Consider the following 54757-nt stretch of genomic DNA (forward strand, 5'->3'; position numbering starts at 1 on the left):
GAATCGTCGGCAGATCCGCCGGCTGCGTTTTCGGTTTGCGAGGCATAAATTCTCCTTGTGAGCATGTTATGCCTCAAACACGAAATTGCTGACAGGCCCCGCTCGCGCCGTCGATCAGCCCTTCACTCATGCCGGGCATACGGACGAACACGTGCGCGCTCGACACCATGGCATTGGCGAACAGGCCCGGATTAACGACCCGGGGAATCAAAGCATGTTCTTTGACTCCGATGAGCAGTCCCGTTCCCCCCCCTGCGACGAGCAAACCTGCTCCAAGATCAACATAGAGCGTTATACCGGTGAAATCGCTCGGCAGGAGTTCCTCCTTGCGAAAGCGGAACACCGCACCACGCCCCAGAAAATCGGTTGTTGCTCCAGTACCGCTGACCACTGCCTTCGAGCGTGGCAGAACGAGATCGGGTAACCGCGCCTTCTCGGGCATACGCCACCCAAAGCCCAATCCAACGCCAGCGTAGTTGACAGCATGCAATTTTCTGTCGGGACTCTCCAGAACGAACTTTCCACCCGATGCCAGAATGTCGCCCATCGCGAGGCCGCCTGAAGCGGACGTCTCATATTTCCACTCACTTTTCTCAATCATTCTTGGCGCGCCTTCGTGAATCTGGCGCTACACCAAGGAATCCAAGGATCACGATCGCCCCGGTAACCCCCGTCCAGATAATGTGCAGTCCCCATAGGCTGAACAGTTCGTTCATTTCAGCGTCAGAGGGGTTCGCCGGCCTATAACGCACCTCGACCCGATCACCGACCTCCGTGGCCTGTGCAGTACTGCCGGAAAACGACCGCTTTTCGCCGTCGCGCGTCACGAATGCCACTTCCGGATGAAAGCGTCCGGCATTCAATCGAACAACCTCGCCCGTGGTCACGATCGATTTCTTTTGGAATTCGATCGTAGACGGCAAGATCCACAACTGCGGCAAGAAGAGCACGACGCCAATCACGACGGAATCCCAATTGGTTTTCTTCTTCTGAACCGCTTTAGCTTCATGAACATCATGCATAACCCATGACGTATTGAACGCACGCCACCCCGGCGGGCATGCCGCTGGCCGTTTGCGTCATGTATTCACGCTTGAATTCATTGAACGAAAGCGTCACCCGCTCAAAATGACCGAGCGCCGAGCCGAATGGCTCAATCGCGTTCACCATGACTTTCCTGAGCGTGATCTTGAGATAGTCGGGCGGCGGAATGATTTTTCCACTCATGCCTTGCGGAACCGCCTGCGCATCTGCGCGGCGAAACGACAGCACGGCCGTTTCAGCCAGTACGTTGTTCAGCAACATGCTCATCAAACCATTCGTTCCGATGCCAACGCCATGAACGAACGTGATGTGATCGATGCTTGCCTTTCTGCTTTTCGACGTATCACGACTCGGCTGGGACATGGCCCAGGTCCAACTGATGACATCGATCTCACCTTCGTGACCGAGAGCGGTTGCATCGCCTTTAACGCCGTCGATCCTGATGAAGATGTTCGATTCCATTTATCCATTCAACGCTGAGTGAGCAGGCTAAACAATACGGCGAAGGAAATGGAAGATGTGTTGAGTTTTCTTGTCGCTGGAAAGAGGAAGGACTACAGCTGACAGAACGCCTCGAGTCGATCCAACTGATTTTAGAGAGGCAACCAGAAAAAAGCGCGGGAAGCATCGACTGTCGATGCTTCCCGCGCGCCATCAACAAGCCGATACGCTTACGACACAAGCTCGGCGTTCAACGTGATCTTCGCGTTGCCCGCGAAGAGTTTCGACACTGGACAGCCCTCTTTCGCGGCTTGCGTGGCCTTGTCGAACGCGGCCTTGTCGGCGCCCGGAATCTTCGCCTTGAGGTCGAGCTGGCAAGCCGTGATCGTGAAGCCTTCGCCATCCTTGTCGAGGGTGACGGTGGACTTGGTTTCGAGACTCTCGGCCTTCAGGCCCGCCATTTCCAGTTGCAGCGAGAGCGCCATCGTGAAGCAACCGGCGTGCGCCGCGCCGATCAACTCTTCCGGATTCGTGCCCGGGCCTTCCTCGAAGCGCGACTTGAAGCCGTACGGCGCCTCATTGAGCACGCCGGTTTGCGTCGAGATGAAACCCTTGCCGTCCTTGATGCCACCGCTCCATTTTGCCGATGCTGTTTTTTGCACGTGAGTTCTCCAGAGGATGAAGGGAAATGATCGAACGGCCGCGTGACCATCGGCCACGCGCCGCATGCGCGTTGTCGGCCCGCACACGTCGTGCCCGCTGCGGGTGAGTGCGTGCCCGATGACCTCGATTCGCCATCGAGTCACGGTCAGGCCGGCACGTCGTCATGCATCGTAGCGGATCGCTCCGGGACGCGCAGCAAAGGTAAAAAACGGCCTACGCCATTCGGACGATGATGCCCGCTACGCCTTTGCCCGCAAGGATCTGCGCGGTCGCGCCCAGCGCCTGAAGGTGTCGGGCCCGATAACTCGGACGTATTCATATGGTCAAAGACCGGCGATTCACTTAGCATCGGTTCACCCTTCGACCCGAGGCTGTTTCAACGCCGTGCAAGCTGCTTGCGCACGGTTCAGCCTCGCGCGTCGAACATGACCGGCAGGAAGACATGAACGCATTACCGCAACCGAAAACTCATCAGCTCGTCGATCGCATCAACGCACTGCGCGCGGTTTCGCCCCGCTTCATCGATCCTGCCGAAATCACGCCGCTTTCGCGCGAGTGGCGCGCGATCGGACAGGACATCCGTCAGTTGCTCCACGTCGATGCCCGCGCCGCGTGGGAACTGACCGGTTCATGGCGGGCGCTCGCCGGCGATGTCGAAGGCGCGGAAGGCGCGTTCAGGAATGCCGTCGCGCTCGGACTGTCGGACGTCGGCCGCGAGAACTGGATGATCACGCGGCTCAGCCTCGGCATGTTCTCCGCGGCCCAGGCGCTGTATCGCGAACTATGCGGCATGCGAACGCGAAATCTCGCGGTCATCGCCCAGTATGGGTTTCTCGCGGGGGCCGTGAGGCGCACGGCGGAGCTGATCGGGGAAGCGAGGATGCGCGGGGTCGAGTGGGATGAGGGGTGGGCGGAGAGCGTCTTGCTTGCCAGCAGGATCATGACCGAAGTTGGAGTCAGCGACGAAGAGATTGCACATCGGCTCGATTGCGCCGGAGTCGTGCTGCGTCGGCACGGCCTGTGGCCCTCGATCAACGTGCGAGTCTCATTCGTCGAAGCCGTCCATCGCTGCCTGATGTACACGCTCTCGCTGCCGCTCACGTGGGAGCAGACACAGGAAAAACTGGAGGGCGAACTGCTGCTCGAGGAAGGCAAGCTAAGCTACTTCTGCACCGCGGCGCTCGGAATTGCTTTCGACGGGAGGACCGCATGAGTTCGACGGCGCAGGAACTGGTCGAAGACGCCGCGGCGATGCTCCGCACCGCCGCGAGTGAACCGCAATATCGGGCTGTCTGCAGCAGGGCCTATTTCGGCGCATGGCACGCTGCGCACAATTTCCATCGAAAGCTTTCCACGCCCGGAAGCGTAAGGGGCGCCAGTGGACGCCATGAACAGTTGATCCAGCAGTTGTGCAATCCCATGCTCCAAGTGGCTGATTCGAATTACGCGCTCTCCCGCGCTATTGGAAGAGACCTCATCAAGCTCCGTGAAGCGCGCGTCACGGCCGACTACCACCTCGCGGAGGATCTGGACCATTCGCTCGCGATGAAGTCTGCGAACCTCGCCACGCAAATCATAAGGAAAACCACCTGACATGGGCCCACCCACCGACGCCATCGCCGAGGACCACACCGTTCCCGACCACGTCGACGTTGTCGTCATCGGCGGCGGCATCATCGGCGTCAGCACGGCGCGCGCGCTCGCCGAAAAAGGCCTCTCCGTCGCCGTCTGTGAAAAAGGCGTGGTTGCGGGCGAGCAGTCGAGCCGTAACTGGGGCTGGTGCCGCGCCACGCACCGCGACTTGCGCGAACTCGAACTGAGCCTCGAAAGCCTGAAGCTATGGCGGCGCATCGACGCGGAACTCGGCATCGACACCGGCTTTCGCACGAGCGGCATCCTCTACGCCGCAGACGACGCGCAAGCACTGGCCGATCACGAAGCCTGGCTCGAACGCGCGCGGGCGCTCGTCGGCCGCGACGCGCTCGACTCACGCATGGTCTCGCCGGACGAAACCGCTGCGCTGATGCCAGGCGCCGGGCGCCGCTTCGCCGGCGGCATCCACACGCCTTCGGACGGCCGCGCAGAACCGCAGCGCGCAGTGCCTGCCATGGCCGCCGCATTGCGCCAACGCGGCGTGAAAGTGCTCACGCCATGCGCGGTACGCGGCGTCGAAACCCGCGGCGGCGCCGTCAGCGCCGTGGTGACGGAACGCGGCCGCATCGGCTGCGCTAGCGTGGTCGTGGCCGGCGGCGCGTGGACGCGCTATTTCGCCGGCAGTCTGGGCGTCGACGTTCCGCAGTTGCTGGTCCGCTCCTCCGTCCTGCGCACCGCGCCCATCGAAGGCGGGCCGGACGTGAGCGCCTGCAATCGGGACGTGGGTTATCGCAAGCGGCTCGACGGCGGCTACACCATTGCCAACGCATTCCACAGCGATCACGACATCACGCCGGACAGTTTCCGGCTCTTCTTCAAGTTCCTTCCCGCGCTGAAAAGCCAGTTCGGTTCGATCAAGCTCGGCCTGAACGCCCGCTTCCTCGACGGCCTGCGCATGCCGCGCCGCTGGCCACTCGACCAGACTACGATTTTCGAGCTCGTGCGCAGGCTCGACCCCGTGCCGAACCCGTCCTTCAACGCGAAAGCCCTCGCGGAATTTCGCGCTATCTTTCCGTCGCTCTCGCAGATCCAGGAGGCGCAGGCATGGGCCGGCTATATCGACGTGACGCCTGACGCCGTGCCGGTCATCTCCGGCGTGGACGGCAAGCCTGGACTTTTCATCGCGACCGGCTTCTCCGGCCATGGCTTCGGCATCGGGCCGGGCGCGGGAAGACTGATGGCTGATCTCGTCGCGCGCGACCCGCCGATCGTCAATCCCCACGCTTTCCGGCTGTCACGCTTTTTCGACGGAAGCAGGATAGAAATCGACGGGGGATTCTGAAGCCACGCCCTCGGTGCGCGCCGCCCGTGTCGCACGCTCGCAATCGTCACGCGCTACCATACTGGTCAACGGCCGTCGCGCGCGCGACATCGGCCCAGGTTCACAAGACGGCGCATCCCGCGCCGTTCGCTTTTGAGGCTTTCATGGCATCCACGCCTGTTCTGTATATCGACGTGTGGTCGGACTTCGTCTGTCCGTTCTGCTATCTCGAAACGCCCGTGCTCGATCAGTTCCGCAACGCCTATGGCGATGCGGTCGAAATTCGCTGGCACGCGTTCGAGTTGCGCCCCGAGCCAGCGCCCCTGCTCGATCCCAACAGCGACCAGATCGTCGAGGCATGGGAAAAGTCAGTGCAGCCGCTCGCCGAAGAACGCGGCGTCATCATGCGCATGCCGCCTGTCACGCCGCGCAGCCGCAAGGCGTTCGAAACCGCCCTGTTCGCGCGTGAATCGGACCGCTTCGACGTCGTGCATCGCGCTATCTTCAAGGCGTACTTCGAGGAAGGCATCGACATCGGCGATACGGATTCGCTGCTCGATATCGCGACCGCGTGCGGTGTCGATCCCGAACTGCTGGAAGAAGCGCTCGACGACGGCACCTATACCGATCTCGTCATCGAGGACGAAGAGTTCGCGAAGAAGCTGGGCGTGGGCGGCGTGCCGTTCGCGGTGTTGTCGCGCGAGCCGGCGCCGGGACAGGAAGCGCCGCCGCCCATCGCACTGCGAGGCGCCGCGCCCGTGCAGCATTTCGAATCAGCAGTCGAGCGGCTCTTTCCCGACGGCTTCCCGGGCAACTGATTGCCGCCCCCGGCCCCCGCGCACGAGGCGATGGCCGACGCGCGCGGTTCAGCTGTGCTCGGCCATGAATGACTTCAGCGCGATACGCTGCGACGGCTCGAGCGATTCGAATTCCAGCCCGTAGGCCACGTGTCCCGTACCGGGTTCCGCTGCGCCGACATGCCGGACGATTGCAATCGTGTCGATCTTCACGTCCACGCCATCCGTGCTGAACTGAAACGAGAGCGTCAGCCTGTCGCCAATGCGCGCGGCCGGCTTCGCCACCGTCAGCGACATGCCGTATGGGCTGATATCGCTGACGCGCCCCAGTTCCGGCACATCCGTCGAACCATGAGCCGAAAAGTGCGCGGCAAGACGCGTCGGCATCCGGGCGAACTTGCGGGTGCGCAGTCTGCGGATCGCGCCGGGCGCGGAAAGCACGGCATAGTTGAAGGGCTCGCGGCAGATCGCATCTACCGTGCAGGCGAAACGAAATACGCCACGCCCGGTGAGCGCAACCAGATCGACCTGCTCTCCGACATTGAGGTCGAGCGGATTGAAGCCGGTCATCAGCGGCTGCGTCACGAACAGCGAGCGCTCGCCGTTGCGGCGTGGCGTCGAAAAGCCGATCACGCGGCTCGCATACATCGCAGACCCCGTGCCGCCCGTTCCGCGCAATCCGACTCGCGCGCCGATCGTCAGGCCGATGTCGTCGAGCGACAAAGGCTGATCGCCGGACGCGTCCGCATCCTGGCTCACGGCACGCGCAGGCTCCTGAACCGCCCGATGCGGCTCGAACTGCTGGAACATGAAATCACGCGCTGCGATGTCCGGTACCACGGTGCCGGCTTCGAACAGCACGGCGCCGTCAGCGGACACGATCGGCCAGTCCAGCGGTGCGTTCAGCGGAATCTCAACGGGTCCCAGACGAACCAGGGACTGGCGCGCTTCCAGTACGGTTTCTTCGGTCATCTTTAGGACGATTCTTAAGTGTTTTCGTAATCGTCGTGGTTGATACCTTCGCCGTCAAGTGTTAAACGGCAATTTTTACGTTGACGCGCCAATTTCTTGGAAAAAACGCCACGTCGCCGTTGCTACATTTTTGAGATAAAAGTTTTATGCGCATAAACGCCGGCACGGCACCGCGCATCGAACGCCATTGAGCGTCATTGAGCGCCATCAACTCATCAGGCATCAGCGCATCATTGCGCCGGTTTCCGTCGAGCCGGAAACTGCTCGTGGCGCACCGTTCATTACGCTTTCGATGGCCATCAGCACGTGAGGCACATCGGGCGGCGAGCCGTGATCGCCGACCGATACCGAGCGCCCCGGCGCATCGATGCCGAAATGTTCACGCGATGTCGCCGCAAACAGCATCACCGTGCGGCGCTGCATGGCATGCGCGAGATGCACGAGGCCGGTATCCGTTCCGACCACCAGCTCCGACGCTTCGATCCAGTGCGCGCACTCCTCGACCGTCACCTTGGGCAGCACGATCGCGCCCGGCACGATAGCCGCGATAGCCTGCGCCTCGCCACGCTCGCCTTCGGTGCCCCATGGCAAGGCGATCGTATAGCCGCGCGCGACGAGCCACCGCCCCACTTCGCCCCAATGCTCCTTGGGCCACTTCTTCACGTCGGCGGAAGTGGCGTGAAACAGCATCGCGATGCGCTTGTCACGCGGAATATCGAGGCTGTATGTCAGCGCAGGAAGACGCACGTTGTAGTCGGGCGTCTCGTCGAATGTGTAGCCGAGCGCTTCGGCGACGCTCACGCGCATGCCGCGCCAGGCATCGGTATGGGGACGCGGGCCGAAGCGCGCGTTATAGGCGAAGGCCGCGCCACGCTCGCCGAGATCCTGGTTCAGATAGCCGAAGCGACGCTTGCCGCGCGCAATGAACGCGATGATCGCGCTCTTGTAGACGCCATGGATATCCACGATGGCATCGTATTTCTCGGCGCGCAATTCGCTGATGGACGCGCCAATTTCCTTCAGATCGTTCCAGTTGCGGGCTTTCTTGAACTTGCGCAGCGGCGCGCTCAGCACGCGGTCCACGCCGGGATTCCAGCGAATGATGTCGGCGAAGGCGGCGTCGGCGGCCCAGTCGACTTTCGCGGAGGGAAAGGCCCGCCGCAGGTCGGAGACGACAGGCAGCGTCTCGACGATGTCGCCGAGCGACGTGACTTTGACGATCAGAATTCGCTTCATGGAAGAGTCTTGAGTGCTCGGATGCCGGCGGCGCGCGGAAATGGACCGCCGCACAGGCAGCGCGATGAGCCGCGCTCCAGAAAACCAGCGATTCTAATGAAATTGCGGCGGCGGCACTGTCAGGCTTTGTAAGTTCTTCCGCCTGGATGCGCCGGTTTGCGTGCGTCGCGCTTCTCGAGAATAGTCCAAATCGCACAGCGCGACCGCAAACGGGGAAGCGTGACGGCAACCGTGCAGCGTCATCGAAATCGCTGGCCGTGACCGCCATTCAGAGCGCGCGCGCGGAGAAGGTGTCGCACTGGCCGACATCGCCCGTCGACAGCCCGCGCCGCAGCCAGCGCTGCCGTTGCTCGCTCGTGCCGTGGGTGAATGCTTCCGGGACGACGCGCCCTTGCGACTGTTGCTGAAGCCGATCGTCGCCGATCGCGCCCGCCGCATTCAATCCCTGTTCGAAATCGCCGGGCTCGATCAGTTGCGCGTTCAGCCGTTGCGCGACGGCCGCCCATACGCCCGCAAAACAATCCGCTTGCAACTCGACGCGCACGGACAGTGCATTGGCCTGCGCGCGCGACAGGCGTGCGCGCGCCTGATCGACCTTGTCCGAAATGCCGAGCACGTTCTGCACGTGATGCCCGACTTCGTGCGCGATCACGTACGCCTGGGCGAAGTCGCCGCCGGCGCCGAAGCGGTCGCGCAACTCGCGATAGAACGAGAGATCGATATAGACCTTGCGGTCCGCGGGGCAGTAGAACGGTCCCATGGCCGCCTGCCCGGTGCCGCATGCGGTCTGCGTGCCTCCGGAGAACAGTACCAGCCTGGGCGCCGGATAGTCCTGGTTGAATTGCGTGTGGAAGATCTGCTGCCAGGTGCGCTCGGTGTTGCCGAGCACCTTGCGCACGAACACGGCGCCCGGATCGGCGGCGGGCTGCGTGCTGGCGGGCGCCTGCTGCTGCGGCGCATTGCCCTGCAGGACCTGTGCGCCGTTGATGATGGTCATCGGGTTGATGCCGAAGAAGTACGAAGCTGCCAGCGCGACGATGATCGTGCCAATGCCGATCGATCCCCCGCCCACCCGGAAGCCGCCGCCTCCGCCGCCGCGCCGGTCTTCGACATTGCGGCTTTCTGCTTCGTCATCGAGGCGCATGGTGTGTCTCCGAGTTGCCCGCGCGGCGCGCGCGCTCCATAAACCATTATCGTACCCGGCCGGTCCGGGCGCCTTGCAATGACGCGTCGTGAAAGTGCTTTCCGGCCCTTTCGCGCACGCTGCGTCAATCGTGCGGTCGATTGTCGCGAAGGCCCCTGCGCGCTCATGCCGCAGCGCACGATAAACCCTCTCAAAAAGCATCGGGAAATCAACTCGATAGCGCCTCCAAGCCTTTGAAACCGCGGCATTTGCGCACGGCGCAGCATCGCTGACGCAACGCAACACTTTTTGCGTTTGGCGCTAAGCTCCGCCTCGTTACACGACTGAATCGGCAAGGAACCACACGCCTTCAATCAAGGGCGCGGGTGACACTCAAGGCACAGGGCATCATGCATTCGACTCTCGAAGCACTCGATCTGGCGCGGCTCCAGTTCGCATTCACCGTTTCGTTCCATATCATCTTTCCGGCATTGTCGATCGGGCTCGCGAGCTTCATCGCGGTGCTCGAAGGCGCGTGGCTCAAGACCGGCAAGCCCGTCTACAAGGAGCTGTGTCTCTTCTGGTCGAAGGTCTTTGCCGTGGCGTTCGGCATGGGCGTGGTATCGGGCGTCGTCATGGCGTATGAGTTCGGCACCAACTGGGGCGGCTTCTCGACCTTCGCCGGCCCGATCACCGGCCCCTTGCTGACCTACGAGGTGATGACCGCGTTCTTCCTCGAGGCCGGCTTCCTCGGCATCATGCTGTTCGGCTGGAACAAGGTCGGACCGAAGGCGCACTTCGGCGCCACGCTGATGGTCGCCATCGGCACGCTCATTTCCACCTTCTGGATCCTCGCGTCGAACAGCTGGATGCAGACGCCGCAGGGCTTTCGCATCGAGGGCGATCACGTCGTGCCGATGGACTGGTGGGCGATCATCTTCAACCCGTCGTTCCCCTACCGGCTCGCGCACATGGCGATTGCGGCGTTCATCGTCGCGGCGCTGGTCGTCGCTGCGACCGGCGCCTGGCATCTGCTGAAAGGCCGGCGCGATCCCGCCATCCGCAAGATGTTCTCGATGGCGCTGTGGCTGCTGCTCGCGCTGACGCCGGTCCAGGCGCTCGTCGGCGACGCCCACGGTCTCAACACGCGTGAGCATCAGCCGGCGAAGATCGCGGCGATCGAAGGCATCTGGGACACGGAGAAAGGCGGCACGGCGCTGAACCTGTTCGGCATTCCCGACATGGAAGCCGAAACCACGAAGTACGCGGTGCGGATTCCGCATCTCGGCAGCCTGATCCTCACGCACAGCTGGGACGGCGAGATTCGCGGACTGAAGGAGTTCCCGAAGGCGGACCGGCCGAACTCGACGCTCGTGTTCTGGACCTTCCGCGTGATGGCGGGTCTTGGCGTGCTGATGATCCTGATGTCGTTCGCGGCGTGGTGGCTGCATCGCAAACGCAGGCTGTTCGAGGCGCGCTGGTTCCATCGCTTTGCACTGGCGATGGGTCCGAGCGGCTTCATCACGCTGCTGGCCGGCTGGATCACGACCGAGGCAGGCCGCCAGCCGTGGGTGGTGTACGACGTGATGCGCACCGCCGATGCCGTCTCGCCCGTCACCGCGCAACAGGTCGGCGTGTCGCTGCTGGCGTTCGTGATTGTCTACACGATCGTCTTCGGCACCGGCATCTACTACTTGCTGAAGTTGCTGCGGCAAGGGCCCGCGCTGCCGGGCTCGCACACGGAGACGCCCGACGGCACCGCTCGCCGGCCGCTCAGCCTTCCGCATCAGTCCATCGAAGGAGCTTAAGACCATGGACCTCACGCTTGCCTGGGCCGCGATCATCGCGCTGGGACTGTTCCTCTACGTGGTGCTCGACGGCTTCGATCTCGGCATCGGGATTCTGTTTCCGTTCTTTCCTGACCAGCACGACCGCGACGTGATGATGAACACCGTCGCGCCGGTCTGGGATGGCAATGAAACCTGGCTCGTGCTCGGCGGCGCGGGTCTGTTCGCCGCGTTTCCGATGGTCTATTCGACCGTGCTGTCCGCGCTCTACCTTCCGCTCGTGCTGATGCTCGTCTGCCTGATCTTTCGTGGGGTGTCGTTCGAGATTCGCGCGAAGGCGCAGCGCACGCGGCATCTGTGGGATCTGGCGTTCATCGGCGGATCGGCGGGGGCAACTTTCTTTCAGGGCGTGGCGCTCGGCGCGTTTCTCGACGGCATTCCCGTCGCCGATGGCCGTTTCGCCGGCGATCCCTTTGGCTGGTTCACGCCGTTCGCGCTCTTTACCGGCGGCGCGCTCGTCGTGACGTACGCGCTGCTCGGCGCGTGCTGGCTGATCGCCAAGACCGAAGGCGACTTGCAGCGGCGGATGTATCGCGTCGTCTGGCCATTGACGCTGCTGCAACTCGCGACCATCGCCGTCGTCAGCATCTGGACGCCGCTGCAGGACGCCGGCATCGCGTCGCGCTGGTTCGACTCGCCGCTGTTCTACCGGCTGCTGCCCGTGCCGGTGCTGGTTGCCGCGTGCGCGTGGGCCATGAGACGGTCGATCGAATCGCGTCATGAGACGCGGCCGTTCGCTGTCGCGCTGGGCTTTGTGCTGCTCGGCTACGCGGGACTGGTCGCGAGCATCTCGCCCCACGACATCTTCCCGGGTGTCTCGATCTGGGACGCGGCCGCGCCGCATTCGAGCCAGCTGTTCACGATCGTTGGCGCGGCGGTGATCCTGCCGGTCATCATCGCGTACACGACGTTGAGCTATTGGGTGTTCAGAGGAAAGGTGCGCCATGGCGAACATCACTACCATTGAACGCGCGCGCAAGCTGTTCTGGTTCGTCGCGCTGTGGGTGGCAGGCGTGGGCGGCGCGATGCTGCTCGCGCTACCGTTCAAGCTGCTGATCAAGGCGGGGGCGGCGATACATTGAGGGTGGCGTGTGATCTTCGACGAACACGCTCCTCAAAACACCCCCGCCGCCACGACCCCGCCGACGATCCCGAACACCATCACCGCCACCGTCACGAACGCCAGCACGCGCGGCGGAAACGACCGACCGAGCATCGCGAGCGACGGCACGCTCACCGGCGGCAGCGTCATCAGCAACGCGCCCGCAGGCCCGGTCGCCATGCCGAGCGACAGCATCGCCTGGATGATGGGCACTTCACCGGCCGTCGGAATCACGAACAGCGTGCCGGCCACGGCGAACGCTGCGATCCACAGCATGCCGTTGCCGATATCCGGCCCGATATGCGGAAACAGCCACGCGCGCGCCGCGCCCAGCAGCAGCACAAGCACGATGTATTCAGGAATCAGCCGCAAGGTCATGCGCCCGAGAATCTTGAGCCAACGCGAGAACGCGGTGCCGGCGTCGTCGGTCTCGACGAGCTTTGCCAGCGACTCGCGCGATGCCGCCGCCTGTGCCGGCGTCACCATCCTGTTCACCGCATAGCCAAGCCCGAACACCATCAGCACGCCCAGCACCAGACGCAGGCCGGTCCATTGCCAGCCGAGCACGAAGCCCATGAACACCAGCGCCGCCGGATTGAGCACGGTATTGCCGAGCCAGAACGCGATCGCCGCGCCCGGCGCCGCCTCGCGCGCACGCAGGCCCGCGACGACCGGCGCCGCGCAGCAGGTGCACATCATGCCCGGGAGCGACATCAGCCCGCCGTTCACCACACTGCCGAAATCATGCTCGCCCAGCGCCCGCGCGACCCAGCGCGGCGGGATCAGCGCCTGCACCGCCGAGCCGAGCAGCAGGCCGAGCACCATGGCCTGCCAGATGGCCTTGCCGTAGGCGAGCGCGTAATCGAGCGCGGCTTGCCACGAAGGCGCGGGCGCAGTCGCGGCTGTGCCCATCAAGATGGACTTGCCGATGGAATGCTGACTCGCCGCGACAAACGCGCGGTTGTAGTACGGAAACCATTTCACATAGAACAGTCCCAATACGGCGATCAGCAGGAACACCATCCAGCCGAGCGCGACGCGAGGTTGTTGAAGTGTGGTCATGGCGTGTTTTCTTGTTTAGAGGTGAAGTTGGGTCAGTTTGCGGGCGTCGTTTCGGCGAGCTGCGCAAGCAAGGCATGCGCTTGTTCGACGCTGTCTTCGTCGTTCGGGCGGAACAGCACGTGCGCCGCGTGCGGCAACTCGCGGTACAGCGCCTGGCTGCTCCGCGCATAGGCCGGATCGTAATGCCGGTCGATCAGCTCGCCGAACAGCTCGGCGCGCGCATCGGCGTCGATCAACCGATGCCAGTGCGCCACGCGTTCGCGGCTATGCAGCGCGACCAGCTTTGAAAGCTGCGTCTTGAAGAAGTCCGGATCGTCGAACAGATGGGCGTAATCCTGCAACAGAAACGCGATGCGGTCTTTCCGCTGCGCACGCACCTCCACGCAGGGCGAAGCGTGCAGGCTGTCGAGCAGCGCATCGGGCAGCGTGATGGAACCGATGCGGCGCCCTTCCGCCTCGGCGAACACCGGCCGGTTCGGGTCGAAACCGGACAGCACCTCGAGCAGCGCCGAATCGAAACCTTTCTGCGCCGGTTGCGGCTGCCCCGGCAACGCCCCGAGCAACGACCCGCGATGCGCCGCCAGCCCTTCCAGATCGAGCGCCTGCGCGCCCGCCTCGTGCAGCGCCGTCAGGAGCCGCGTCTTGCCGCTGCCCGTATGGCCGATCAGCACCACATAGCGCAAACGCTGCGGCAGTTCGCCTAGCCGCTCCATCACGCCACGCCGGTAAGTCTTGTACCCGCCTTCGAGCTGACGCGCCTGCCAGCCGATCAGGTTGAGCCAGGTCGTCATCGAACCGGAGCGCTTGCCGCCGCGCCAGCAGTAGACGAGCGGCCGCCAGTTGCGAGGTTTGTCGGCGAAGAGCGTGTCGAGATGCTGCGCGATGTTGCGCGCGACCATCGCCGCGCCGACGCGGGTCGCCTCGAACGGCGAAACCTGCTTGTACATCGTTCCGACGATCACCCGCTCCTCGTTGCTGAGCACCGGCGCGTTGATGGCGCCGGGAATGTGATCCTCGGCGAATTCGAGCGGCGTGCGGACGTCGACGATTTCGTCGAAATCGCCGAGACGATTGAGGGGAACAAGCAGATTTTTCACGGGAAACGGGGCGCGCGGCGGCTGACTGAAGCGAAAAATTATCGCATGGGCACGGATTCGCTTCCGGCGGCCTTTTTTCTCCACCGCCCCAGGCGGGCGCGAAGCGGCTACAGTGGCCGTATCGCAGGATCGCCCGCACCGTGCAAGGAGAAGCGATGAGCTATCACGAGACGATCGGCGTGCGCCGCTACCGTTTCGACGACCTGAAGACGCTGCTCGCCCGCGCCAGTCCGCGACGCTCCGGCGATGAACTCGCCGGTCTAGCCGCCGCCACCGAGGAAGAGCGCGTGGCCGCCAAAATGGCGCTGGCGCAGGTCCCGCTCGCCGCCTTCCTCGACGAACCGCTGATCCCCTACGAGGATGACGAAGTCACGCGGCTGATCGTCGACACGCATTCGCGCGACGCCTTCGCGCCGGTCGCGCATCTGACGGTCGGCGCCTTCCGCGAATGGCTGCTCGCCGACAGCACCGACACCGCCGCGCTCGAAGCCGTCACCCTGGGCATCACGCCGGAGATGGCGGCCGCCGTGTCCAAGCTGATGCGCAACCAGGACCTGATCCTCGCCGCCAAAAAGCGCCCGGTCGTCACGCGCTTTCGGACGACCGTCGGCCTGCCGGGCCATCTCTCCGTGCGCCTCCAGCCGAATCATCCAACCGACGATCCCAAAGGCATCGCCGCCGCGATGCTCGACGGCCTTTTCTACGGCTGCGGCGACGCCGTCATCGGCATCAATCCGGCCTCGGATTCGCCCGCCGCCATCGGCACGCTGCTCACGATGATGGACGACTTCCGCCAGCGCTATGACGTGCCGATGCAATCCTGCGTCCTCACGCACGTCACCAACACGCTCGCGGCGATCGAACACGGCGCGCCGGTGGATCTCGTGTTCCAGTCGATCGCGGGCACCGAACGCGCCAATGCGAGCTTCGGGGTGTCGCTCGCGCTGCTGGAGGAGGCGCGCGACGCGGCGTTGTCGCTCGGGCGCGGCACGGTCGGAGACAACGTCATGTACTTCGAGACGGGACAAGGGAGCGCGCTGTCGGCGAACGCGCATCACGGCGTCGACCAGCAGACCTGCGAGACGCGCGCCTATGCGGTGGCGCGCCGCTTCGAGCCGCTGCTGACAAACACGGTGGTCGGCTTCATCGGTCCGGAATACCTGTACGACGGCCGGCAGATCATTCGCGCGGGACTGGAGGATCACTTCTGCGGCAAGCTGCTCGGCGTGCCGATGGGCTGCGACATCTGTTACACGAACCACGCCGAAGCCGATCAGAACGACATGGACACGCTGCTGACCCTGCTCGGCGCCGCGAACGTGAATTTCATCATGGGCGTGCCGGGCGCGGACGACGTGATGCTCAACTATCAGAGCACCTCGTTTCACGACGCGCTTTACGTCCGCCGGCTGCTCGGCCTCAAGCGCGCGCCCGAGTTCGAAGCCTGGCTCGCGAACATGCGCGTCACGGATGCGCACGGCGGCTTGCTTGCGCGTCCGTCAGGCGCGCCCCGTCAACCGCTGCTCGACTGGATCGACGCATGACTACGCCGCCCCGCCAGGACGATCCGTGGGACGCGTTGCGGCGTTTCACGCATGCCCGCATCGCGCTGGGCCGCGCGGGCAGCAGCCTGCCCACCGCGCCGCTGCTTGCCTTCGAACTTGCGCACGCGCAGGCGCGCGATGCGGTGCACCAGCCGCTTGATAGCGACGCGCTCGCCGAGGCCATCCGCGCCGCAGGGTTCGACACACTCGACGTGCCGAGCGCGGCGCCCGATCGCGCCACCTATCTGCGTCGTCCGGATCTCGGGCGCGTGCCCGGCAAAGCAGGCAACACGCGTCTCGCCGATTACGCGACAACCCTGCATGACGCACCGGACCTGGTGTTCGTGGCCGCTGACGGACTGTCCGCCGTCGCCGCGCAGCGCCACGTCGCGCCGCTGCTTGCGAGCCTGCGGCCGCGCCTCGGCGGCTGGCGCATCGGTCCCGTGGTGATCGCCACGCAGGCGCGGGTCGCGCTGGGCGATCCCGTCGGCGAGCGCTTGCGGGCGCGGATCGTGGTTGTGATGATCGGGGAACGGCCGGGCCTCAGTTCGCCGGATAGTCTCGGGCTCTATGTGACGTATGAGCCGCGCGCCGGCCGTCACGACGCCGAGCGCAACTGCATCTCCAACGTGCGCCCGGAGGGCCTGCCTTACGACGCCGCCGCGCACAAGCTCATGTGGCTGCTGAACGAAGCGCGCCGCCTCGGATTGACCGGCGTCGGGCTGAAGGATCACAGCGGCGCGCTGCCCGCGCCTCGGCGTCCGGGTGCGCTCGAAGACTAGCCCCGCAGCTTGCGATACACCGTCGTGCGCGACACGCCGAGTTCGCGCGCCGTCGCCGAGACATTGCCGCCGTGCGCCTTGAGCGCCGCCGCGACAGCGCCTGCTTCTATGTCCGCGAGACGCGCGCCTGAAGGCAGGACCGGCGCGCATGCTTGATCGCCCGGCGGGACGTCACCGAGTTCATCCACGAAATCGTGCGGCAGATGAGCGACGCGGATGTGGGTGTCGTGGTCGTCGAGCATCGCGCAGGCCGTGCGCAGCACGTTGCTCAACTGCCGCAGGTTGCCCGGCCAGGGATGCCGCGCGAACAGCGCGAGCACGGCCGGATCGATCGCGACCGGGCGTCCGATGAAACGCTCGTCACGCAGCATCTTGTCGGCGACCGCGCGCAGGTCGCTTCGCTCGGCGAGCGGCGGCAGCATCACCGAAAGCCCGTTGACGCGGTAATACAAATCTTCGCGGAAAGTGCCCTGCGCGACGCATTCGCGCACATTCCGATTGCTCGCGCAGACGAGCATGAAATCGACCGGCACCGCGCGCGCCGCGCCGAGCGGCTCGACCACGCGCTCCTGAAGCACGCGCAGCAGACGGCTTTGCAGCGCGAGCGGCATGTCGCCGATCTCATCGAGGAACAGCGTGCCGCCGTTCGCCTGCACGATCTTGCCGGTCGCGCCGCGTTTGGCCGCGCCGGTAAAGGCGCCCGGCACATAGCCGAACAGCTCGGATTCGATCAGCGTTTCCGGCAGCGAAGCGCAATTCACCGCGACGAACGGCCCCGCGCGACGCGGCGAATCGGCGTGAATCGCGCGTGCGAGCATTTCCTTGCCCGCGCCCGTCGGCCCGCCGATCAGGACGGGAATGTTCTTGCCGATCACCTTGCGCACGCGCCCGGCGATGTCCTGCAGGCGGGCGTCGCCGGTGCAGAGCGACGCGAGTGCCGACGACACCCGCTCGGCAACGGCTACGGCCACGTTCATCGACGGCTTGCCGCGAAACTCGATGCTCGCAAACACGCCGACGCCGCTATGCAGCACCAGCCGCCGCGGTGCATCGCCGGGACGGCCGATCAGCGTTTCAACGCCCTCGCCGAACAGCGTCTCCACGGTCTGCGCGCGCAGGCTGCGGAGATCGAGTCCAAGTTGAAATTGCGCGCTGCGATTCGCGCACAGCAGACGGCCGTCGAGTTCGAAGACGGCGATGCCTTCCATCAGCGTGCCGATGAATTCCGGCCGGCTATGAAAACGGACGCGCAGCTTGTCTGCGAAGGCGCTGGCAATCAAGCGGTTTTCGATCGTCTGCCCCGACATCTTGACGAGCGCCATCGTGTGCTGGTGATAGCCGCGCCGGTCGCCGGTGACGTCGAGTACGCCGGACAGATTGCCAAGCGGATCAAGGATCGGCACGCTCGAACAGGTCAGGAAATGGTTGGCGCGCAGATAGTGCTGGTCGCCATGGACGGTCACGGCCGTGCGTTCCGCGATTGTCGTGCCGATGGCGTTCGTGCCCTGATGCGCCTCGTTCCAGATCGCGCCCGCACGCAACGCAACCTTTTCGGCACGGGCGAGAAAGTCGTCGTCGCCGAACGAATGCAGGATCAGACCATCCGCATCCGTCAGCGCAATCATGCTGTGGGTGTTCGCGAGCTGCGCGTACAGCGTCTCGATGACCGGCAGCGCGTGCGCGCACAGCGTGCGGCTCTCATCGAGCTTGACGGCGAGTTGCGCGCCCGACAGCACGGTGTAATCGGGGCGCATCGTTTCAAACAGCCCGAAGGTGGCCGAGCGCTCGTGCGAATGACGGATGAGATCGCGCTGCGCGGGCTGCAAGGCCGCGCCGATGGCGTGCTGCATCGCCTTCCTCCTTGTCGGTTCAGCGCGGCTGTCGGCGGGGCGAAGCGCCATCCGCTGCTGCGTGAATGTCTCCTCGCCGCAATGTAACACCGCGGCGGGACACAGGTCGATCCGAGGAAGCACGCGTAGGCGGCATTGCGCCGCCTGACGCTACAGCACGAGCGAGCCTGCCGAAATCGCGATCACCAGGAAGATGACGAAGAGGATCAGGAAGATGAAGAAACAGATTTTCGCGATGCCCGCCGCGCCGGACGAGACGCGCGTGAAGCCGAAAAGGCCCGCAACAACGGAAATGATTGCAAAAAGGATGGCGAGTTTGAGCATGGCGGTTCCGGTTTTTTTGTCGTGATTATCGATGGATATGCAAGCCGCGTGCCACCAACGCCTTTTCGCATCAATTCAATGGTTCGTTGCGAAAAAGACGGTTAGTTGCTGGCATGCCCCGAAAAAAAGCGAGCAAAGATTGCCCGCTTTCCGCACTTTTTTTATCAACGTCCGCGTGTATCCGCAGCCACGCGGGCGGGCGTCGCGGCCGGCACCGGTTTGGGCAGCGGCCGGCGGCTACCAAGCCAGCCCGCCACAGCCTGATGCGCGCGCGGCACGGCGAGTAGCGCGCCGATGGCCAGCGCATCGGCAGCGAGGCCGGCCGGCACGTTGATCAGGCCATCGGTCAGCGTGAACAGGACAGAGTCGACGACCAGCGAAATGACCGTGCCTGCGACGAACGCCACCATGCCGTCGCGCCCGACTGCGCCGATCCACGGCAAGCGGTTCGCGACTGCCTTCACGACGCCATAGCGCGCGAGATTGCCGCAGATCCACGCGATCGCCAGAAAATTGACGATGCGCGGTCCGGCGAGATCACGCTTGAAGGCGCTGTCCAGCACCGGCGGCAGCACGAGCAGTTTGTAGTAAGCCATGCCGGCGATCAGCGCGACCGCACCCGCGCTGACGATCCAGCCCAAACGATGCGCGCTCACCCGCTGATACACGGGCTGACAGCGCGCCAGCACGCCGAGCACGAACATCAGCTGCCAGGCGGCGGGATTGAAGTCCCACAAGTTGTCTTCGGCGGAGGGCAGATACTCGCCAATGGCCGGCGCGAACGCCCACAGCGCGAGGCTCAGGCCCAGCAGGATCCACGGCTTGCTGCGCGCGAGCGGCAGCATCAGCGGCACGGCCAGCGCGAACAGCGCGTACATCGGCAGGACGGCGGCCAGATAGGGCTGGCGCTCGAAGGTGAGAATCTGCGTGATCGACGACACCGGCTCGGCCATCAGGCTGTCGAGGTCGTGCAGCGCGAGATTCGGCGCGTGGCCGAAGAACGGTCGCAGCAGGAAGGACGCGGCCAGCATCAGCACGGCGGTGACGAGGAAGGCGCGATACAGCTCGAATGCGCGCTTCACGAAGCGGCGGCGCGCGACGCTCTCGGAGGGGCGCTCGGCAAGCGAGACATAGGCGGTGGCCGTGGCGAAGCCGCCGAGGAAGACGAAGACTTCGGCGGCGTCATTGAGCGCGAACGCATGCAGGGTGAAGCGCGACACCATGCTGCCGCCGATGTGATCGACGACGATGATGAGCAAAACCAGTCCCCTGAAGAAGTCCAGCTCGACGAGACGTTGTGATTTTCCCTGCATGCGAATGGCGTTTTTTCCCGGAAGGCCGGAAGTGTAGGATGGCCGGATTTTCAGTCGGCTCGAGAGGGTTGGAGTTTACCCTTAAATTCGCACCAATCGCATCTCGAGAGATGCAAGAATCCGTTTCAAATCCGGTATTTGTGGCCAATCGGCCATATTTGTTTGCGAGACACGACCCGGCGGGCGAAAGCTCGCTATCGTGTGGCGCTTCGATTCGAATGAATATTTCAAGTTCCTTTCATTTTGAGAATCGCGCAGGTTAACATCCCGCCATTGCCGCCAATCCGCTGACAAGGCCCCGCACCGCATGGACTATCTTCTCGCCCTCCTCGCCGATCCCGCCGCCTGGGCCGCGCTCGCGACGCTCGTCGTCATGGAAGTCGTGCTCGGCATCGACAACCTCATCTTCATTTCCATCCTGACCAACAAGCTGCCCGAGGCGCACCGGGCTCGCACCCAGCGCCTGGGAATCGGCCTCGCGCTCGTGATGCGGCTTGGCTTGCTCGGCACGGTCGCGCTGATCGTGCGGCTCACGGCGCCGATCTTCGACGCCTTCGGGCACGGCTTCTCATGGCGCGACCTGATCCTGATCGCGGGCGGCGTCTTTCTCGTGTGGAAGGCCACCACCGAGATCCGTCATCACGTGACGCATGATGCAGACGATCACGCCGGCGGGAACGCGGGCGGACGTCTGACGCCGCTCTCGGCCATCGGCCAGATCCTGCTGCTCGACCTCGTGTTTTCCATCGACAGCATCGTGACCGCGGTCGGCATGACCGAGCACATTCCCATCATGTTCGTCGCGGTGATCGCCGCCGTGGCCGTGATGCTGTTCGCGGCCGGGCCGCTGTCGCGCTTCATCGAACGTAATCCGACCATCGTCATGCTGGCGCTCGGCTTCCTGCTCGTGATCGGCATGACGCTGATCGCCGAAGGCTTCGGCTCGCACGTACCGAAGGGCTACATCTATGCGGCGATGGCGTTCTCGGCACTGGTGGAAGCGCTCAACATGCTTGCCCGGCGCGCGAAAACGCGTAAGGCAAGCTCGAGCGCAGTAAGGGATTGAGCGTCTTCCGGTCGAGGCATCTCGGAGGAATCAGGGCACTGCATCCGAATGGCGCACGCTCGGGTGTTCTGCCCACGAGCATCCTGCGCGTGAACGAAAAAGCCGTATTTGCCGACGTCGATACCCAGTCGCGTCGCGTTTGCCTCAATGACCTCGCGAACAACGAGACGGTCCGATCCGCGTAAGCCAATCGGGCCGCTTCGGTCAGGCTGCCCCTCACATCAAGGCGGCTGACCAGTTCATCTAGAATCTGGGATTCGACACATTCGGCAGTGCGGGCCGCAAAGGCATAGACCGTGAACCCAGGAAAAATGAGCCTTCAGACCGCCCTTGACAAACGCCAGAACAACTTCGACCTGCTGCGCCTCTGCGCCGCCCTCGCCGTCATGTTCGGTCACTCCTTCTGGATACAACCGCATCACGGACGAGTCGAGCCCATCCTTCAGCACACCGGACTCGAATACTCCGGCAGCCTTGCGGTCTATACGTTCTTTCTTTTGAGCGGAATGCTGGTGTCCTCCAGCTTCGAGCGACAAAAGAATGTCCTCCGTTTCGCCGCGCTACGGCTGACACGGATCTACCCCGCTCTGATCGTGTGCGTTGCGCTCACCGCATTTCTGGTTTATCCGGCACTCTCTGACGCCGGCATCGCTGCAAGCCTGTTTGGGCATGATGCGATCGAATATTTCGCGAAGAACACGTGGCTGTTCTCGGGCGTACAGTGGACGCTGCCGGGAATCTTCGAAACGGCGCCGATCAAATCCGTCGTCAACGGATCATTGTGGACGCTCCCGTTGGAGCTCGAGTGTTACGTTCTGGTGCTGATTTCGGGCACCTTGGGATGCTTGAATTCCCGAGCGCGCATGATCATCTTCGCCGTCATCGCAAGCGTGGCATTTGCCTACCTCGTTACGCACGGATCAGGCTTTGGGCCGCTGGCCGCGCTCACGAACAAGCCAACTGGCTATTCTTTTTACCCCGCGCCGTTTTTCTTGCTCGGAATGGTGTTATACGTCTTCCGCTCACAAGTGAAGACGAATTGGGGCGTGCTCTTTGTGCTCTTCGTGGCTTACGCAGTCTTTCGCAAGAGTTCGATCGCAGCGCCCTTCTTCTACGTCACATTTGTCTATTTGCTGTTGGCCCTCGCGATGGCGCCCGCGCTTTATAGCTTTGTGCCGAAGCACGACTACTCCTATGGCGTGTATCTTTGGGCATTCCCTGTTCAACAAATTGTCGCGACCCGCTATCCCGAGATGGACAATCTGGCGGCACTGGCGATCGCCGTGCCAGCGACCGTAATAATCGCCGCACTCTCCTGGCATTTAGTCGAACGGCCCTGCATTCGCTTCGCGCACTCGAGATTTGGGCGCCTGCGAGCCAGCACGACACTCCACGACGAGTCCACCCGATCAAACTGAACGACACGCCGAGGCGTTGACCGACATCGACTGAAACTGGACGGCCATTCAGCGTAAGCGGCCGACAAACCTCTCTTGACGAATGGACTAGCGGATAGGGGCCGCTTGCTGCCGGCGATGAGGCAGCAAGCTTGCGATATCGCGAACTCTATGGAGATGGCAGTCGCGTCAGGACGTCTTTCAGAGAGGCGTGTGGTGCGTTCCCGTTGAGTTGCGTACGAGTGTCTCGTTCGCCAGCAGAGGGTGAGCGCCTCGGTTGCATCGACTCAAGGCCCGTCACCCGGAATTCGACGTTCACCTTGACGTGACCGACGTCAACGTCGATCTCACCAATGGGCAGATCGACGCTGCCATCCGCTATGGCAGCCGCCATTATCCGCGCGCCGTCGCCGAGCGTATTCTCGAACAAACCGTCACACCGGTGTGCAGTCCGGCGTATCGCGCCGAGATGGGCGGACTGCCTGATGTGGCCAGCGTTGCAGCTTGCACGTTGCTGCACGAAGATCGGATGCTGGCAAACTGGGAACGGTGGTTTGCGCTAGCGGATGACGGCACGGTCCGAAGCGGTCGTGGGCCAGTCTACAGCCATGGCAGCATGGCCATCGAGGCCGCCATCCGCGGGGAAGGCGTAGCGCTTGGGCGCAGCGCGTTGGTCGCAGATGACATCGCGGCCGGACGTCTCGTCGCGCCGCTCCCCGACATTCGACTCATCGCCGAGCGTGGCTACGACCTCGTCTGCCGAACCGGGAATCGCGACCATCCCAAGGTGTGCGCCCTGCGTGATTGGCTAGCTGATGAAGTACGGGAATTCGTAGCCAACTCTTGATGCGCAATAACGTCGACACCTGACGGCCCATTCCATGGTGGCGTGCTCGATCGAGCGCTTACCGTGATTCCATGACGGCCCGATACGCATATCGACGCAGGTTATCGTCGTCGTATGCCGAACTGAGCCGCAACGATCCGCCCAGCATCCTCGTCCGAGGATTCGAGCACAGGGGTTCATGCACGCAGCATCGGCACGCTCGTGTGGAACTTCATGAAGCGAGCCGCCGTTCGAGGGTGCGCTGCCGTGCCTAGGTCTGCTGCTCTTCCGATAAGCGTTGTGGCAGCAGACTTTCAAATACGTCGATCCAGTTTTGAGGAGAAAGGACCTGCCGCACTCCCGCTCGCGACACGCAAACCATCCGGGTCGCGTGAAAGGGCGTGACGAGCTCAAGTCTCAGTTCGACGTCGAAAGACGCCACACGCAATCCGTGACGCTCGCAGACACTCCGGAAGGACTCGAATTCCTCATCCTTCAAGCTCGATCGATCGAACATGTGTCCATTGCCTGATTATGTGCTTGCAGAAAATCCTAGCATGCCGCCAGGCATCGCCGGATTTTTGCGCGACACGCGCGAGCATTTGAACTCGGCGCTGATGGAGGCGCTCGACATGCTCGCCCGGCGCGCAAACACGCGCGCGGCCCGGCAATCGCCGCCCTGACCGTCAGAACAGGCTGCGCTGCGGATGCTCAGGCTCCGCAGGCCATGCTGCCGGCAGCGGCTGCGTCCGCAGCCAGCGTTCGATCGCATCAATCACATGCTGTCGTTCGAGGGCATTCAGCGCCCGTCCCGCCGGGATCTCATGCCACTTGGCGAGACAGGAGCGGCAGCACGTCGCCGTCGCATGCTGCGCGATGAACACCGGATGTCCGCGCATCGGCGTCTGCTTGCCGTCGTTGGGCGGCGCCGGCGGCGCGAGACGCCTGCCGATCATGACGTGCGCCTGCGCAAGCACCGTCTCCATGCCCTTCTCGCCCAGATACTTCCCCTCCCGCACGCCGAGCGCAAAGCGCCGCCGGAACGCCGACCGGGCGAGTGCGGAGAAGACGGCGTCGAGATCGCGCATGGCGGAGTCAACTGCCGTAGAGCGTGGAATCGGTGAAACCGTCGGCGGACAGCACGCGGCCGACGAGCACCATCGCCGTGCGTTCGACGCCCGCCGCGCGCACCTTTTCCGCGATGTCCGCGAGCGTGCCTTCGATGCGCGTCTCGTCGGGCCAGCTCGCGCGAAACACCACGGCCACCGGACAATCCGCGCCGTAATGCGGCACCAGGTCAGCGACGATGCGCTCGATGTGACGCACGCCGAGATGAATCGCGAGCGTCGCGCGGTGTCGCGCCAGGTCCGCGAGCGCTTCACCCGGCGGCATGGCGGTGCGGGTGGCGTAGCGCGTGAGGATGACCGTCTGCGAGATGCCGGGCAGCGTGAGTTCGCGCCGGAGCGCCGCCGCCGATGCGGCCGTCGCCGTCACGCCGGGCACGATGTCATAGGGGATGCCGAGTGCGTCGAGCCGGCGCATCTGCTCGCCGATCGCGCCGTACAGCGAGGGATCGCCTGAATGCAAGCGTGCGACGTCCTGGCCGGCGACGTGCGCATCGTGCAGCAGCGCGACGATCGTATCGAGGTCGAGTTCGGCGGTATCGACGCACTTCTCCGCGCGATGACCGGCGAGCACTTCCTTCGGCACCAGCGAACCGGCATAGAGCAGCACGGGGCACGTGCGGACCAGCCGCTGCCCCTTTACGGTGATGAGTTCGGGATCGCCGGGTCCCGCGCCGATGAAGTAGACAGTCATGCTTTGGATGATGGTTGAGACGCGAGGGCGTTGAGTGCTTCGGCGACGGTGTCGAAACTGCGGTCGGCGGCGGCCAGATCGGGACGCGCGAGCATGATGACCGGCAGGCCGCGTTCGCGCGCGACCGTCAGCTTCGCTTCGGTCGCGCGTCCGCCACTGTGCTTGCTGATGACGACATCGATGCGGGCCGCGTCGAACAACGCGGTTTCGCCTTCGATGGTGAACGGGCCGCGCGCGTCGATGATCCGCGCGCGTGCGTTGCCCGCATGCGCTTCGAGACAACGGACGGTCCAGTATTGCGAAGCGGGAATCTCGTCCAGATGCGCGAGCGGTTCGCGCCCGAGCGTGAACAGCGGCCGGCCGAATCCGGCGATGCCGGCAACGATGCCGCGCCAGTCGGGAACGAAGCGCCAGTCGTCGCCGGACTGTGCGGGCCACGCGGGACGGCGCACGGCCCACAGCGGCACGCCCGCGGCGTCGCACGCGGCACGCGCGTGACGGCTCATTTGCGCGGCATACGGATGCGTGGCATCGACGACCAGCGCGATGTGCGCGTCACGCAGATACGCGCCAAGCCCGTCGATACCGCCAAACCCGCCGACGCGCACCGTGCACGCCAGATCGTCCGGCACGCGCCCGAGGCCCGCGAGGCTATAGACGTGACCGGCGGGCAGTGCGCGCGCGAGCGCGAGCGCGTCGCCGGTGCCGCCCAGCAGGAGAATCCGCTTCATGTCGCGCCGGCCGTGCAGGAGGACGAGCGCAGGCCGCTCATGGCTTGCTCGCTTGCAGCAGCGTGATGGGCAGCGCCTGGCGCCAGGTATCGAAACTGCCGAGCGGCTCCGCCTGGGCGACGGCGATGCGCGTCAGTTCGCCGCCGTGACGCGCGCGCCATTCGACCAGCGCCATCTCGCTCTGCAACGTGACGGCGTTGGCGACGAGCCGTCCGCCCTGACGCAGGCGCGACCAGCACGCATCGAGCAAGCCGGGCGCGGTCAGCCCGCCGCCGATGAAAACGGCATCCGGCGCGGGCAAGCCCTGGAGCGCGGCAGGCGCCTCGCCCTTCACGAGTTGAAGCGCGGGCACGCCCAGCGCGTCGCGGTTGTACTCGATGAGCCGCTGCCGGCTCTCGTTCGCTTCGATCGCGATGGCACGGCAGGCCCGGTGCGCGCGCATCCATTCGATGCCGATCGAGCCACAGCCCGCGCCCACGTCCCACAGCAGTTCGCCGGGCTGCGGCGCGAGATGCGCCAGCGTCACGGCACGCACGGCGCGCTTGGTGAGCTGGCCGTCGTGCCGATAGGCGTCGTCGGGCAGGCCGGGGGTCAGCGGCGGTCCGGCGTGGCCTGCGTGCGTGCGGCAGTCGATCGCGATCAGATTGAGCGCTGCGACGCGCGGGTCGCGCCAGTCGTCGGCCCGTTCGTCGATACGGCGTTCGCTTGCGCCGCCCAGATGCTCGAACACGCTCATGCGGCTCGCGCCGAAACCGTGCGCGGTGAGCAGCGTGGCGACTTCGGCGGGTGTGGCGCCGCCGGCGCTCAGGACGAGCAGACGCGCGCCGCGATGCACGTCGGCGAGCAGCGATGCCGCCGGCCGGTTGACGAGCGACACGCACGCCACGTCCTGAAGCGCCCAGTGCAGGCGCGCCGCGGCCAGCGACAGCGACGACGGCGCGGGCAGCACGCGCATCTCCTCGCCGGCGACTTCACGCGCGAGCGTTGCGCCGACGCCGAAGCACATGGGATCGCCGCTTGCGAGCACGCAGATGCGGGTTTTGCCGTCGCCGCGTTCGGCGAGCACGGCGTCGATGGAAAAGGGCCGGGGCCACGGCACGCGGCGCGCGGCGATGCGGGGCGGCAGCAGCGCGAGATGGCGCTCGCCGCCATGGATGGCCTGCGCTTCGACGAGCGCGCGGCGCGCGGCGCGGGACAGGCCGTGCCAGCCGTCCTCGCCGATGCCAACGACGGTCAGCCAGGTCGACATGCGGCATCTCCTCGATTTGGTTCCGGACCTGCGAGGTGACCCGTGCGCTGCGGCGCGCAAGGGGCCGATGGGGCCGGATGGTCGGTAAAAGCGGGCATAATACAGGTCCGCCGGGGCTGGAGGATGTTGGCTCCAGGCATGGGAGCGCGCAGCGGAGTTGTAGTTGCCCTTGCCATTGTACGCAGCGAGTCCGGGCACTCGCGCCCCTGATTCACCGCAAAACAGCGCGGCGCGAATGACGACCTCCAAACCAGGCGACTTGCCAACCGAACGTTTTCGCGCGACGCCAACCCGACCATGCAATCCGGTTCGCACATCACCTGCGAAGCCTCACGGGCCATGCCTTTGATTTCACTCGACCATCCCGCGCCTGCGACCGCACCCCGCACCTCCGCGTGTCCGGGACTGATGCGTGTCGTGTCCGCGCGCGATGGCGGTCTCGCGCGCCTGCGCCTGACAGGGGGCGCCCTGAGCGCCGACGCCGCGCGAGCCGTGGCGCGGGCCGCGCGCGAGTGCGGTTCCGGCGTGATCGAAGTGACCAATCGTGCGAACCTGCAACTGCGCGGCATTCGCGCCGATGCCCATGCGCGCCTCGTCGACCTCGCTTCCACTGCGGGCCTGGCTCCCGCGAGCGAAAGCGCCGACGACATTCGCAACCTGATGCTGAGCCCGCTTGCGAGCGATGCCATGCGCACGCTCGCCGCCGATCTCGTCGCCGCGATGCAGGCCGATACCGCGCTGCACGCACTGTCGCCGAAATTCGCGCTGCAACTCGATGGCGGCGAGCGCCTCGCGATGCTCGATCATCCGCATGACCTGTGGCTTGCCGCGCTCGATGGCGGCGCGCGTTTCGCCTTCGGTCTCGCCGGCACGATTCCACAACATGAGCACGATGCACCCGCGCTCGGCGTGATTCCTCGTGGCGATGTCGTCCCTTTCGTGACCGGCGTGCTCCGACGCTTCCTTGCGCTTGCACAGCCCGACGAGCATCGCATGCGCGATCTGCTGGCACGCGCCGGATCGCGCGCGCTCGCCTTCCCCGAGCCGGACGCGGCGTTGCATGCCTGGCGGCGCGCTTCCTCCGATGCCACGCTGCGGCTCGGCGCGCACGCCGACACGAACGCAAAAACAATGGCCTACGCCGGCGCACAAGCCCCGCTCGGCCGCCTTGACGCCGCCACGCTCGACGCCCTCGCCGCCCTTGCGACGACCTACGCCTCGGGCCGCCTCGCGATGACGCCATGGCAGAGCGTGCTGATCCCTGACCTTGCGCCGCACGCCGCGCACGATGTCCTGCGTGAACTGCGCGCGCTCGGCCTCGCCACGGAGACGCGCGATCCGTTCGCGCGCCTGATCGCGTGCGCCGGTTCCGCCGGCTGCGCCAAAAGCCGCGCGGACACCAAGGCCGATGCCCAACGCCTGGCCCCTCTTCTCCCCGCGCACGCTTTGACGCAGGTGCATCTGAGCGGGTGCGAGCGGTCGTGCGCGGCGGCGCATCCGGTCGCGGCGACACTGCTGGCTCGGGCGCCGGGACATTACGACCTTTATCGCGGCGAGCATCTCGCTGCATGCAATCTGACTATCGAAGAGGCGGCTGAACGGCTCGCCCGGAGCACGACCGATGCTTGACTACATCCGCGACGGCGCGGAGATCTATCGCCAGTCGTTCGCGACGATCCGCGCCGAAGCCGACCTCGCCGCCGTCCCCGCCGATCTCGAAAAACTCGCGGTGCGGCTGATTCATGCCTGCGGCATGGTCGATATCGTCAGCGACCTGCGTTTCTCGCCCGGCGCGGGGCTGGCCGGCCGCCGCGCGCTCGCGGCCGGCGCCCCGGTGCTGTGCGATGCGCGCATGGTCGCCGAAGGCATCACGCGCGCGCGCCTGCCCGCGGCCAACCGCGTGATCTGCAGGCTCGCCGAAGGCTCGGTCCCCGAACGCGCCCGGGCACTGGGCAACACGCGCTCGGCCGCGGCGCTCGAACTCTGGCGGCCGGACCTCGAAGGCGCGATCGTCGCGATCGGCAATGCGCCGACGGCCCTGTTCCATCTGCTCGACATGCTCGACGCCGGCGCACCCCGGCCCGCGCTGATCCTGGGCTTTCCGGTGGGGTTCATCGGCGCGGCGGAATCGAAGGCAGTGCTCGCCGCCGACAGCCGCGGCATCCCGTATGTCGCGCTGCTCGGCCGGCGCGGCGGCAGCGCGATGGCCGCCGCCGCCGTCAACGCGCTGGCTTCGGAGGTCGAATGATGAGCGGACGTCTCTATGGCCTGGGCGTCGGTCCGGGCGATCCGGAATTGCTCACGCTGAAAGCGCTGCGCCTGCTGAAGGCCGCGCCAGTGGTCGCGTATTTTGTGGCGAAGGGCAAGAAGGGCAACGCGTTCGGCATCGTCGAGTCGCATCTCGACGATGCCCAAACCCGCCTGCCGCTCGTCTACCCGGTCACGACCGAAGCGCTCGAACCGCCGCTCTGCTACGAGACCATCATCAGCGCGTTCTACGATGACGCGGCCCTCGAAATCTCGGGACATCTCGAATCCGGACGCGATGTCGCCGTGATCTGCGAGGGCGATCCCTTCTTTTACGGCTCGTACATGTATCTGCACGACCGCCTCGCCACGCGTTTCGAGGCAGAGGTCGTCCCCGGCGTGTGTTCGATGCTGGGCGGCGTCGCGGTGCTCGGCGTGCCGCTGGTGTATCGCAACCAGAGTTTGTCGGTGCTGTCCGGCGTATTGCCGGAAGCGGATCTGAAGCGCCGCCTCGAAGCCGCCGACGCCGCCGTCATCATGAAGCTCGGCCGCAACTTCGAGAAAGTGCGCCGCGTGCTGGCCGAACTCGGCCTCGACAATCGCGCGCTCTACGTGGAACGCGCGACGATGGCGAATCAGCGCATCGTCGCGCTCGATGAAGTCGATCCGATGGCGTCGCCGTATTTCTCGCTGCTCGTCGTGCCGGGGAAGAAATGGCAGGCCTGACGGGGAAGACCGCGCCGGCCATCGTCGTGCTGGGCAGCGCCGCGCTCGACACCGCGCGACGCATCCAGGCGCACCTTCCCGGCGCGCGCATTCATGGGCTGGCGAGCCGCGTAGACCCTCACACCGCCGACATCGCCTATGACGATTTCGGCGCGCACCTGCGTTCGCTGTATGCGGCGGGCACGCCGGTGGTCGCGCTGTGCGCCGCGGGCATCGTGATCCGCGCGCTCGCGCCCTGTCTCGTCGACAAGGGCGAGGAACCGCCGGTGCTGGCTGTCGCTCAGGACGGCAGCGCGGTCGTGCCGCTGCTCGGCGGCATCAGCGGCGTGAATGTGCTGGCGCGCGAGATCGCCGCGTGTTTGCAGGTCACGCCCGCCATCACGACGAGCGGCGAGCTGCGTTTCGGCCAATGTCTGCTGGCGCCGCCCGAAGGCTATGCGCTGGCGGACATCGAGCACGGCAAGCGCTTCGTGTCCGGGCTGCTGGCGGGCGAGACGACGCGCATCGAAGGCCACGCGCCCTGGCTCGACGACGCGCCGCTCCCGCGCGCCGCCGACGCGCGTCTCGCCGTGCGCATCACGCCGTATAGCGCGGCCACGGCTATACCCGAGAGTCTCGTGATACATCCGCGCTGCGTGCTGGCATGGATCGACGACAAGGGCGTCGAAGGCGATATCGCGGAACGGATGCGCGTCGCGCTGCACGAGCGCGGTCTCGCGCCGCTCGCGCTGGCCGCGCTGGCTGCACCGCTGCGGCACGGATCACTCGAGGCGCTCACGGAGGCCGCGCAAGCGCTCGGCGTGCCGCTGCGCCTGTGCGATACCGCGCCCTTCGACGCCGCAGGCTCGAACGGCGTCGCGCTGCACATCGCGGATACGCCGGTCGATGCGCAGGCCATCGGCCGTGCGCGCGGCACGCTGACCGTGCTGGGCATCGGCCCCGGCAGCGCCGACTTGCTGACGCCGGCCGCGCGCCGTGCGCTCGATCAAGCGCAGGACGTGCTCGGCTACGAAACCTATGTGCGCATGGCCGGGCCGTTCCGCGACGACCAGCGTGTGCACATGACCGACAACCGCGAGGAATTGCAGCGCGCGCGGCATGCGTTCGACCTGGCGAGCGAGGGGCGGCGTGTGGTCGTGGTGTCGTCGGGCGATCCGGGCGTGTTCGCCATGGCGGCGGCGGTGCTCGAAGCGCTCGACACCGGTGCTGCCGATCATGCCGATTGGCACATGGTGAAGCTTGCGATCGTGCCGGGCGTGTCGGCCTCGCTGGCGACGTCGGCGCGGGCGGGCGCGCCGCTGGGTCACGACTTCTGCGTGCTCTCGCTGTCGGACAACCTGAAGCCGTGGAGCGTGATCGAGAAACGCATCGCGCATGCCGGCGAGGCCGATCTGGTGATGGCGTTCTACAACCCGCTATCGAAGGCGCGGCCCTGGCAGTTCGACCGCGCGATGGAGATCGTCAGGCAGCATCGACGGGCGGAAACGCCGGTTGTGCTGGGACGGGACATCGGCCGTCCGGGCGAACGCCTGCGCATCGTGACGCTGGGCGCGCTGACGAGCGATCTCGTCGACATGCGGACGATGGTGATCGTCGGGTCATCGACCACGCGGACCGTGGGGGACTGGGTTTATACGCCGCGGTGGTATGAGTGAGGCGTTAGCGGGAAGGTGAATGGATGCGGCGGTTCGGGTCGATCACCATGGCCTTCACCAGATGGTCCAGGTCCTTGCTGTGATACAGGTCGAGGCACTTGAGCAAGTTAAAGCGAATGTTGAGGCCGTTCGTTTCGGCTTCGGCGAATGGGTTGTGATAGTCGCGGTCCAAGTAGGCCTTGACGAGCGATGTGATGGCCTGGGGCGTTCGGTCCAGATCGTAGTAGGTCCAGTCGCGCAGCGCACTGACGCTGCTTCCGGAATCGATCCGCGCGTCCTCATTGCTGTTGTAGGCCGTTGCGATGCAGGCAGCCAGCACCATGTCTCTGTAGTTTTGGGCGTAGGTGCGTTGGGATGCTTCTGGCGAATTGGCGGCGACTGGCGAGCCGATAAGGACCATCCAGGCGACAAGGCGCCGCAGAACAGCGGCTCCACACCGCGACTCAGACGCAACAGGTTGAAGCATGCAACGCCCTCAGCGGAAGTCAGATTGACCAGCATTCTGGGCGGCAATCGATTCACCGACAACGATGCGAAAGCTTTTCCCGACGAATTCAGAGGAATCGCAGCAAGCCGGCATAAAACCCGACGCGCATCACTCCTCCGACATCACCTCCCCCGCCGTCACATACTCCGCCTCCCACTCCCGCGCGAACGCCCTGCACCGTCCGACGCGAACGGGATGCTCATCAAAATCCACGACCACGATATGGTCCGCATCCCTCGGCCGATCCGGCTGCTCATTCGTCCGCCCGTCCGTCAGCAGCCACAGTGAGCGCCGCTGCGACGGCCTGCGCCGTGCCGCGCGCGTCAGCAGCGCCGTCGCACGCGCCAGTCCGAGCGTGAGCGGCGTGCCCCCGCCGCCGCCGATCGGCGCGACCCAGCGCTCGTTGAAAACATGCGCCGCACCCGGCTGACGGCGCACTTCCGCGCGCCCCCCGCCAAAACACACCAGCGCAATCTCCGCACGCTCGCGATACGCGCGATCGAACAAGGCGACCAGCATGCCCTTCGCGCGCGCGAGACGTTCGCCCGCGAGCATCGATGCCGAGCAATCCAGCACGAAACAATGCAACGCGGCGGCCTCGCCTTGCTTGCGCCGAACCCGCAAATGCTCCGGCTGAAGACGCGCCGCGCGCCGGGCGCGCAGCGAAGCCGGCCAATCGATGGACACGCTTGCATCGCCCTCACGCGAGACGTGACGGCCGGGTGAACGCGCCGCGCTCCATCGAAGACGATGCTCTCCGGCATCCGCGTCCCGCCTTCGATGGTTCAGGCTTTTTTTGCGGCGAGCGGCCTCACGTGCTTGATCTTCGCGATGCCGGCAGGCTCGGGCGGAAGATGGCCCCAATCGGCATCGCCGGAATCCGATTGCGAAGGCGCCGGATCGCGGTCCGGCGGCGGCAAGGAAGAAGAAGACGAAGACGCATCCCCCTCGCGTCTGCGATGCCGCAACACCGCATCCGCCACGTGCTCGACATGCGTGACCGTGACATCGGCAGCCCCGTCCAGCGCCGCCAGCGCGCGCGCCGCGCGCAGCATCACAAGATCGGCGCGCAGTCCGTCCACATGCGCCGCGATGCACAGTTCGCTCACGCGCGCGTGAACGGCATCGTCGAAGGTGAAGGAAGCAAGCGCCGCGCGCGCCGCATGAATGCGCGCATGCAATGCCGCCTGCGCCGCTTCATGCCGCGCACGAAAGGCTGCTGGATGGGCATCGAATTCGAGCCGCGCCTTGACGATCCGCTGGCGCACGGCCGCGTCGAAACAGTTGCTCATTTCCACCGCCAGCCCGAACCGGTCCAGCAACTGCGGCCGCAATTCGCCCTCTTCCGGATTCATCGTGCCGATCAGCACGAAGCGCGCGTCATGCCGGTGCGAAATGCCGTCGCGCTCGACGATGTTCACGCCGCTCGCCGCCACATCCAGCAGTTGATCGACGAGCGGGTTCGGCAGCAGATTCACTTCATCGACATACAGGACCCCGAGATGCGCCTTCGCGAGCAAACCCGGCGAGAACGTCACGCCGCCGTCGCGCAATGCGCTCTGCAAATCCAGCGTGCCGATCAACTGCTCCTCGCTCGCGCCGAGCGGCAGGCTCACGAGCCGCCCCTCCGGCAACAGTTCGGCAAGCGCGCGCGCGGCCGTGGACTTCGCCGTGCCGCGCGGCCCGCTGACCAGCACCCCGCCGATCGACGGATCCACCGCCGCCAGCAACAACGCCTGCTGCAAGCCGTCCTGACCCACGAGCGCAGCGAACGGAAACACCGGAAAAGAAAGAGATGGGTTCAAGACTGTCGGCCCTCGATGCGTTGCTCGACATCGAGCAGATGTCGCTCGACCTGATCGCGATAATCAGCGGGGTTCTGCCACAGGCCGCGCTCCATGGCTTCGAGCAGCCGCTCGCAGATCGATTGCAGCGCGTGCGGATTGTGCCGTGCAATGAAGTCGCGCGTGGCGGGATCGTTCACATAGGCATCGGTGACGAGCGCGTATTGATGATCCGACACCACGCGCGCGGTCGCGTCATAGCCGAACAGATAATCGACCGTCGCGGCCATTTCGGAGGCGCCCTTGTACCCATGCCGCTTCACGCCGTCGATCCATTTCGGATTCACGACCCGCGCACGCACCACGCGCGCAATCTCCTCGTGCAGCGTGCGCACGCGCGGCGCGGCGGGATTGCTGTGATCGGCGTGATAGGCCTGCGGCTGCACGCCGGATAGATAGCGCACCGCCGCGACCATGCCGCCCTGGAACTGGTGATAGTCGTTCGAATCGAGCAGATCGTGCTCGCGGTTGTCCTGGTTCTGCAAGACGACATCGAGGGTCGAGAGCCGCGTGCCGAAGCTCGCGCGCGCCTCCACGCCGTCGCCGGACTGCGCATAGGCATAGCCGCCCGTGCTTTGATAGGCGGCGGAGAGATCGGCGTCCGTCTGCCATTGCTTCGCGTCGATCAGTTCCTGAAGCCCCGCGCCATACGCGCCCGGCTTCGTGCTGAACACGCGCCAGCCCGCTTGCTTCCGCGCTGTATCGGCATCCATGCCGCGCGCCATCAGCTCGTCGCGTTCGCGCAGGATGCGTGCGCGGATCGGATTGACGTCGGCGGGCTCGTCGTCGAGCGCGGCCACGGCCTGCACGGCGGCGTCGAACAGATGCATCAGGTTCGCGAAGGCATCGCGGAAAAAACCCGATACCCGCAATGTCACATCGATGCGCGGCCGGTTGAAGATCGAGATCGGCAGGATCTCGAAGTCCGTCACCCGATGGCTGCCCGCCGCCCACTTCGGCCGCACGCCGATCAACGCAAACGCCTGCGCGATATCGTCGCCGCCGGTGCGCATCGTCGCCGTGCCCCACACCGACAAGCCGATGGCCCGCGGAAAATCGCCGTGATCCTGGACATGCCGCTCGACCAGCGCATTCGCCGACTTGAGTCCGAGCGACCATGCCGCTTGCGTCGGCAACGCGCGGGTATCGACCGAATAGAAGTTGCGGCCCGTGGGCAAGACATCGGGACGGCCGCGCGACGGCGAACCGCTTGGACCCGGCGGCACGAAGCGCCCTTCGAGCCCGCGTTTAAGCTGCAGCAGTTCCTGCGGCCCGCACGCATCGAGACGCGGCAGCACTTCGCGCCGCAAGCGCCCGAGCACCAGCGACGCGTGCGCGCCGGGCGCCTCCTGCGCGTCGTCCGACAATAGTTGCATCGCTAACCATTCGAGGCGTTCGCGCGTATCGCCATGATGCCGCCACGGAACGTCGCTCACCGCCGCGAGCGCCAGCGGACGCGGACCGGTCCACGGCGCGGCCCAGTCCGAATCGAGCGGGTCGAAGTCATCGCCGAGTTGCAGGTCGCGTGCGAGCGCCGTGATGAGACTGGCGTTCGCGCCCTGTGCATCGCCGACAGGAAAACGCCCGAGCGCCAGCAGCGTGTCGTTCCGCTGCGTGCCCTTCGGCGACACGCCGAAGACATGCAGGCCGTCGCGGATCTGCGCTTCCTTCAGCTCGCAGAGATAGGCATCGGCGCGCGTCAGCAACGTGTCTTCGCCCGCGATGTCGCGCGGAGCATCGAGGCCGAGTTCCTCATGCAGCCGGTTCTCGACGATGGTCCTGAGAATGGACTGGCGCAACAGCTTCGCGCGGCGCACGTCCACCATCAGCGCTTCGTAGTATTCGTCGACCTGGCGTTCGAGGTCCTGCAAGGGCCCGTAGTTCTCCGCGCGCGTGAGCGGCGGCATCAGGTGATCGATGATGACTGCCTGCGCGCGGCGCTTGGCCTGACTGCCCTCGCCCGGATCGTTGACGATGAACGGATAGAGATGCGGCATCGGGCCGAGAATCGCATCGGGCCAGCACGATGACGACAACGCGACGCTCTTGCCCGGCAGCCATTCGAGATTGCCGTGCTTGCCGACATGCACGATCGCATCCACCTGGAAACGCACGCGCAGCCAGAAGTAGAAAGCCAGATACGCATGCGGCGGGACGAGCTCGGCGTCGTGATAGCTCGCGTAATCGTTGCGTTCGCGCGAACGCGCGGGCTGGATGCCGACGAACACCTCGCCGCAGCGATACCCCGCGATCATGAAGCGGCCGCGCCGCACGGTGGGATCGTCTTGCGGCGAACCCCAGACGGCTTCCAGCGCGGCGCGCGCATCGGCTGGCAGGTTGCGATACGCGTCGAGGTAATCCTCCATCGACAGGCTTTGCAACGCGGGCCGCATATCGCGCACGAGCGGATCGTTGGTCACGCCTTCCGTCAACGTGCCGATCAGCGCGTCGCCATCTAGCGGAATCTGGCCGACGCGATAGCCTTCGCGCGCGAGCATCGACAGAATGCCGATGGCCGATGCCGGCGTATCGAGCCCGACGCCATTGCCGATGCGTCCCTCGCTGGCCGGATAGTTGGCCAGCACAAGCGCGATGCGCTTCTGCGCATTCGGCGCCTGACGCAACCTGCACCAGCGCCGGCTCAGTTCGGCGACGAAACGCACGCGTTCCTCGTCCGCCTGGTAGCGCACCACATCGACCTGCGTGTGCTTGCAGTGATAGGCAAGTCCCTTGAAGCTCACCGCGCGCGTGATGATGCGGCCGTCCACTTCGGGCAGCGCCACGTGCATCGCGACATCGCGGGAGTTCAGGCCATGATTGGACTGCTGCCAGTCCTCGCGATTGCCGCCGCTCAGGATGACCTGCAACACGGGTGCATCGCCCGCGACTTCGAACGCCTCGCTCTCGCCGATCACGCCCGCCGCGAATGCCGTGGTATTCAGCACGAGCGCCGCATGCTGCTCCGCGCAGACGCGCTCGACCACTTCGCGGCTCACGCTGTCTTTCAGTGAAGCAATGGCGATGGGCAGCGGGTTCAGGCCTTCGCGTTCGAGTGCTTCGACGAGCGCATCGAAGACGGCCGTGTTGCCCGATTGCAGATGCGCCCGATAGAACAGGATGGCGACGACCGGTGCGCCCTTCGTCCAGCGCGCCTGCCAGTCCGCGACCGTGGCGATCTCGTGTTCGGGATGATAGATGGCCACCGCGGGCAGCGCGGCGGGCGGCGGCGGCTCGGTCCCGTAGTCCAGCGCACGCCGCGCGATGGCGCGCAGAAACGCTTCCGCATTGCGCGCGCCGCCTTCGCGCAGATAGCGCGAGAGCTGGCGGCAGAACGCCGGATCGACGGTGCTTCTGGCGATCAGGTTCGGGTCTTCGGTGAGATCGCCCGAGAACATCGCGAGCATCTGGCGCTGCTGGTTCGCCAGCGTCACGAGGCGCTCGATGCCATACGGCCAGTACGATTCGCCGCCGAGATGATCGACGACCACGACCTGTGCATGACTCAGCACATCGTCGACGTAGAAATCGACGGACGCCGGCTGACGCAGGAACGCCTGATTCGCGAGCCGCACTTCGGGAAAACCGGGCTCCAGACGCGGCACCACGCTCGCCAGCAAGGCGAGCGTGGTATCGGCGGAACTGAGAATGACGATCGGCGCGCGGGTCTGCTCGATGCGCATGACGCCCTGCGCGTCGTCGACGAAACCGCCCGGGGTCGTGCGCAGCAGATGCATGGCGCGTTACGCCTGAGCGGGAGCGCTTGCGAGCGCAGCTTCGAAGGCGGGCTGCAACGCGTCCGCGCTCAAGTCCTCGCCGATCAGCACGAAGCGGCTCTGCTGCCGGTCTTCGTGCGCTTCCCAGCGACGGTCGAAGTAGCTGTCGAAACGTTGCCCGACGCCCTGCACCACGAGCCGCATCGCAGCGCCCGGCAACGCCGCGAAACCCTTCACGCGATAGATCGTGTGCTGCCCGACGAGCGCCTGCAACGCGGCGATCGCCTGCTCGCGCGATGCAACCGGCGCGTGCACGACGACCGAATCGAACTCGTCGTGGTGGTGATCGGCGTGACCCGCTTCGTCGGGCGAGCCATGATGATCGTGGCGCAGGTGAATGGTCTCTTCCGATGCCGCCTCGAGACCGAGCAACGCGTGAATGTCGAGCTTGCCCATGTGCGCAGGCACGATCTTCACTTCGGCGGGAATCTCGGGACGCACGAGCGCTTCGACCTTGTGCAGCGCCTCGGCGTCCATCAGGTCGGTCTTGTTGACGATGACGAGGTCCGCCGACGCAAGCTGGTCTTCGAACAACTCATGCAGCGGCGATTCGTGATCGAGATTCGGATCGGCCTTGCGCTGTGCATCGACGGCGACCGGGTTCGCCGCGAACTGTCCGCTCGCGGCGGCGGGGCCGTCGACCATGGTGACGACTGCATCGACGGTGAAGGCGTTGCGGATCGACGGCCAGTTGAACGCTTGCACGAGCGGCTTGGGCAGCGCGAGGCCCGATGTCTCGATCAGCACGTGATCGATGCTGTCGCGCCGTTCGAGCAGCTGTTCCATCACGGGATAGAACTCCTCTTGCACGGTGCAGCAGAGACAACCGTTCGCGAGTTCGTAGAGATTGCGGTCCGGAGAAGCAGATTCGTCGTCGCAGCCGATGCTGCAACCTTTGAGGATCTCGCCATCGATGCCGAGTTCGCCGAACTCGTTGACGATCACCGCAATGCGCTTGCCCTGGGCGTTGGACAGGATATGCCGCATCAGCGTGGTCTTGCCGCTGCCGAGGAAGCCGGTCACGACTGTCACGGGAATCTTGCGGGTTTGCATCGTGGCTCCGGGGGTGGTGTGGCGTTTGGGTGCGCCAAGGCGCGGCAGGTGCGGCGCAGGCGGGATGTCGGGCGGCATCAACTGGACGATGCTGTGCGCTGTGTGTTCGTGTCACCGTTGCCGGCGCCAGACCGGAATGCCGCAAAGCCTTGTCAGGCAAGCCGGACACAAATTTTAGCACGGGGGTTTTGGTACGGCAGCCTGTCTCGAAGAGGAAACTTGAAGGGCGTCGCGTACCAGGAAACGTTCATGCATTGCACGTTAAAATCCCCACTCGCCCCTCGACAACCCACCCGCCTCGCGATGAACCCCGCCATCGATCGCGCCCTGCCGCTCCGCTCGAAGCTCGCCGTAGGCATCGGCTGCAGGCGAGGCACGAGCGCCGATGCAATCGAACACGCGGTGCGAGCCGCGCTCGGCCCGCATGCATTCGGCGATATCGCCATCGTCGCCACCATCGACACCAAGCGCGCCGAGGCCGGTCTGCTTGCCTTCTGCACACGCCACCATCTGCCGTTGCGCTTCTTCAGCGGCGCGGAGATTGCGCAGGCGCCGCACACGGCGCGCTCGCATCACGCGCGCAAACATCTGAATGTGGACGGCGTCTGCGAGCCCTGTGCGCTGCTCGCGGGCAACTCGGCCACGCTCATCGTGCCGAAGACAATCGATTCCGGCGTAACCGTCGCGATCGCAGCGGCGCGCGGAGCATTCGGAAGCGGCGCTTGACTACGGGCACCGCGCCACCCGGCACAGCTTCCTTGCGTGCCAGCGGCTTCGCGGCCACGGGCTTGAGTTTGTCGTAACAAAGCCAGATCAGTATGGTCAGTGCCACGAGTTCGAGATAGAGATAAAACGCGTCCATCGTGTTGCTCCGAATGACTGTCACTGCTGATGCTTCACCGAAGGATCGGCATCGCATTCACGCGGCGGCCGCAGCGACCAGATCCAGCCGAGCAGCACGCCGTAAAAAACGAGCGAGGCCACACCAACGACGATCACGACAAGCAGGCTGTCCATGGATCTCTCCCTGAATGGTTCACGGATGCAGCAAGCGAAGGGCGCTGAGCCATGTTTCGTGATTCCTCGTGATGCCGTTTCCTTGTTGCGCAACGAATGATGACCGTGATGAATTAGCCCTGTATGAGCGGGGAAACCCGCGACTCGGAAAGCCTCGTGCGGTACGATACGGCCGGTTCGTGCCTCGACTGGCCGTCCTCGACCCTCCCGGAGATCACGTGAAAACCGATACCGAAGCGCATCTGCGCATGACCCAGCGGCGCAAGGAAGGCCATGAGAAAAAGCAGGCCTCGGCGGATCACGAGAAAGGCCTGCTGATCGTGAACACCGGCAACGGCAAGGGCAAGACCACGGCTGCGTTCGGCATGGCGGTGCGCGTGCTCGGACACGGCATGAAGCTTGGCGTCGTGCAGTTCATCAAGGGCGCGCTGCATACGTCGGAGCGCGATTTCCTCGGCGCCATCGCGAACTGCGATTTCGTCACGATGGGCGACGGCTACACCTGGAACACGCAGGATCGCGAGGCCGATATCGCCACCGCACGGCGCGGCTGGGACGAGGCGCGCCGCATGATCGAGAGCGGCGAGTATCAGATGGTGGTGCTCGACGAACTGAACACCGTGCTCAAGTACGACTACCTGCCGCTCGATGAAGTGCTCGACGTGCTGAAGGCGCGCCCCGCGATGCTGCATGTCGTCGTGACGGGACGCCACGCGCCTGACGCCCTCGTCGAACTGGCCGATCTCGTCACCGAGATGCGGATCGTCAAGCATCCGTATCGCGAGCAGGGCGTGAAGGCCCAACGCGGCGTGGAGTTCTGAACGCGATGCCGCACTGTCCCGCCCTCTTCATCGGCGCGAGCGCATCGCACCAGGGCAAGACCACGGTCACCGCCGCGCTGGCGCGCCATCACGCCCGTCGCGGGCTGAAGGTGCGGGTCTTCAAGACCGGCCCGGACTTTCTCGATCCAATGATCCTCGAACGCGCGTGCGGCGCGCCCGTGTACTCACTGCATCTGTCGATGGTCGGCCTCGACGCCTGCCGCGCGCTGCTCGCTCAGGCGGCGCGCGAGGCCGATCTGATCCTCATCGAAGGCGTGATGGGCCTGTTCGACGGCACGCCGAGCAGCGCCGACCTCGCCGCTGCCTTCAAAGTGCCGGTGCTCGCAGTGATCGGCGCACACGGCATGGCGCAGACTTTCGGCGCCATTGCATTCGGGCTCGCGCGCTATCGCGAGGACGTGCCGTTTTACGGCGTGCTCGCCAACCGCGTGGCCTCGCCGCGCCATGCGCAGATGTTGTCGGAGACCATTCCCGCAGGGCTGCTCTACTGCGGGCATCTGTCGAATGCCGACGATATCGCTTTGCCCGAACGGCACCTCGGTCTCACGCAGCCCGCTGAAGTCGCGGGCCTCGACGCACGCCTCGACCGCGCCGCCGACGCCATCGCTCATACCGCGCTGCGCGAGTTGCCGCCGCCCGTGCACTTCGACGACGCGACGCTGCCCGAGCCGCCACGCCTTCTCGAAGGCGTGCGCATCGCCGTCGCGCACGACGCCGCGTTTTCGTTCATCTATCCGGCAAATCTGGATCTGCTGGCTGCGATGGGCGCAAGCATCGAGCGCTTCTCTCCGCTCGCCGACGAACCCGTGCCCACCGCTGCCGATGCACTCTATCTGCCCGGCGGCTATCCGGAACTGCACGCGGCCACGCTGGCCGGCAACCGGCGCACGCGTGCGTCGATCGAAACGCATGTCGGGCATGCGAAGCCGGTCGTCGCGGAATGCGGCGGTATGCTGTATCTCGTCGGGTCCCTGACGATCCTCGACGGCACGCAGCACGCGATGCTCGGCATCCTGCCCGGCGCGGCCTGCATGCAGCGCAAGCTGTCGCGCCTCGCGATGCAGCGCATCGACACCGCGCATGGCGCGATGATGGGCCACACGTTCCATTACTCGACGCTCGACTCCCCGCTGCAACCCGTGCTCAAGGCCGCACACGCGACCACGGGCGCCGAGGGCGAAGCGCTCTATCGGCATGGACCGGTAACGGCCACCTACATGCACGCTTACTGGCCGTCGAACCCGGCCGCAACGGCCGCACTGTTTCGCGGCGACTCGCTCTCTCCATGACGCAAGACACTCAAGCACCGTTGGATCTGGCTTTCACCATCGAGCGCGCGATGACGCAGGAACCGGTCGGCTCGCCCTGTACGAACGTCTGCAAGCTCGACGCCGATACCGGCCTGTGCCTCGGCTGTTTCAGAAGCCGCCAGGAGATCAAGACCTTCCGTTCGCTCGATGATGAAACGAAGCGCGCGCTCTTCGATGAACTGCTCGCCCGCCGCGCGGCGCGGCGCTGATACGCAAAAAAGCCCGCGCTCCTCACGGAACGCGGGCTTCGTCGTGCAAGCGCCGGCGATTCAAGCGGCAGCCATTCTCCGCACCGGCGGCCGTTCGAGCTCACGCGCAGCCAGCGCGCCGAACAGCAGCCCGAGCGTGGTCCAGATCAACGCCTGAATGCCGATGGCGGTCACGCGGAAGTTCCACAGCAACGACGCCGAAAAGCCTTCGGGCACTTCATCGACGTGCGGCAGCGCGACCTGCGCAATCACCATCACGACCCCGTAAGCGAGCGCGGCGATGAGCGTCGCATTCCACGCGCCATGCCGTGCCGTCAGACGCCGCTGCCAGCGCACGGCCCACACCATGGCCGCAATCGAAAGCGCCACCATGGTGAAGAACAGCGCGGTACGCGGTCCGATCGTCGCGGCATTGCCCACGGCGGGCGGATTGGGCGGGTACTTGAGGAACGGCACGATGGCCACGCTCACGAAGCCGAACAAGGCCAGCAGCGCCGACGTGCCCCGCGCATGCAATGCGCCGAGCCGGCCATACGCAAACGCGAAGACGAGCGAGAAAATCCCGCCCAGCGCGGTGCCGAACACGACGACGCCCGTCAACAGGCCGAGGCCCGCTTGCGTGCCGCGCGAAACCAGCTCTTCGTCGCCGTGATCGTGGCTGTGACCGGCGCTGGCGGAGGCATCAGCGGCGCCATGCTCATGTTCAGGCGCGGCCTCCGCATGCTCATGCTGCTCCTCGAAGGCAATGGCCTGCGCCACCGAAGGTTCGCCGAAGCCACGCGCGAAGCCGAAGCCAATGAGGCCCGCGACCAGTCCCGCGAGCATGCCGCGTATCAACAGGGTGCGAATCATGCCGCGCCCTCAGTGGCAGGGAAAGCCGAGCAGATGCCGGCCGTCGTGAACGAATTCGTGGATGTACATGCCCGAGAAGATCGACGTCGCGCCCTGTTCGGCGCCGACAAAATAAATCGCGATCAGCAGGATCAGGCCGATGAACACGGCCCAGGGCAGGACTTCGCGCACCGGCAGCGGCACGGGTGCATCGAAGGAAGGGGAAACCGGTGCGGCAAAGCCCGGCGCGTTGGAAGCATTCATGGTGTTTCTCCAGGGAAAAGCGCGTCCCGATTGACGAACAGCATGCAGCGGGGTCTGACTCGCGGCGCGCCGCAGGGCGCTGACGGACCGCTTACAGTGGCGCGACCGTGCCGGGTTTGCACCGGCTTCCTCGCACTGCAGGCTTGCCATTCTATGATGATTGCCGGCAAAGTAAAACGATAACCTCAGAATCGCCGATTGCCTTGGAACTCGTTCTGCTCTGTCATGCCGCCACGCGCGCGATGAAAACCGGCCGCTTCCCTGCCGGCGACGAACCCGCCGACGACACCCCGCACGCGCCCTTGCCTGCGGGTGAAATCACGCGCGTCATCTCCAGCCCGGCCCGCGTGGCGCGCGAGATGGCGGCCTGCATCGCGCACGATTTCGACATCGATCCCGCTTTCGACGACATCGACTATGGCCGTTGGCGCGGACGTTCCATCCGCGAACTCGCCGATGACGAAGCCGCGCAACTCAGCGCATGGCTCACCGATCCGCAGGCGCGTCCGCACGGTGGCGAGAGCATCGAGATGCTGGCGGCGCGCGTGATCGAAGGTCTGGCGCGCATCGAACGCGAGATGCCGTGCGGACGCTGCATCGTGGTCACGCATGCCATTGTCGTGAAGGCGGCCGTGGCGCATGCGCAGCGCAAGCCGCTGGCCTCCGTGTATGCCATGAACGTCGCGCCGTGCTCCGTCACCGTCCTCAACCGCAATCGAAGCGCACAGGACTGGCCGTGACCCTGCCCCCGCCGGCCTGAACTTCAGCGCGTGCAGGACGCTCCAAGCAAGCAGCGCAGCGACTGCGCGAGCCTGCTCTCACACCGTTCAGGAGACTCACATGGCGCAATACGTGGATGGATTCGTCGTACCCGTGCCGGCCGACAAGATCGAAGCCTACCGGGCCATGGCCGAAGCGGCCGGCAAGATCTGGAAGGAACACGGCGCGCTGCAATTCGTGGAAGCCATCGCCGACGACGTGAAGCCCGGCAAGCTCACGTCCTTCCCGCAGAGCGTGCAGATGAAGGAAGGTGAAACCGTGGTGTTCTCGTATATCGTCTATGCGTCGCGCGAGGAACGCGACCGCGTCAATGCGAAGGTGATGGAAGACCCGCGCCTCAAGGCCATGATGGAAGAAGGCGAGCCGCCCTTCGACGCGCAACGGATGTTCTTCGGCGGCTTCAAGGCCATCGTCGAACTATGACGCGACCGATATTTTTTGTTGTCTGACCGCGCTTGCCGCAAAGGAACTGCATCGATATGTATATCGCCATGAACCGCTTCAAGATCGTGCCGGGCGCCGAAGCCGACTTCGAACGCCTCTGGACCAGCCGCGACACCTATCTCAAGGACGTGCCGGGCTTTGTCGAATTTCATCTGCTGAAGGGGCCCACGAAGGACGATCACGTGCTCTATTCGAGCCACACGATCTGGGCAAACCGCGAGGCCTTCGACGACTGGACGCGTTCCGATGCCTTCCGCGCCGCGCATCGCAATGCGGGCGGCGAAACGCTCCAACTCTACCTCGGACACCCGGAATTCGAGGGCTTCGAAGTCATCCAGACCGTCAAGTGACATCCGGCGAACGATCGGACCATTCGCGACCTCACTCGCGCCCTGAGCACGCGCGTTTTACACAAGTGTGAAAAAACGCGCGTCGCCGACAGGTTCTTGTCAGGCCTTGGCGCCGCGCGCCATCCGCTGAAGCGTCGACGAATCGATGGCCGCGGCGCAGATGCGCACCGCTTCCTTCAGCGTGCGCGGACGCCCCGCGCCGAACTGCGATTCGAGCATGGCCACGGCGCGCATGCGCTCGTCGTTGCCAAGCTTCTCGCCGGTCGCCAGCTCAAGTACCGAGATGAAGTAGGCCGCAGGCGGCGCGGCGTTGGGCGTGGGACGTTGCGCGCGGCTTGCGCTTGCGCCTCCGCTTTCATGGGCGTTGTCGTGGGCGGGGATCCAGGGGTGCCACTTGCTGTCGTATCGACTCTCCATGAGTGTGTTCGCTGGCTGAATTGCAGGGACACGCCGTTGCGCGCCTCGTCATTGTTCAACTGACAGCAAGGACCGTTCCAAGCGGCGTCCTTCAGCGCCCGCCCGCGGTTTCCTCCGACAAAAGCACCCGCGCGACGCGGCATGCCGCCAGATCCCAGGCCGCACAGCCCACCGACTTGAACATGACGGGTCGGGCGGCGTCGCCCGCTCCGTTCGCAGCTGGAGCCGCCAACGCCCCGGCGAGCGCCCGCACCGCGCCCCACTCCACGCCCGCCAGGATGAAATCGCCGGCTTCGTGACGGGCGCCTGCCAGATCGTCCACATAGAGCGTGCTGCCATGCACGATGTCGGCGGCGATCTCGGCGGCATCGGCGGTGAAGGCTCCCACGCCGATCACGAGCCGTCCGGCCCGCGCGGGCGTCGTGTAGACCGGCGTCTTGCTGGTGGTCGCTGCGATCACGACATCGACCGATGCGGGCATCTCCGCCGTCTCCAGCGGCGCGAGGTGGCGGCCCGGCGCCGCATGCGTTTCGCAGAACGCGCCCGCCCGCCCGGCGCGCGAACCCTGCACGAGAATGCGCGCCTCCGGATACACCGCCGCCAGCGCCTCGACATGAAACGCCGACTGCCTGCCCGTGCCGATCACCAGCACCTCGCGCGGCGCGACGCCGTGCAGCGCGCGGATCGCCAGCATCGAGACGGCAGCCGTGCGCCGCCCGGTCACCGTGGGGCCGTCGAGCATGAACTGCGGCACGCCGGTGACGGCATCGAAGGCGGTCACCTGGCCGTGGATCGTCGGCAGGCCAAGCGCGCCGTTGCCCGCGCACACGTTGACGAGCTTGTGCATCGCGAGATCAGCGGCGCTCGCGGGCATCGACAGCATCACGCCGCCCTCGATCGGCACGACCATGCGCTCGGGGCTCACGATGCGTCCCGCCGCGTAGTCGAGCATGGTTGCAGCGAGCGTGTCCACGAGACGGTCGTAGGGCACGAGGCGCGCGGTCTGCACGTCGTCGAAACTCTGGAGGGCGCGAGGCGTCGGAGTCATCATGGTTCCGTCTGGCTGGAAGAAGGTGGACATGCCATCGGCATGCCATTGAAGCGCGGGATTATTCTAACGGCGCGCGCAACGATGGCGCGACCGCGTCATGAAGCCACTCAACCGGCGCGGCGCGCGCCTGTCACAATGAGTCCCCTATACGACGAGTCAGGCGGGCGCGCCGTTGTCACATGCCTGCCATTGGCCTCGGTCATACTCGGCGGACCCGCGCCCTCGTCTCGCGCCGCCTGGCGCAATGCACCACGATAGCCCAGCACACCCATACGGAGCCCACCATGAGCATCGACACGACGGACAAGCAGCGCCGTTTCCACGCGGACCTCATCGACAGTTACGACGAAGAGTTCGAGATGGAAATCGACGACCGCTTTCTGGACGGTGAATCGACCTTCTCGGATGAAGAGCGCGCGCTGCGCAAGACCTATTTCCGCGAACTGTTCCGTTTGCAAGGCGAGCTCGTGAAGCTGCAGGACTGGGTCGTGCATACGGGTCATCGTCTGGTCGTGCTGTTCGAAGGGCGCGATGCCGCCGGCAAGGGCGGCGCGATCAAGCGCATCACGCAGCGTCTCAATCCGCGCGTCTGCCGCGTGGCCGCCTTGCCCGCGCCGAACAATCGCGAGCGCACGCAGTGGTACTTCCAGCGCTATGTGTCGCACTTGCCGGCGGCCGGCGAAATCGTGCTGTTCGACCGCAGCTGGTACAACCGCGCGGGCGTCGAGCGCGTGATGAACTTCTGCACCGACGAGGAGTATGAGGAATTCTTCCGCTCGGTGCCCGAGTTCGAGAAGATGCTGGTGCGCAGCGGCGTCCAGATCGTCAAGTACTGGTTCTCGATCACCGACGACGAACAGGAAGTGCGCTTCCAGGCTCGTATCGAAGATCCGCTCAAGCAATGGAAGCTGAGCCCGATGGACCTGGAAAGCCGCCGCCGCTGGGAAGCGTACACGGCAGCGAAGGAAGTGATGCTGGCCCGCACGCACATCGCGGAAGCGCCGTGGTGGGTCGTGCATGCGGTAGACAAGAAACGGGCGCGCCTGAACTGCATCCACCATCTGCTGAATCAGGTGCCTTATCACGACGTGGAGCATTCGCCGATCGAACTACCCGACCGCGTCTTTAATCCTGATTATCTCCGGCAACCTGTGGCGGATGAGTTGTACGTTCCGGAAGTGTATTGAATCGAGTATGTCGAAGCGCGAACCGGTTCAGCAGCAGTTGCTGCAAGGAACGTGCTTCACTCTTTCGACCACGCGCCGGCGCGTCACTGCATGACGCAGCGCGAACTGATACGCCTGTTGCGAACCCTTGAGCATCACGACGAACATGACCTGCGCGAGGTTGAAGTCGAGCGTGACCATCAGGCGCATCAACAGCAGCAGTGGCAGCACCACCGCCGGCTGATACAGTTGTTTTGCTATCAAGTCCTTCATCATCGGCTCCTTATCCCATGTTCGTATTTTATGGACTGGAGCCTCGCGGATAAACGCTCCGCAGGTGAAGACATATGTTCCGTGAAACGAACAATCCGCATTGAATGCGTCTTCGCGGTTGCTCCAATGCACATGGCCCTGCGCGAGGCAGGGCCAACTTCAAGTTACTTCTGAGCGAGACTCGCGTCAGGCACCGGCGTGGGCTTTGCATCGCCCCAGCCGCCGCCCAGTGCGCGTATCAGATTCACCGTCGATACCGCCTGCAGGCCCTGCAACTGCACCGATGACCGTTGCGTTTGCAGCACCGTGCGTTCGGCGTCGATGACATCGAGATAGTTCACCGCGCCCTCGGTGTACTGCGTGCGCGACAGCTGCGCGGCGCGCACCGAGTACTTCACGGCATCGTCCTGCGTCGCGGTCTGGTCTTCGAGAATGCGCAGATCGGACAGGTTGTCCTCCACTTCGCGGAAGGCCACGAGCACCTGCTGCCGATAGCTCGCGACATCCTCTTCATACACCGCCCGCGCGTTCGCAAGGTTGCCCTTGCGGCGGCCGCCATCGAAGATCGGCAGGTTCAGCGCCGTGCCCGCGAACGGCCCGAGCAGGAACGTGCGGCTCGACCAGTTGAACAGATCGCCGAGCGTCGCCGATTCGAAACCGCCCGAGCCTGTGAGCGTCAGCGACGGGAAGAACGCTGCCTTCGCCACCCCGATGCGCGCATTGGCCGCGGCCATCGCGCGTTCTGCCGCGGCGACGTCGGGACGGCGTTCGAGCAGCGCCGAAGGCAGGCCCGGCGGCACGCGAATCGTGACCGGCTTGAGCGGATTGGCAGCCATCGAAAACTCGGCGGGCGTCTTGCCGAGCAGCACCGCCAGGCTGTGCTCGGAGGCCGCGCGCAGACGCTGGACAGTCATCGCGTCCGAACGCGCGGTCGCCAGTTCCGACTTGGCGCGCGCAACATCCAGCTCGCTGATGTCGCCTTCGGTGAAGCGTCGCTGCACCAGCTTCAGCGCCTGTTCGCGCAGCTGCACGGTGCGCGTGAAGACATCGGTTTCGGCGTCCAGTTCGCGCAGATTGAAGTAGTTCTGCGCGACGTCCGCTTGCAGCGCCAACTGCACCGAGCGGAACAGCGCCTCGCTCTGCGCCGTGTCTGCGTTGGCCGCCTGCACCGAGTTCGACACCCGGCCGAACAGGTCCACTTCATACGACGCACTCGCCTGCGCACGCCACAAGGTCTGCGCGGGCACATTGGCATTCGCCGGCAGGAGCTGCGACGCCGGCGAGAACTTCTCGCGCGTCGGGCCGAAGCCCGCGTCGAGCGTCGGGAACAGCCCCGCGCGCGCCGTCTGGTTGATCGCGCGCGCTTCCTTCACGCGCGCGGCCGCCGCCTTCAGGTTCTGGTTCGCGTCCTGCGCCTGCTTTTCCAGATCGTTGAGCGAAGCATCGTCGAAGATCGTCCACCATTCGCCGCGCAGCATCTCTTCCGAGGGCTGCGCGGTCTTCCAGGTGCCCGCTTCCGATGCGTCCAGCGTCTTTTGCGGCGTTTCCTTGTAGGCAGACGGCGCACCGACATCCGGCTTTTCATACGTGGGCGCAAGCGAACAGCCCGCGACCACCAGCAGCGCCGCCATCAGGCCCGGCACACCCAACCATCGTTTCATATGCAACTTGTTCATCATCGACCTCATTGCGCTTCAGGCGAAGCACCGATACCGCGCATCTGCGGATGCGAGCCATGCGTGTCCGTCACGTGTTCGGTGCGCGACAGCTTGCGCAGGATCACGTAGAACACGGGCGTCAGCATCAGACCGAACAACGTGACGCCGAGCATGCCGAAGAACACCGCGATACCCATTGCGTGGCGCATCTCCGAACCCGCGCCCGACGACAGCACCAGCGGCACCACGCCCATGATGAACGCGATGGACGTCATCAGGATCGGACGCAAACGCAGCCGGCTCGCTTCGATCGCGGCCTGCACGATGGAGCGTCCCTGCATCTCAAGTTCGCGTGCGAATTCCACGATCAGGATCGCGTTCTTCGCCGACAGCCCCACCAGCACCATCAAGCCGATCTGCGTGAAGATATTGTTGTCGCCATCGGTGAGCCATACACCGAGCAGCGCGGACAAGATACTCATCGGCACGATCAGGATCACCGCGAGCGGCAGCGTCAGACTTTCATACAGCGCGGCCAGCACCAGGAACACCAGCAGCACGCTGATCGGGAACACCCACAGCGCCGCGTTGCCCGCGAGGATCTGCTGATACGTGAGATCGGTCCATTCGAACTTGATCCCGCGCGGCAGCACTTCCGCCGCAATGCGTTCCGCCGCCGCCTGCGCCTGCCCCGACGAGTAACCCGGAGCCGGGCCGCCGTTGATGTCCGCCGCCGTGTAGCCGTTGTAGCGCACGACCATTTCCGGCCCATACGTCGGCGACACCTTCACCAGCGACGACAAAGGCACCATGTCGCCATTCGCATTGCGCGTCTTGAGCAAGCCGATATCCTCGGGATGCGCACGGAACGGTGCATCCGCCTGCACGCGTACCTGATACACGCGGCCGAAGCGGTTGAAGTCGTTCACGTATAGCGAGCCGAGATAGACCTGCATCGTGTCGAACACGTCCGTCACCGAAACGCCGAGTTGCTTAGCCTTTACGCGGTCCAGATCGACGTTCAGTTGCGGCACGTTGATCTGATAGCTCGAGAACGTCGGGCCGAGTTCGGGCGTCTGCGAAGCACGCTTGATAAATGCCTGGGTGGCATCGGCGAGCGCCGCATAGCCGAGCGCACCGCGATCCTCCAGTTGCATCTTGAAACCGCCCAGCGTGCCCAGCCCCAGCACCGGCGGCGGCGGGAACACGGCGATGAACGAGTCCTTGATGCCGGCGTACTTCTGGTTCAGCGCGCCCGCGATGGCATTGGCCGACAGCGCCTTGTCATGCACGCGATCCTTGAACGGCTTCAGCGTCACGAACACGATGCCCGCGCTGGACGAGTTGGTGAAGCCGTTCACCGAGAGACCCGGGAACTCGACGGCGCTTTCCACGCCCGGCTGCTTCAGCGCGATAGCCGACATCTGGCGAATCACGCCCTCGGTGCGGTCGAGCGAGGCGCCGTTCGGCAGTTGCGCGAAGCTGATGAGGTACTCCTTGTCCTGCGCGGGCACGAAGCCGCCCGGCACGACCTTGCCCATCAGCACCGCGCCGGCGAGCAGCACCGCATACAGCACCATCATGATCGACTTGCGGCCGATCACGCCCTTCACGCCCTTGCCATACGCTTGCGAACCGCGATGGAAGACCTTGTTGAAGCCCCGGAAGAAGCCGCCGAACACGCGATCCATGGCGCGCGTGAGCCAGTCCTTCGGTTCATCGTGGCCTTTCAGCAGCAGCGCGGCGAGCGCGGGCGAGAGCGTCAGCGAATTGAACGCGGAGATCACCGTCGAGATGGCGATGGTCATCGCGAACTGCTTGTAGAACTGTCCCGTCAGACCCGACATGAACGCGAGCGGCACGAACACGGCGACCAGCGTCAGCGCGATCGCGATGATCGGTCCGCTCACCTCGCGCATTGCCTGATACGTGGCCTCTCGCGCTGAAAGACCCGCCTCGATGTTGCGCTCGACGTTCTCGACGACCACGATCGCATCGTCGACGACGATACCGATCGCCAGCACCATGCCGAACAGCGACAACGCGTTGATCGAGAAGCCGAAGGCAAGCAGCAGCGAGAAGGTCCCGACAATCGACACCGGCACCGCGAGCAACGGAATGATCGACGCGCGCCAGGTTTGCAGGAACACGATCACCACGAGCACGACCAGTGCGATGGCTTCCGCGAGCGTATGAATCACCGCCTCGATGCTCGACCGCACGAACTGCGTCGGGTCATAGACGATCTGGTATTCGAGGCCCGCCGGCATGTCGGCCTGCAATTCCTTCATGGTCTTGCGGACTTCGTCGGAGATCTGCAGCGAGTTCGCGCCCGGTTGCTGATTGATTGCGATTGCAACTGCCGACTTGTTGTCGAGCAACGAGCGCAGACCATATTCCGATGCCGCGAGTTCGACACGCGCGACATCGCCGAGATGCGTGACCGCGCCGTCCGGCGACGTCTTCAGCACGATGTCGCGGAACTCGCCTTCGTTCTGCAGACGGCCGCGCGCATTCACGTTCAGTTGCAGCGGCACGTTCGGCAGCGTGGGCGAGCCGCCGATCACGCCGGCCGCAACCTGCACGTTCTGCTCGCGAATCGCGTTCGCCACATCAGTGGCCGTGAGGCCGCGCTGCGCGACCTTCTGCGGATCGAGCCAGACGCGCATCGAGTAATCGCCCGAACCCCACAACTGCACTTCACCCACGCCCGCGATGCGCTCCAGCCGGTCCTTCACGTTGATCAGCGCGTAATTGCGCAGATACGTCATGTCGTAACGGCCGTTGGGCGAATTCAGGTGGACCACCATCGTGAGCGTCGGCGAGGACTTGATGGTCGTCACGCCGAGCCGCTGCACGTCCTGCGGCAGACGCGGCAGCGCCTGGTTCACGCGGTTCTGCACCAGTTGCGTGTTCTTGTCGGGATCGGTGCCCAGCTTGAACGTGACCGTGGTCGTGAGGTTGCCGTCGCTGTTCGCCTGCGACTGCATGTACAGCATGTCCTCGACGCCGTTGATCTGCTCTTCCAGCGGCGAGGCCACGGTCTCGGCAATCACCTTCGGGTTCGCGCCGGGATACTGCGCGTGCACGACGACCGAAGGCGGTACGACTTCCGGATACTCGGAGATCGGCAGCTTGAACATGGCGATCACGCCCGCCAGCAGCACGATCACCGAGAGCACGCCCGCGAAGATCGGGCGATCGATGAAAAATTTGGAAATATTCATGACGAGTTCTGTCTGTTGCGGATGACGCGCATTACTGCGCGGATGCCGTCTTCACGACCGGAGCATCGCTGTCGTTGTTCATCGCGACGTTGTTGGCCTTGATCACGTCGTTCGGACGCACGCGCTGCAAACCATTCACGACGATGCGCTCGCCCGGCTGCAGGCCCTTGCTGATGACGCGCAAACCGTCCTGCGTCTGGCCGAGCGTGACTTCGCGGTACTGCACGCGGTTGTCCTTGTCGACGACCATCACGTACTTCTTGTCCTGGTCCGTGCCGATGGCTTCGTCCTCGACCATCACTGCCGGATGCGGCGTGCCGCCGCCGACCTTCACGCGCGCATACAGCCCCGGCACCAGCGAGCCGTCCGGGTTGTTGAAGCGCGCGCGCACGCGGATCGTGCCGGAGGTCGTATCGAGGCGGTTGTCGACCGAATCGACGACGCCGTCGCGCGAATAGCCATCCTCGTTCGCGAGACCCAGCGACACCGGCACTTTCGAACCCGCATCGCGGCCGAGATAGCGCAGATAGGTCTGTTCGTCGACGTCGAAGGAGGCGTAGATCGGCGAGACCGACACCAGCGTGGTCAACAGCGGCGCGTTTGCCCCCGTCGACACGATGTTGCCCACCGTGAGCTCCGCGCGCGACACGCGGCCCGACACCGGCGCCGTGATGTGCGTGTAGGCGAGATTGATCTTCGCGGTTTCGACCGCGGCCTGCGCGGCCTTCAGGTTGGCGACGGCCTCGCGGGCGGCGTTCTGCTTCTCGTCGTAATCGCGCTTGGCGATGGCGTTGTCGGCGAGCAGCCGCTCAGCGCGCGCGGCGTCGGTCGAGGTGTAGCCGTTGCGCGCCTGCGCGGCCGCGAGCTGCGCCTGCGCGCGGTCCACTTCGGCTTCATACGGGCGCGGATCGATGGTGAACAACGCGTCACCCTTCTTCACGAGCTGGCCGTCCTTGAAATGCACGGCGACGATGGTGCCCGGCACGAGCGGACGAATATCGACGTGATCCACCGCTTCCAGCCGGCCCGAGTAGCTCTGCCAGTCGGTGATGGTCCGGGCGATCACGGTGGCGACGTCCACTTCGGTGGCTGTCGGGCTGTGCGCAGCGGCCTTGGCTTCGTTCATGGCCGCGTCGCCGTGACCGTGCAGGGCGGTATAGCCGCCCGCGCCGGCAATGATGACTGCCGCGCCTAGCGTGGCGTAGATGCGTTTGCGAGTGAAGAACATGGTGAGAGGCTCCGGTTTCGTTGAGATTGTTGTTGTGTGGTGCTGGGCTGGCGTGCCGATTCTTGCGTTGACGTTCGAACCGGCTTCCCGCGCTTATTTGGTGCGCGCCAGCCGCTTTCTGAAAAACGCGACGACATCGGCGAGCGCATCCGGGTGCGCGGCCAACGCGTGGTGCGAGGTCTTGCCATGACGCGTGACTTCAGTCGGCACGCCTGCGGCGATCAGTTCGCCGGCGTATTTTTCCGCCTCGATATGCAGCAGATCGTGCTCGGCGCTCGCGATCATCGCGGGTGGCAGTCCGCCGAGACGTCGTGATTCGAGCGGCGCCGCATACGGATGCAGGCGTTGCGAAGGATTCGGCAGATACGCGCGATACCACTGTGCGCAATCGCAGGCTTCGAAATCGGGGCACAGCACCTTCCGTTCGTCGGCCATGCGCGTCAGGCTCGGATCGAGCAGCGGCGCCAGCAGAGCCTGCGCGGACAGGCGAATATCGCCGCGATCACGCGCGATGGCGGCGACACACGTGGCGAGATTGCCGCCCGCGTCATGACCCGCAATGCCGATGCGCAACGGATCCGCACGCTGTCCGCGCGCATGCGCCACGGCCCATTGCGCCGCGCGATAGCCGTCTTCGGGCGCGGCCGGAAACGGGAAGCCGGGTGCGAGCGAATAGCCGACCGACACGACCCATGCGGGCGTATCGC

General features: G+C 65.1%; 57 protein-coding genes and 1 riboswitch (1 of these 58 only partly in view). Of the genes, 25 read left to right on the forward strand and 32 right to left on the reverse strand.

Going from position 1 to position 54757, the window contains the following annotated elements:
* Window positions 1–73: 73 nt before the first annotated feature.
* The 4 genes from QCE63_RS29950 to QCE63_RS29965 form a co-directional block, all read right to left on the reverse strand.
* Complete coding sequence (locus tag QCE63_RS29950) at window positions 74–601, reverse strand: hypothetical protein (RefSeq protein WP_309838142.1); 528 nt, start codon at window positions 599–601, stop codon at window positions 74–76.
* Entirely contained in the window at window positions 594–1022 is a 429-nt protein-coding gene (locus QCE63_RS29955; RefSeq protein ID WP_309838143.1) for a DUF3592 domain-containing protein, read from the reverse strand. Before QCE63_RS29955 ends, QCE63_RS29950 begins: the two co-directional genes overlap by 8 nt.
* A complete protein-coding gene (locus QCE63_RS29960) occupies window positions 1015–1506 on the reverse strand; it encodes a type VI secretion system tube protein Hcp (RefSeq protein WP_309838144.1) in 492 nt (163 codons plus the stop codon). The genes QCE63_RS29955 and QCE63_RS29960 overlap by 8 nt, the downstream gene beginning before the upstream one ends.
* Before the next feature lie 209 nt (window positions 1507–1715).
* Window positions 1716–2147, reverse strand: coding sequence for an OsmC family protein (locus QCE63_RS29965; protein ID WP_309838145.1), 432 nt, complete (start codon window positions 2145–2147; stop codon window positions 1716–1718).
* 587 nt (window positions 2148–2734) lie between these two features.
* Between QCE63_RS29965 and QCE63_RS29970 the strand changes: the two genes are divergently transcribed.
* From QCE63_RS29970 to QCE63_RS29985, 4 genes are all read left to right on the forward strand, one after another.
* The gene (locus tag QCE63_RS29970) at window positions 2735–3361 is read left to right on the forward strand and encodes a hypothetical protein (RefSeq protein ID WP_309838146.1); all 627 of its coding nucleotides are present in this window, start codon (window positions 2735–2737) and stop codon (window positions 3359–3361) included.
* Complete coding sequence (locus QCE63_RS29975) at window positions 3358–3741, forward strand: hypothetical protein (protein ID WP_309838147.1); 384 nt, start codon at window positions 3358–3360, stop codon at window positions 3739–3741. The genes QCE63_RS29970 and QCE63_RS29975 overlap by 4 nt, the downstream gene beginning before the upstream one ends.
* Before the next feature lies 1 nt (window position 3742).
* Window positions 3743–5083: an FAD-binding oxidoreductase gene (locus QCE63_RS29980; RefSeq protein WP_309838148.1), complete on the forward strand. Its 1341-nt coding sequence runs from the start codon at window positions 3743–3745 to the stop codon at window positions 5081–5083.
* A gap of 143 nt (window positions 5084–5226) precedes the next feature.
* On the forward strand, window positions 5227–5880 hold the full coding sequence (locus QCE63_RS29985) for a DsbA family oxidoreductase (RefSeq protein WP_309838149.1): 654 nt from the start codon (window positions 5227–5229) through the stop codon (window positions 5878–5880).
* A 48-nt stretch (window positions 5881–5928) separates the two neighbouring features.
* On the opposite strand, the gene QCE63_RS29990 is transcribed toward QCE63_RS29985, so the two are convergent.
* The 4 genes from QCE63_RS29990 to QCE63_RS30005 all read right to left on the reverse strand — a co-directional run bounded on the left by QCE63_RS29990 (window position 5929) and on the right by QCE63_RS30005 (window position 9211).
* Window positions 5929–6831, reverse strand: coding sequence for a flagellar brake protein (locus tag QCE63_RS29990; RefSeq protein WP_309838150.1), 903 nt, complete (start codon window positions 6829–6831; stop codon window positions 5929–5931).
* Window positions 6832–6892: 61 nt separating this feature from the next.
* Complete coding sequence (locus tag QCE63_RS29995; RefSeq protein WP_309838151.1) at window positions 6893–7054, reverse strand: hypothetical protein; 162 nt, start codon at window positions 7052–7054, stop codon at window positions 6893–6895.
* Window positions 7054–8067 (reverse strand): lipopolysaccharide heptosyltransferase I, encoded by a 1014-nt coding sequence (waaC, locus tag QCE63_RS30000; protein ID WP_309838152.1) that lies wholly within the window; start codon window positions 8065–8067, stop codon window positions 7054–7056. The genes QCE63_RS29995 and waaC overlap by 1 nt, the downstream gene beginning before the upstream one ends.
* 268 nt (window positions 8068–8335) lie before the next feature.
* Window positions 8336–9211 (reverse strand): neutral zinc metallopeptidase, encoded by an 876-nt coding sequence (locus QCE63_RS30005; protein ID WP_309838153.1) that lies wholly within the window; start codon window positions 9209–9211, stop codon window positions 8336–8338.
* A gap of 389 nt (window positions 9212–9600) precedes the next feature.
* Between QCE63_RS30005 and QCE63_RS30010 the strand changes: the two genes are divergently transcribed.
* Genes QCE63_RS30010 through QCE63_RS30020 form a run of 3 tightly spaced genes read left to right on the forward strand, consistent with a single transcriptional unit; the run spans window position 9601 to window position 12119 of the window.
* Complete coding sequence (locus QCE63_RS30010) at window positions 9601–10998, forward strand: cytochrome ubiquinol oxidase subunit I (RefSeq protein WP_309838154.1); 1398 nt, start codon at window positions 9601–9603, stop codon at window positions 10996–10998.
* Window positions 10999–11002: 4 nt separating this feature from the next.
* Window positions 11003–12004 (forward strand): cytochrome d ubiquinol oxidase subunit II, encoded by a 1002-nt coding sequence (gene cydB, locus QCE63_RS30015; protein ID WP_309838155.1) that lies wholly within the window; start codon window positions 11003–11005, stop codon window positions 12002–12004.
* On the forward strand, window positions 11982–12119 hold the full coding sequence (locus QCE63_RS30020) for a hypothetical protein (RefSeq protein ID WP_309820430.1): 138 nt from the start codon (window positions 11982–11984) through the stop codon (window positions 12117–12119). Before cydB ends, QCE63_RS30020 begins: the two co-directional genes overlap by 23 nt.
* 32 nt (window positions 12120–12151) lie before the next feature.
* Here QCE63_RS30020 and QCE63_RS30025 read toward each other — a convergent pair whose 3' ends face one another.
* Together QCE63_RS30025 and mnmH are read right to left on the reverse strand one after the other, a co-directional pair.
* Window positions 12152–13201 (reverse strand): permease, encoded by a 1050-nt coding sequence (locus QCE63_RS30025; protein WP_309838156.1) that lies wholly within the window; start codon window positions 13199–13201, stop codon window positions 12152–12154.
* A 32-nt stretch (window positions 13202–13233) separates the two neighbouring features.
* Window positions 13234–14298, reverse strand: a complete 1065-nt coding sequence (mnmH, locus tag QCE63_RS30030; RefSeq protein WP_309838157.1) for a tRNA 2-selenouridine(34) synthase MnmH — start codon at window positions 14296–14298, stop codon at window positions 13234–13236.
* Between the two features lie 155 nt (window positions 14299–14453).
* Here mnmH and QCE63_RS30035 point away from each other — a divergent pair, with 155 nt between their 5' ends.
* Together QCE63_RS30035 and eutC are read left to right on the forward strand one after the other, a co-directional pair.
* Complete coding sequence (locus QCE63_RS30035) at window positions 14454–15842, forward strand: ethanolamine ammonia-lyase subunit EutB (RefSeq protein ID WP_309838158.1); 1389 nt, start codon at window positions 14454–14456, stop codon at window positions 15840–15842.
* Window positions 15839–16624 carry an ethanolamine ammonia-lyase subunit EutC gene (gene eutC, locus QCE63_RS30040; protein WP_309838159.1) on the forward strand — a complete coding sequence of 262 codons (786 nt, stop codon included), beginning with the start codon at window positions 15839–15841 and terminating at the stop codon, window positions 16622–16624. The genes QCE63_RS30035 and eutC overlap by 4 nt, the downstream gene beginning before the upstream one ends.
* On the opposite strand, the gene QCE63_RS30045 is transcribed toward eutC, so the two are convergent.
* From QCE63_RS30045 to QCE63_RS30055, 3 genes are all read right to left on the reverse strand, one after another.
* On the reverse strand, window positions 16621–18474 hold the full coding sequence (locus QCE63_RS30045) for a sigma-54-dependent Fis family transcriptional regulator (RefSeq protein WP_309838160.1): 1854 nt from the start codon (window positions 18472–18474) through the stop codon (window positions 16621–16623). The genes eutC and QCE63_RS30045 overlap by 4 nt on opposite strands.
* Before the next feature lie 150 nt (window positions 18475–18624).
* Entirely contained in the window at window positions 18625–18798 is a 174-nt protein-coding gene (locus tag QCE63_RS30050; protein WP_309820442.1) for a DUF1328 domain-containing protein, read from the reverse strand.
* Between the two features lie 164 nt (window positions 18799–18962).
* Window positions 18963–20111: an OpgC domain-containing protein gene (locus QCE63_RS30055; protein WP_309838161.1), complete on the reverse strand. Its 1149-nt coding sequence runs from the start codon at window positions 20109–20111 to the stop codon at window positions 18963–18965.
* A gap of 307 nt (window positions 20112–20418) precedes the next feature.
* Between QCE63_RS30055 and QCE63_RS30060 the strand changes: the two genes are divergently transcribed.
* From QCE63_RS30060 to QCE63_RS30075, 4 genes are all read left to right on the forward strand, one after another.
* A complete protein-coding gene (locus QCE63_RS30060; RefSeq protein ID WP_309838162.1) occupies window positions 20419–21177 on the forward strand; it encodes a TerC family protein in 759 nt (252 codons plus the stop codon).
* A 311-nt stretch (window positions 21178–21488) separates the two neighbouring features.
* Complete coding sequence (locus tag QCE63_RS30065) at window positions 21489–22595, forward strand: acyltransferase (protein ID WP_309838163.1); 1107 nt, start codon at window positions 21489–21491, stop codon at window positions 22593–22595.
* A gap of 256 nt (window positions 22596–22851) precedes the next feature.
* Window positions 22852–23421, forward strand: coding sequence for a LysR substrate-binding domain-containing protein (locus QCE63_RS30070; protein WP_309838164.1), 570 nt, complete (start codon window positions 22852–22854; stop codon window positions 23419–23421).
* A 536-nt stretch (window positions 23422–23957) separates the two neighbouring features.
* On the forward strand, window positions 23958–24083 hold the full coding sequence (locus QCE63_RS30075) for a hypothetical protein (RefSeq protein ID WP_309838165.1): 126 nt from the start codon (window positions 23958–23960) through the stop codon (window positions 24081–24083).
* Between the two features lie 3 nt (window positions 24084–24086).
* On the opposite strand, the gene QCE63_RS30080 is transcribed toward QCE63_RS30075, so the two are convergent.
* The 4 genes from QCE63_RS30080 to cbiE are packed head-to-tail and all read right to left on the reverse strand — an operon-like array spanning window position 24087 to window position 27198.
* Window positions 24087–24488 (reverse strand): DUF4186 domain-containing protein, encoded by a 402-nt coding sequence (locus QCE63_RS30080; RefSeq protein ID WP_309838166.1) that lies wholly within the window; start codon window positions 24486–24488, stop codon window positions 24087–24089.
* A gap of 7 nt (window positions 24489–24495) precedes the next feature.
* A complete protein-coding gene (gene cobM, locus QCE63_RS30085) occupies window positions 24496–25218 on the reverse strand; it encodes a precorrin-4 C(11)-methyltransferase (protein ID WP_309838167.1) in 723 nt (240 codons plus the stop codon).
* Entirely contained in the window at window positions 25215–25949 is a 735-nt protein-coding gene (locus tag QCE63_RS30090) for a cobalt-precorrin-6A reductase (protein ID WP_309838168.1), read from the reverse strand. The genes cobM and QCE63_RS30090 overlap by 4 nt, the downstream gene beginning before the upstream one ends.
* 37 nt (window positions 25950–25986) lie before the next feature.
* Window positions 25987–27198 carry a precorrin-6y C5,15-methyltransferase (decarboxylating) subunit CbiE gene (gene cbiE / locus QCE63_RS30095; RefSeq protein ID WP_309838169.1) on the reverse strand — a complete coding sequence of 404 codons (1212 nt, stop codon included), beginning with the start codon at window positions 27196–27198 and terminating at the stop codon, window positions 25987–25989.
* A gap of 339 nt (window positions 27199–27537) precedes the next feature.
* Between cbiE and cobG the strand changes: the two genes are divergently transcribed.
* Genes cobG through cobJ form a run of 4 tightly spaced genes read left to right on the forward strand, consistent with a single transcriptional unit; the run spans window position 27538 to window position 31826 of the window.
* Window positions 27538–28827: a precorrin-3B synthase gene (cobG, locus tag QCE63_RS30100; protein ID WP_309838170.1), complete on the forward strand. Its 1290-nt coding sequence runs from the start codon at window positions 27538–27540 to the stop codon at window positions 28825–28827.
* The gene (locus QCE63_RS30105; protein ID WP_309838171.1) at window positions 28820–29446 is read left to right on the forward strand and encodes a precorrin-8X methylmutase; all 627 of its coding nucleotides are present in this window, start codon (window positions 28820–28822) and stop codon (window positions 29444–29446) included. The genes cobG and QCE63_RS30105 overlap by 8 nt, the downstream gene beginning before the upstream one ends.
* On the forward strand, window positions 29443–30171 hold the full coding sequence (locus QCE63_RS30110) for a precorrin-2 C(20)-methyltransferase (RefSeq protein WP_309838172.1): 729 nt from the start codon (window positions 29443–29445) through the stop codon (window positions 30169–30171). Before QCE63_RS30105 ends, QCE63_RS30110 begins: the two co-directional genes overlap by 4 nt.
* Window positions 30159–31826, forward strand: a complete 1668-nt coding sequence (gene cobJ, locus QCE63_RS30115) for a precorrin-3B C(17)-methyltransferase (RefSeq protein WP_309838173.1) — start codon at window positions 30159–30161, stop codon at window positions 31824–31826. Before QCE63_RS30110 ends, cobJ begins: the two co-directional genes overlap by 13 nt.
* A 4-nt stretch (window positions 31827–31830) precedes the next feature.
* On the opposite strand, the gene QCE63_RS30120 is transcribed toward cobJ, so the two are convergent.
* The 5 genes from QCE63_RS30120 to cobW all read right to left on the reverse strand — a co-directional run bounded on the left by QCE63_RS30120 (window position 31831) and on the right by cobW (window position 38983).
* Window positions 31831–32292, reverse strand: a complete 462-nt coding sequence (locus QCE63_RS30120; protein ID WP_309838174.1) for a type VI secretion system amidase immunity protein Tai4 — start codon at window positions 32290–32292, stop codon at window positions 31831–31833.
* A 129-nt stretch (window positions 32293–32421) separates the two neighbouring features.
* Window positions 32422–32994, reverse strand: coding sequence for a VWA domain-containing protein (locus QCE63_RS30125; RefSeq protein WP_309839336.1), 573 nt, complete (start codon window positions 32992–32994; stop codon window positions 32422–32424).
* Between the two features lie 104 nt (window positions 32995–33098).
* Window positions 33099–34118 carry an ATP-binding protein gene (locus QCE63_RS30130; protein WP_309838175.1) on the reverse strand — a complete coding sequence of 340 codons (1020 nt, stop codon included), beginning with the start codon at window positions 34116–34118 and terminating at the stop codon, window positions 33099–33101.
* Window positions 34115–37891: a cobaltochelatase subunit CobN gene (gene cobN / locus QCE63_RS30135; RefSeq protein ID WP_309838176.1), complete on the reverse strand. Its 3777-nt coding sequence runs from the start codon at window positions 37889–37891 to the stop codon at window positions 34115–34117. Before cobN ends, QCE63_RS30130 begins: the two co-directional genes overlap by 4 nt.
* Before the next feature lie 6 nt (window positions 37892–37897).
* Window positions 37898–38983, reverse strand: a complete 1086-nt coding sequence (cobW, locus tag QCE63_RS30140) for a cobalamin biosynthesis protein CobW (RefSeq protein WP_309838177.1) — start codon at window positions 38981–38983, stop codon at window positions 37898–37900.
* Window positions 38984–39286: 303 nt separating this feature from the next.
* On the opposite strand from cobW, the gene QCE63_RS30145 reads away from it, so the two are divergent.
* The gene (locus tag QCE63_RS30145; protein ID WP_309838178.1) at window positions 39287–39709 is read left to right on the forward strand and encodes a cobalamin biosynthesis protein; all 423 of its coding nucleotides are present in this window, start codon (window positions 39287–39289) and stop codon (window positions 39707–39709) included.
* A 156-nt stretch (window positions 39710–39865) separates the two neighbouring features.
* On the opposite strand, the gene QCE63_RS30150 is transcribed toward QCE63_RS30145, so the two are convergent.
* The gene (locus QCE63_RS30150) at window positions 39866–40000 is read right to left on the reverse strand and encodes a hypothetical protein (protein WP_309838179.1); all 135 of its coding nucleotides are present in this window, start codon (window positions 39998–40000) and stop codon (window positions 39866–39868) included.
* Window positions 40001–40218: 218 nt separating this feature from the next.
* Between QCE63_RS30150 and cobO the strand changes: the two genes are divergently transcribed.
* From cobO to QCE63_RS30165, 3 genes are read left to right on the forward strand one after another with little or no spacing between them, the layout of a single operon-like run.
* Window positions 40219–40821 (forward strand): cob(I)yrinic acid a,c-diamide adenosyltransferase, encoded by a 603-nt coding sequence (cobO, locus tag QCE63_RS30155; RefSeq protein ID WP_309838180.1) that lies wholly within the window; start codon window positions 40219–40221, stop codon window positions 40819–40821.
* Between the two features lie 5 nt (window positions 40822–40826).
* Complete coding sequence (locus QCE63_RS30160) at window positions 40827–42131, forward strand: cobyrinate a,c-diamide synthase (protein WP_309838181.1); 1305 nt, start codon at window positions 40827–40829, stop codon at window positions 42129–42131.
* Window positions 42128–42361, forward strand: coding sequence for a DUF1289 domain-containing protein (locus QCE63_RS30165; RefSeq protein ID WP_309838182.1), 234 nt, complete (start codon window positions 42128–42130; stop codon window positions 42359–42361). The genes QCE63_RS30160 and QCE63_RS30165 overlap by 4 nt, the downstream gene beginning before the upstream one ends.
* A 60-nt stretch (window positions 42362–42421) precedes the next feature.
* On the opposite strand, the gene QCE63_RS30170 is transcribed toward QCE63_RS30165, so the two are convergent.
* Window positions 42422–43213, reverse strand: a complete 792-nt coding sequence (locus QCE63_RS30170) for a CbtA family protein (RefSeq protein WP_309838183.1) — start codon at window positions 43211–43213, stop codon at window positions 42422–42424.
* Between the two features lie 9 nt (window positions 43214–43222).
* Window positions 43223–43456, reverse strand: coding sequence for a CbtB-domain containing protein (locus tag QCE63_RS30175; RefSeq protein WP_309820468.1), 234 nt, complete (start codon window positions 43454–43456; stop codon window positions 43223–43225).
* Between the two features lie 28 nt (window positions 43457–43484).
* A riboswitch (cobalamin riboswitch) is annotated at window positions 43485–43611 on the reverse strand.
* A gap of 48 nt (window positions 43612–43659) precedes the next feature.
* Between QCE63_RS30175 and QCE63_RS30180 the strand changes: the two genes are divergently transcribed.
* The 3 genes from QCE63_RS30180 to QCE63_RS30190 all read left to right on the forward strand — a co-directional run bounded on the left by QCE63_RS30180 (window position 43660) and on the right by QCE63_RS30190 (window position 45030).
* Window positions 43660–44196 carry a histidine phosphatase family protein gene (locus QCE63_RS30180; protein WP_309838184.1) on the forward strand — a complete coding sequence of 179 codons (537 nt, stop codon included), beginning with the start codon at window positions 43660–43662 and terminating at the stop codon, window positions 44194–44196.
* A 100-nt stretch (window positions 44197–44296) separates the two neighbouring features.
* Window positions 44297–44659, forward strand: a complete 363-nt coding sequence (locus QCE63_RS30185; protein WP_309838185.1) for a DUF1428 domain-containing protein — start codon at window positions 44297–44299, stop codon at window positions 44657–44659.
* Between the two features lie 56 nt (window positions 44660–44715).
* Window positions 44716–45030 (forward strand): antibiotic biosynthesis monooxygenase, encoded by a 315-nt coding sequence (locus tag QCE63_RS30190; protein WP_309838186.1) that lies wholly within the window; start codon window positions 44716–44718, stop codon window positions 45028–45030.
* Between the two features lie 99 nt (window positions 45031–45129).
* Here the strand turns inward: QCE63_RS30190 and QCE63_RS30195 are convergent, their stop codons facing one another.
* Complete coding sequence (locus tag QCE63_RS30195) at window positions 45130–45447, reverse strand: hypothetical protein (protein WP_309838187.1); 318 nt, start codon at window positions 45445–45447, stop codon at window positions 45130–45132.
* Between the two features lie 91 nt (window positions 45448–45538).
* A complete protein-coding gene (gene lhpI, locus QCE63_RS30200; protein WP_309838188.1) occupies window positions 45539–46495 on the reverse strand; it encodes a bifunctional Delta(1)-pyrroline-2-carboxylate/Delta(1)-piperideine-2-carboxylate reductase in 957 nt (318 codons plus the stop codon).
* A 287-nt stretch (window positions 46496–46782) separates the two neighbouring features.
* Here lhpI and ppk2 point away from each other — a divergent pair, with 287 nt between their 5' ends.
* Window positions 46783–47685, forward strand: a complete 903-nt coding sequence (gene ppk2 / locus QCE63_RS30205) for a polyphosphate kinase 2 (RefSeq protein ID WP_309838189.1) — start codon at window positions 46783–46785, stop codon at window positions 47683–47685.
* 27 nt (window positions 47686–47712) lie between these two features.
* Here the strand turns inward: ppk2 and QCE63_RS30210 are convergent, their stop codons facing one another.
* From QCE63_RS30210 to QCE63_RS30230, 5 genes are all read right to left on the reverse strand, one after another.
* On the reverse strand, window positions 47713–47937 hold the full coding sequence (locus QCE63_RS30210) for a hypothetical protein (protein WP_309838190.1): 225 nt from the start codon (window positions 47935–47937) through the stop codon (window positions 47713–47715).
* 164 nt (window positions 47938–48101) lie between these two features.
* The gene (locus tag QCE63_RS30215; RefSeq protein WP_404990207.1) at window positions 48102–49625 is read right to left on the reverse strand and encodes an efflux transporter outer membrane subunit; all 1524 of its coding nucleotides are present in this window, start codon (window positions 49623–49625) and stop codon (window positions 48102–48104) included.
* Window positions 49622–52822, reverse strand: coding sequence for an efflux RND transporter permease subunit (locus tag QCE63_RS30220; protein ID WP_309838192.1), 3201 nt, complete (start codon window positions 52820–52822; stop codon window positions 49622–49624). The genes QCE63_RS30215 and QCE63_RS30220 overlap by 4 nt, the downstream gene beginning before the upstream one ends.
* Window positions 52823–52853: 31 nt before the next feature.
* Window positions 52854–54050: an efflux RND transporter periplasmic adaptor subunit gene (locus QCE63_RS30225; RefSeq protein ID WP_309838193.1), complete on the reverse strand. Its 1197-nt coding sequence runs from the start codon at window positions 54048–54050 to the stop codon at window positions 52854–52856.
* A gap of 93 nt (window positions 54051–54143) precedes the next feature.
* On the reverse strand, window positions 54144–54757 hold the 3' portion of the coding sequence (locus QCE63_RS30230) for an alpha/beta hydrolase (protein ID WP_309838194.1). 205 nt of this gene lie beyond the right edge of the window; only the last 614 of its 819 coding nucleotides appear in the window; its start codon lies off the right edge, out of view — the gene reads right to left on this strand; the stop codon is at window positions 54144–54146.

The organism is Caballeronia sp. LZ065, from assembly GCF_031450975.1.
Classification (GTDB): domain Bacteria; phylum Pseudomonadota; class Gammaproteobacteria; order Burkholderiales; family Burkholderiaceae; genus Caballeronia.

Excerpts from the sequence above, each read along its gene's own strand:
- QCE63_RS29950 (WP_309838142.1), bottom strand. The coding sequence starts at position 601 with ATGATTGAGAAAAGTGAGTGGAAATATGAGACGTCCGCTTCAGGCGGC.
- QCE63_RS29955 (WP_309838143.1), bottom strand. The coding sequence starts at position 1,022 with ATGCATGATGTTCATGAAGCTAAAGCGGTTCAGAAGAAGAAAACCAAT.
- QCE63_RS29960 (WP_309838144.1), bottom strand. The coding sequence starts at position 1,506 with ATGGAATCGAACATCTTCATCAGGATCGACGGCGTTAAAGGCGATGCA.
- QCE63_RS29975 (WP_309838147.1), top strand. The coding sequence starts at position 3,358 with ATGAGTTCGACGGCGCAGGAACTGGTCGAAGACGCCGCGGCGATGCTC.
- QCE63_RS29980 (WP_309838148.1), top strand. The coding sequence starts at position 3,743 with ATGGGCCCACCCACCGACGCCATCGCCGAGGACCACACCGTTCCCGAC.
- QCE63_RS29985 (WP_309838149.1), top strand. The coding sequence starts at position 5,227 with ATGGCATCCACGCCTGTTCTGTATATCGACGTGTGGTCGGACTTCGTC.
- QCE63_RS29990 (WP_309838150.1), bottom strand. The coding sequence starts at position 6,831 with ATGACCGAAGAAACCGTACTGGAAGCGCGCCAGTCCCTGGTTCGTCTG.
- QCE63_RS29995 (WP_309838151.1), bottom strand. The coding sequence starts at position 7,054 with ATGCCTGATGAGTTGATGGCGCTCAATGACGCTCAATGGCGTTCGATG.
- waaC (WP_309838152.1), bottom strand. The coding sequence starts at position 8,067 with ATGAAGCGAATTCTGATCGTCAAAGTCACGTCGCTCGGCGACATCGTC.
- QCE63_RS30005 (WP_309838153.1), bottom strand. The coding sequence starts at position 9,211 with ATGCGCCTCGATGACGAAGCAGAAAGCCGCAATGTCGAAGACCGGCGC.
- QCE63_RS30010 (WP_309838154.1), top strand. The coding sequence starts at position 9,601 with ATGCATTCGACTCTCGAAGCACTCGATCTGGCGCGGCTCCAGTTCGCA.
- cydB (WP_309838155.1), top strand. The coding sequence starts at position 11,003 with ATGGACCTCACGCTTGCCTGGGCCGCGATCATCGCGCTGGGACTGTTC.
- QCE63_RS30020 (WP_309820430.1), top strand. The coding sequence starts at position 11,982 with ATGGCGAACATCACTACCATTGAACGCGCGCGCAAGCTGTTCTGGTTC.
- QCE63_RS30025 (WP_309838156.1), bottom strand. The coding sequence starts at position 13,201 with ATGACCACACTTCAACAACCTCGCGTCGCGCTCGGCTGGATGGTGTTC.
- QCE63_RS30035 (WP_309838158.1), top strand. The coding sequence starts at position 14,454 with ATGAGCTATCACGAGACGATCGGCGTGCGCCGCTACCGTTTCGACGAC.
- eutC (WP_309838159.1), top strand. The coding sequence starts at position 15,839 with ATGACTACGCCGCCCCGCCAGGACGATCCGTGGGACGCGTTGCGGCGT.
- QCE63_RS30045 (WP_309838160.1), bottom strand. The coding sequence starts at position 18,474 with ATGCAGCACGCCATCGGCGCGGCCTTGCAGCCCGCGCAGCGCGATCTC.
- QCE63_RS30050 (WP_309820442.1), bottom strand. The coding sequence starts at position 18,798 with ATGCTCAAACTCGCCATCCTTTTTGCAATCATTTCCGTTGTTGCGGGC.
- QCE63_RS30055 (WP_309838161.1), bottom strand. The coding sequence starts at position 20,111 with ATGCAGGGAAAATCACAACGTCTCGTCGAGCTGGACTTCTTCAGGGGA.
- QCE63_RS30060 (WP_309838162.1), top strand. The coding sequence starts at position 20,419 with ATGGACTATCTTCTCGCCCTCCTCGCCGATCCCGCCGCCTGGGCCGCG.
- QCE63_RS30065 (WP_309838163.1), top strand. The coding sequence starts at position 21,489 with ATGAGCCTTCAGACCGCCCTTGACAAACGCCAGAACAACTTCGACCTG.
- QCE63_RS30075 (WP_309838165.1), top strand. The coding sequence starts at position 23,958 with ATGCCGCCAGGCATCGCCGGATTTTTGCGCGACACGCGCGAGCATTTG.
- QCE63_RS30080 (WP_309838166.1), bottom strand. The coding sequence starts at position 24,488 with ATGCGCGATCTCGACGCCGTCTTCTCCGCACTCGCCCGGTCGGCGTTC.
- cobM (WP_309838167.1), bottom strand. The coding sequence starts at position 25,218 with ATGACTGTCTACTTCATCGGCGCGGGACCCGGCGATCCCGAACTCATC.
- QCE63_RS30090 (WP_309838168.1), bottom strand. The coding sequence starts at position 25,949 with ATGAAGCGGATTCTCCTGCTGGGCGGCACCGGCGACGCGCTCGCGCTC.
- cbiE (WP_309838169.1), bottom strand. The coding sequence starts at position 27,198 with ATGTCGACCTGGCTGACCGTCGTTGGCATCGGCGAGGACGGCTGGCAC.
- cobG (WP_309838170.1), top strand. The coding sequence starts at position 27,538 with ATGCCTTTGATTTCACTCGACCATCCCGCGCCTGCGACCGCACCCCGC.
- QCE63_RS30105 (WP_309838171.1), top strand. The coding sequence starts at position 28,820 with ATGCTTGACTACATCCGCGACGGCGCGGAGATCTATCGCCAGTCGTTC.
- QCE63_RS30110 (WP_309838172.1), top strand. The coding sequence starts at position 29,443 with ATGATGAGCGGACGTCTCTATGGCCTGGGCGTCGGTCCGGGCGATCCG.
- cobJ (WP_309838173.1), top strand. The coding sequence starts at position 30,159 with ATGGCAGGCCTGACGGGGAAGACCGCGCCGGCCATCGTCGTGCTGGGC.
- QCE63_RS30120 (WP_309838174.1), bottom strand. The coding sequence starts at position 32,292 with ATGCTTCAACCTGTTGCGTCTGAGTCGCGGTGTGGAGCCGCTGTTCTG.
- cobN (WP_309838176.1), bottom strand. The coding sequence starts at position 37,891 with ATGCATCTGCTGCGCACGACCCCGGGCGGTTTCGTCGACGACGCGCAG.
- cobW (WP_309838177.1), bottom strand. The coding sequence starts at position 38,983 with ATGCAAACCCGCAAGATTCCCGTGACAGTCGTGACCGGCTTCCTCGGC.
- QCE63_RS30145 (WP_309838178.1), top strand. The coding sequence starts at position 39,287 with ATGAACCCCGCCATCGATCGCGCCCTGCCGCTCCGCTCGAAGCTCGCC.
- QCE63_RS30150 (WP_309838179.1), bottom strand. The coding sequence starts at position 40,000 with ATGGACAGCCTGCTTGTCGTGATCGTCGTTGGTGTGGCCTCGCTCGTT.
- QCE63_RS30160 (WP_309838181.1), top strand. The coding sequence starts at position 40,827 with ATGCCGCACTGTCCCGCCCTCTTCATCGGCGCGAGCGCATCGCACCAG.
- QCE63_RS30165 (WP_309838182.1), top strand. The coding sequence starts at position 42,128 with ATGACGCAAGACACTCAAGCACCGTTGGATCTGGCTTTCACCATCGAG.
- QCE63_RS30170 (WP_309838183.1), bottom strand. The coding sequence starts at position 43,213 with ATGATTCGCACCCTGTTGATACGCGGCATGCTCGCGGGACTGGTCGCG.
- QCE63_RS30175 (WP_309820468.1), bottom strand. The coding sequence starts at position 43,456 with ATGAATGCTTCCAACGCGCCGGGCTTTGCCGCACCGGTTTCCCCTTCC.
- QCE63_RS30185 (WP_309838185.1), top strand. The coding sequence starts at position 44,297 with ATGGCGCAATACGTGGATGGATTCGTCGTACCCGTGCCGGCCGACAAG.
- QCE63_RS30190 (WP_309838186.1), top strand. The coding sequence starts at position 44,716 with ATGTATATCGCCATGAACCGCTTCAAGATCGTGCCGGGCGCCGAAGCC.
- QCE63_RS30195 (WP_309838187.1), bottom strand. The coding sequence starts at position 45,447 with ATGGAGAGTCGATACGACAGCAAGTGGCACCCCTGGATCCCCGCCCAC.
- lhpI (WP_309838188.1), bottom strand. The coding sequence starts at position 46,495 with ATGACTCCGACGCCTCGCGCCCTCCAGAGTTTCGACGACGTGCAGACC.
- ppk2 (WP_309838189.1), top strand. The coding sequence starts at position 46,783 with ATGAGCATCGACACGACGGACAAGCAGCGCCGTTTCCACGCGGACCTC.
- QCE63_RS30210 (WP_309838190.1), bottom strand. The coding sequence starts at position 47,937 with ATGAAGGACTTGATAGCAAAACAACTGTATCAGCCGGCGGTGGTGCTG.
- QCE63_RS30215 (WP_404990207.1), bottom strand. The coding sequence starts at position 49,625 with ATGAGGTCGATGATGAACAAGTTGCATATGAAACGATGGTTGGGTGTG.
- QCE63_RS30220 (WP_309838192.1), bottom strand. The coding sequence starts at position 52,822 with ATGAATATTTCCAAATTTTTCATCGATCGCCCGATCTTCGCGGGCGTG.
- QCE63_RS30225 (WP_309838193.1), bottom strand. The coding sequence starts at position 54,050 with ATGTTCTTCACTCGCAAACGCATCTACGCCACGCTAGGCGCGGCAGTC.